Raw genomic sequence first — 45,547 nt, forward strand, 5'->3', positions numbered from 1 at the left:
TCGAGATGGCCCATGGGTCGTCTGAGGGGATGGGAGAGTGCTGAGGGACGATGATACCCCCACAAAGAGCCCTCGGACACCCCCGCACGCCCCCCCCCCCCCCGGTCGGGTGGCGGGTCGGGTCAGCCTCGGCCGGCGACCTCGACGAACCGGCCACCGTGGAACAGCAACGCGTCGTGGCCGTCACCGCGGCCGGTGCCCAGCACCGAGCCGAGGAAGATGGAGTGGTCGCCGCCGTCGTAGACGGCGGCCAGCTTGCACTCCACCCAGGCCAGGCTGCCGGAGATGATCGGTGCGCCGGTGTGCCGCCCCGCCCAGTGGTCGACCGTCTCGAACTCCCGCTCGTCGCGCGGCCGCGACGAGCTGGCGAAGTAGCGGGCCAGCCCTTCCTGGTCGGCACCCAGGATCGACACCGCGAAGGTGCCCTGGGCCAGGACCGTCGCGTGCAGCACCGCGGTGCGCTTGACGCACACCAGCACCAACGCCGGCTCCAGCGATACCGAGGAGAACGCGTTCGCGGTCATCCCGTGCGGCAGGTCGGTCCCGGACGTCACCAGGGTGACGCCGGTGGCGAACATCCCCATCACGGTGCGCAGCTCGGCGTGGTCACCCTTGCCCGTACCGTTGGATCCGGCCGCCCCGACCGTACCGTTGGATCCGGCGGATCCGGCCGTTGCGACGCCCGGCACGGTCTGCTTGTCGGTAGCCACGGTCAGCCCTCCCTGACGTCTTCGAGCACCCGGCGCTGCCCGTTGCCGTTACCGTTGCCGCCGGTGACGGCGTAGTGCGACAGCGCGATCCGCAGCGGATCCGGCACCCGGGCCGGGCGGGTGTCGGTGTTCGGCCCGCGCATGCACGCGATCCGCTGCCGGCCGCGGGCGACCAGCTCCTCGAAGCCGTCGCGCAGCCGGACGTAGTCGAACGCGAAGCCGATCTGGGTCTGGGTCAGGTCCTCCAACCGCATCCGGATCGACAGCTCGTCGAAGGCGCTGATCTCGGCAAAGAACTCACACTCGCACTTGAGGGTGAACAGCTTGAGATCGTCCCGGATGTCGGCCAGCACCTCCGGCGCGCGGTCCCGCAGGAACATCTCCCGGCACCGGCCCTGCCAGCGCAGATAGTTGACGTAGTAGACGTTGCCCACCAGGTTGGTCTCCTCGAAACCCACCAGGTGCCGGTACTCGTAGTAGGACTCCATGACTCACCTGCCTCCGTCGGCGGACATCGCGAAGACCACCGGGTCGTCGACGCCCTGCAGCGCGGTGGTGAAGGTGGCGATCCGGGTGGTTCCGGATCGCAACGCCACCCAGCCGGCCGGTGCGTTCGGCTCGGCGGCCAGGTCGACCCGCGCGTGGCCGTTCTTGCGCAGACACTCGACGGCGCCCCACACCCGGGTCGCCGACACCGACAACTCCTCGCCGTGTTCCCGGGCGACCAGCCTGGCCAGCGCCAGGTTCTCCGCGCCGAGCAGATCGGCCCACTCCTCGTCGGAGCGGCCGGCGGCCACCTCGACGTCGCAGCCGACCGCCGCCGGTCCGGTGACCGCCACGGTCACCCCGGCGCCGTGCGACGCCGAGATCTGCGGCCCGCCGGTGACCTCCGGTTTGCCGTCCGGCCGGTAGCGCACCTGCGCGTCGCCGCCCAGCGCCCAGCTGACCGCCTTGCGGGTCTGCTCCCGCCGGTCGGCCACCTCGGTAGCTTGCGGGTCGTCCGGGCGGACCACCACCCGCAGGTCGGTCGGCAGGAACGCGCCGACCCGTCGCTCCAAGTAGGGCCCGACCAGCGCCGGGAGCCACGGACCGGAACCGTCCAGCTTGCGTACGGCGTGCAGCCGCAGCCCCACCCACCGTTCGACGAGGTTGCCGTCCGGGTCACAGACGTCCACGTCGTACAGGTATGTGTCGCCCTCCCGGGACCGTTCCAGCGCGTGGATGGTGACGCTGTCCAGGGTGGCGGCGACCTTCGCGTCGGCCAGGTGCAGCCGTTCGATCGCCCCCGGCAGCAGCGTGGCGTCCGGGACGCAGCACTGCAGGGCGTGCATCACCGTGTCCCGGGTGCCGGGGTCGCCGAGCACCAGCTCGCCCGGCCGGAACCGGGCGAACCATGGCGCCACCGACCGGTTCGACACCCGCGCCACGCAGCTGGTGGCGGCCAGATCCAGATAGCCCTGCAGCCGCTGGAACCGCGACCCCTGGAACAGCACCGGCCCGTACAGCTCACTGGCCGGGTCGATGGGCAGCAGCTCGGTGGCCGCGGTCGCCGGCCGTACCTCGGGCCGGGCCGGCAGGTCGTAGCGCAGCCTGGCCCGGAAATGATCGGCCGCGAACCCGGTGTCGCTGCTGCGGACCACTGCGTCGACGGCACCGTCCGGCGCGGCGAGCACCGCGATCCGGATGGTGTTGCTGCCGTCCGGCGGGACCACGATCGGCCGGAGCAGTTCGACGTTCTCCAGCACCGGCGTCTCGATCCGCCCGGTCAGCGCCCGCGCCGCCTGGGCCATCGCCTCCATGCCGAGCACCGCCGGCAGCAGCAGGTCCCCGTCGAGCAGGTGGTCCGGCAGGTAGAGGTCGTCGTCGGCGGTCAGGTCGGCGTCGACGATGAGCTCGACGCCCGGGTAGTGAACCTGGGGCCGGTCGACGAAGCGCAGCAGCGGCAGCTCCCGCCGCTCCATGGTGACCGTCGGCAGCCCGTCGGAGCGGCTCATCACCACCATCGCCTGCGGCGCGGACGGGCTGGCCAGCACCTCCTTGAGGATCGCGATGCCGTCCTCGACCGGGATCGGGGAGATGCCGTCGCGGGTCAGCGACTCCAGCACCCCGAGCCGTTCACCCATCCCGGCACCCGACCACACCGACCATTCCAGGGCGAGGCAGCGGATGTGCGGGTGGTCCTCGCCGACCTTGCGGGTCAGGTCGGTCATCCAGTCGTTGGCGGTGGCGTAGTGCGCCTCGCCGCGCAGCCCGGCCCGGCCGATGATGCTGCCGAAGGTGATCAGCAGCCGCAGCGCCTGCGGGTCGGTCGCGGCGAGCACCGCGTCCAGGCCGTCGATCTTCGGAGCCAGGGTACGGCGGAAAGCGGCCTCGTCGAGCGCGGCCACCGGTGTCGGCTCGTTGCGTCCGGCTCCGTGCAGCACCCCGGTGACCTGGCCGAGCGCCTGCTCGACGGCGTTCACCGCCGCCTTCACCTGGTCCACTGCGGTGATGTCGGCCCGGGCGTAGTGGAACCGGACACCGGCGGCCCGCAACCGGTCAAGGTTGGCGGCCAGTTCGGCGTCGTCGGCCGGGTCGGAGCGGCCGAGCAGGCCGACGGCGGTGCCGGTGTCCCGGCCCAGCGCCAAGGCGCACTCGGCGGTGATGCCCTTGCCGCCGCCGGTGACCAGCAGCACGTCGTCCGGGCCGATCCCGGCACCGCCGTTGGGTGGCAGCTGGATCGGCCGCAGCACCGGTTCATACCGCTCACCGGCGGCGTCGTAGTGCACCTCGCTGAACCCGGTCGTCGCACCGACGTCGGCGACGAGCCGGCGCACCAACTCGTCGCGCCCCTCGGCGCGGTCCGCCGGATCGTCGTCGACCGTCGGGTACTCCGGCAACGGCAGCAGCACCACCGTGGTGTCGATATCCGGATGCTCCTGGTGCAGCGTCTTGGCCAGACCGGCGGCGGACCGCCGGTCACCGACCGCGACGAACCGGACCGGCCCGCCGGCGGACAGCGCCGCGCGGGCGGCCCGCAGCAGCACCGGGACATGCTCCGGCTGGCCGTCGCGGGGCAGACAGAGCAGCACTCCGTCGCCCACCCCGGCCGTGCCCAGCGCTGCCGCCAGTGGCTCGGCGAGCGGGTTGTGACCGGCGGTGAAGACCTGCCAGTCGCCGTCGACACCCGACCCGGCGAACGGGGCGACCCCGGTGGGCACCAGGTCCACGGCGAACGCCCGGACCCAGGGAGCCACACCGGCGACGACCGGCTCCGCGTCGTCGCCGGCCGGTGCGGCACCGGCGGCGTCGTCGAGGATCTGCGCGATCTCGGCGACCGTAGCGGTGGCGTAGCTGGAGGTCAGCGTCGGCGCCGGTACGTCGAGTTCGCGGGCCGCCTGGTTGACGATCTGCCCGACGGTGATCGAGCTCAGATGCAGCTCGTCGAGGGGCCGGCTGTCCGGGCGTACCGCATCCAGCGGCAGCTCGGCCCGTTCGGCGGCGAGCCGACGGAGCACCTCGAGACTGTCCGCACCGGAGCGCCCCGCCGCCTGGTCCCGGGAGCTGTTCGCGGATCCCGCGGCGTGATCGGCCGGCTGGGCTCCGGCCTGCCGGGCGACGGCGAAGTCGCCGGCCGGGGCCGACTCGGCCGGGCTGGCGAGGAAGCGCAGCGGCCGACCGGGTTCCAGCGGTCGGGTGAACCGGCCCTGAAACAACGCATCGTGGTCGATCACCGCGCCCAGCGCGTACGCGGCCCCGACGGCGTTGAGCAGCCCGGACAGCGACAAGCTGTCGGTCTCCAGCGAGATCGTCGGCACGTCCGGGGCGATCTCGCCGGCCAGGCCGCGCAGGATCCGACCCGGACCGATCTCCAGCAGCAGGTCACTGGTCTCGGCGAGCCGGCTCACCGCCTGGGTGAACCGCACCGGGTCGAGCACCTGCCGGCGCAGCAGGTCGACGACGTCGGTGTCGGCCGGCAGCGGCTCACCGGTGACGGTGGAGACCATCGACCTGGCCAGCGGGGTGAACGACTGACCGGCCAGGTGTTCACCGAACGCCACCGCGGCCGGGGCGACCGCCTCGGAGTGGAAGGCGTGCGACACGGCGATCCGGGTCCAGAACAGGCCCTGCCGTTCGGCTCGGGCACCGACCTGCTCGACTGCGGCGACTGGGCCGGAGACCACGGTCTGCTGCGGGCTGTTGTAGCCGGCGATCACCACCGCCGTACCGGCGAGCAGCGGCTGCACCACCTCGGGCGCGGCGGAGATGCTGGCCATGGTGCCGTCACCGGCGCTGGCGTCGGCCATGATCCGGCCTCGGGCGGCGGCCGTGGCCAGTAGCGTCGGCTCATCCATCGCCCCGGCCCAGTGCAGCGCGGTCAGTTCACCGAGGCTGTGCCCGGCGGCACCGGTGGCCTCGATGCCCACCATGGACAGCACCCGCAGACCGGCGACAGATCCGGTGACGATCCGTGGCTGGGCGACCGCCGTGGCCACCAGGTCGGCACCGGCCGGTGGCTGGTACGTCCGGTACAGCGTGTCGACGTCGGCGAACCGGCGACGCAGTGCGCCACCGTCGGCCCGCCGCCCGGCACCCTGCCCGGGGAACAGGTACCCGATGCGCGGGTTGCCGCCAGCGGCGCCGAGGAACACGCCGTCGGCGGCGTCGATGACCGTACGCTCACCGGCGGCGACCGCCTCCGCCAGCCGGCTGAGCCGGCCGGCGGCCTGTTCCGGGGAGCCGGCGACCACCGCGGCCCGGACCGGCTGGCCGGCCAACTGCCCGGCCAGCGCGGCGGCCAGGTCGCCGAGTTCGGCGTAGGACAGCCGGGCCACCCACGGGGCCAGCCCGGCGAGTCGTTCGCCGAGCTCCTGCGGGGTCCGGGCGTCGAACAGCAGCAGCTCGGTGTCCTGCCGGGACCGCACCAGCGCCGTGGTCGCGGTCCCGACCCGGGTCCGCCGGCTGGTCTCGGCGGTCTCCACCACCACGTGGGCGTTGATCCCACCGAAGCCCATCGACGAGACCGCGGCCCGGATCGGCTTGTCCGCCGGCCACAGCTCGGCGGCGGCCGGCACCCGCAGCGCGGGCTGCTCGACGTCCAGCTCCGGGTGGGTCTCGACGTGCCCGGTGGCCGGCGGGATCACCTGTTGGCGGACCGCCAGGATCGCCTTGAGCAGGCCGGCCACCCCGGCGGCGGCCTTGGTGTGGCCGAAGTTGCCCTTGACCGTACTGATCGCGGCCGGCTCGCCGTCCGGGGCCGCCTCTCGGCGGGCCTCGGTGAACGCGCGCAGCTCGGTGGCGTCACCGACGGCCGTCCCGGTGCCGTGTCCCTCCAGGTAGGCGACCGAGTCGATGCCGAAGCCGGCCCGCTGGTACGCCCGACGGATCGCCAGTCGGTGGCCGCTGGCCTCCGGCCGGGTGATGCCGCCCTTGCCGTCGGAGGAGTAGCCCCAGCCGGCGATGACCGCGTGCCGACGCAGACCCCGGGCGACGGCGTCCTCGTCGCGCATCAGCACCAGCATGCCGCAGCCCTCACCGGGCCAGAAGCCGTTGGAGTTGCGGTCGTACACCCGCATCTCGGCGGTGGCCAGCGCGCCGGTCTTAGCGAAGCCGATCACCTCGAACGGGTCGATGCTCAGGTCCACCCCGCCGGCGACCGCCGCGTCCAGCTCGCCGTTGCTCAGCGCGTTGCAGGCGGTGGCGACCGACAGCAGCGACGACGAGCAGGCACCGTCGACGGTGTACCCGCCGCCCTTGAAGTCGAAGTGGTTGCAAATCCGCCCGGCGATGGTGTTGGCCAGCCCACCGGCGAGGGTGTCCTCGTCGATCGGCGGGAACGGCGCCTTGTAGCGCGGCTCCAGATCGTCCAGGAAGGCGGTCACCGCGGTGTCGTCCCAGCCCTGCTCGCGCAGGGCCGCGCCGACCGTGCGCCGGACGTACGGCCAGCGCAGCCGCAGCAGGTTCGCCCGGCTGAACTCACCGGTCAGGGTATTGCCGATGACCACGCCGGTGCTGGCCGCCGGCAGCCCTTCACCGTCGGCGAAGCCGGCGTCGGCCAGGGCCCGGGCGACGGTGTCCAGGGCCAGCCAGTGGGTCATGTCGGTGGACCGGAAGGTGCTGCCGGCGATCCGGTACTTGACCCGGTCGAATTCGAACCCCTCCAGCACCGCCGCCTTGGCCGAGTAGAACCGGTCCGGCGCGGCCGGGTCGGGGGAGTAGTAGTCCTCGTGGTTCATCCGCTCGTCCGGCAGCCGGCGGAAGGCCCGGCGGCCGGTGAGCACGTTCTCCCACAGTTGGTTGGGGGAGTCGGCGTCGGGATACCGGCAGGCGATCCCGACCACCGCGATACGGTCACTCATCAGATACCTTTCCTCACGCCGTCGCGCCGGCCACCGGCGCGGGGGCGGGTGCCACCGCCGCCTGCTGCTGGGCGCGCTTACGCAGGTGAACCATCCACCAGTAGATGCCGCGGGCGCCGCAGACCACGACGACGGCGAAGAACAGCGTGTAGACGACGTTGAACAGCATCAGTACGCCGTAGACCATGGCCACCGACGACCCGAACATGAACTGGTGGATCGGCTTGACCGGGGTGGTCCCCGGGTCGGTGATCATGTAGTTGGTGAACAGCACGAACGCCACCCCGGCCATCACGCCGAGCGCCGAGAACAGTGCCACGTCCCAGATCCAGTGCCGCAGCAGCGCCTGGATGGCGAAGCCGCCCAGCCAGCCGACGATCAACGCCACCTTGCGGGTCAGCATGGCGTTGATCACCGTACCGGCGGTGACGATGATGATCGGGATCATGATCCGGAAGAAGGTGTTGGCACCCTCGGTGAACTGGTACGGCGGGGCGATCGAGATCCACGAGCCGAAGCAGACCAGGGCCACGGTGATGCCCAGGTTGGACGGGTTCATGTAGTGCCGCATCCGGCCGTACACCGGGGCCTGGAAGACGTACTTGCCGGTGACCCCGACGATCACCGCGAACGCGATCGGCAGGAACATGTCGTTGGCGTACAGCAGCATGTTGCAGGCCAGCGCGGTGATGTGGGCGGGCAGCAGGAACTCGTACATGCCGCGTCCGCCGCGCCCGGTGTACCGGGGTGCCCGCTGCTGCATCCGGGCGCTGAAGGTCTCGAAGACCAGCTCGGTGGCGTAGCCCACCAGCACCGCCAGGATCGGCCACAGCCACGGCTGCTCGAAGCCCAGGACGGTGTACCCGAGGATGTTGAACACGGTCATCGAGATGGCGAAGTTGCGCAGCGCCAGGTAGCGGCGGTCCGGCTCCTTCGCCGCCGGCGCGGGTGGACCGGCGGGGGCCGTCGTCGTGCCGACGGTCTGTTGGCGTTCGGCGGTCGTGGTCATCGGTTCGGAACCTCCTGGACACGGTCGGTCAGCACGAGGGTGTGCGTGCCGGCCGACAGCTGCTGAGTGGTGCTGTGCAGATCGCCGTCGAGGTCACGCCAGCGCAGGTCGACGGTGACCGGGCCGGTGGCGTCTCCGAGTCCGAGGTGGACATCGAAGCTGCGTTTGCCGCCGTGGCCACTGCCGCCGTCGAGCTGGGAGACCTGCCGGCGTCCGTCTGCGGTGGTGACCGTGACGGTGGCGCCGTAGGCCGGCGTACCGGGCAGGTCGGCGTCGGTGCCGTCCAGCGTCGGCCGGTACAGCCGCAGGTTGAGGTAGTCGCCGAGGTCCGGTGCCTCGTTGGTGTAGAACGCCGGGGCGGCCCACTGCCGGGCTACGGCCAGGTCGAGCGCGCCGGTCGCCCGGGTGTCGGCGGTGGCGATGCCGCGGGTCGGGATCGGCACGTCCAGGCCGAGCTGCTCGGTGATGTTGGTGAACTCGCCGCTGTCGGTCCGGGCGAAGAAGGCGAGCGGCTGGTCACCGGCGATGTCGTCGCCGGGCTGCATGTTCGGCCACATCGCCGGGTTGGAGAGCAGGTTGTCGTTGGACATCGCCATCTCCTGCAGCCACGGCCACCGGTCGATGTCGCCCTTGACGAAGCCGAGCGTCTGCACGACCTCCAGGTCACCGTCGTTGCGGAAGTCGGCGAACTTCACGTCCCAGCCCCAGCCGCTCCAGGCCAGGCCGAGCGGCCGGGCCTGCTGGATGAACGGCGCAGTACCGGCGGAGAGACTCTGCAGGGCCTCCTCCTCGGAGCCGGCCTGGTTCACCCAGACGAAGTTGCTCTCCTCCAACCCCCAGGCGGTGGTGATGTTGGAGACCACCATGTCGAAGCTGCCGTTCGCGTCCAGGTCGCCGAAGTCGACGCCCATCCCCTTGAACGAGTCCTTGCCCAGCTGGAACGACTTCGGCGTACCGTGGCTGCGCTCGCCGTACACCGCCTCGAACTTGATCTGACCGGGCCGGGAGACGTTGTGCAGCAGGGCGTCGAAGGTGAAGTCGTTCGCGACGTACATGTCCGGCAGGCCGCGACCGGTCAGGTCAGCGGAGCTCAGCGCCAGGGTCCAGCCGGTGCTCTTGGCGAACGGGACCGCACCGCGCTCCGGCACGAAGGTCACCGACGGCGTCTCGCCGGCGGTCGCCGCGTGCCAGCGCAGCACCTGCAGCCCGCCGCCGTTGGTCGCGGTGGAGAGCGAGTCGTTCATCTCGACGTTGTCCTGGCCGTCCGGGGCGAGCACATCGGACTCGGGGAAGTAGTTGCCAATCACCACGTCCGGCTTGCCGTCACCGTCGAAGTCGTTGACCGTGGCCGCGTTGGTGTGCCACTTCGGCCCGTGGTAGCGGCCGTCCGGCGAGTCCTGCGGCAGGATCTCCTGCCGGTGGTACGCGTCGTTGGCGGGCAGCTCGGTTCCGGCCTTGCGCAGGAACAGGATCGGCACCCGGCCCCAGTAGGTCACCATGATGTCCATCCGGCCGTCCAGGTTGTAGTCACCCGGCACGCAGCCCATCGGCGCCATCGTGTGGTCGATCGGCAGCGGCGCCGGGTCGAGCAGGAACGGCTCGAACCGGTCGGCGGCCGGTGCGGTCGGCGCGTAGGTGACCACCACCTCGTTGGTCCGCACGTCGACGAAGCACAAGCTGTTGGCCACCCCGTGGCCGGTCAGGTCGTTGACGGCGATGCTCGCGCCCACCGAGGAGATCCAGGACCGGATCTTGTGGTACGACTCGTTGACCTCACGGATGTTCCGTTTAGGTAGTTGGTCGTAACCTTCCGGATAGTCGATCTCAAGCTCGGTGAACCGGTACTTTTGGGCAACCTCGTCAGCGCCGGCCACCGACACGCGAGCATCGATGATGAAGAACATCACGACGAGAAGTAAGATCGCCGTTATCCCGGGGCTGATCGAGCGCAGGCGTTGACCCAGCACGGTCTGGTCTCCTTACTGCGGGAACCATCGGCTGTTGTCCAGGCCGACGGAGTTGACAGGGCGGACATCGTTGCCGCAACGCCGATCCGATGAATTTCCGGGAATGGCGTGCGGTGAACGGGAGCTCTCGCAGCTCCCGGCTCGCCGGGGGATCCTCCTGAAGCCGAGGGTGGGTGGAGATGGGGAGGCCGCGCGGCACGGTCGGCCACCGGGATCATCGTCCGACGGCCGTACGGTGCAGCGCTTCTTTCACATTGCCTCCGGTGATTCGCTGCATTCTGGGATCTGTCACAATCCGTCGCCGATCCGATCGGCTGGAAAGACGGCAATATTGCGAAACCCTCGGCGACAGGAGCTGGCTAGCCTGAGTGAGGTGTCGCATGACGCGTCATCCGGACACCGTGCACCGTCGTATTTCGGTCGGCTGTCCGGCTCACCGCGCAGAGAAGGAGCCGTCGTGTCTGTCGAGGGATTCTGGAAGGTTGCCGTGGCCACCCCGCTTGGTACCCGGCACACCGTGCTCGAACTGTTCACCAAGGACGGTGTGCTGCAGGGGATCTCCCGTGGGGAGAAGGAGGAACTGGTACTGCAGGACCTGCAGGTGGCCGACGACCGGCTGTCCTGGTTCCAGTCGATCACCAAGCCGATCCGGATGAATCTGGTGTTCGACGTCGTGGTCGACGGTGACGAGATGTCCGGCACCGCGAAGGGCGGCCCGATGCCGCCGGCGAAGGTCAGCGGCCGGCGCGAGCCGGCGACCCAGGCGGCCTGACCTCGGCCGCTGCGGCGATCCCGGGTGCCCGGCCTGTCCACCACGGCCGGGTTTCCGGGTGCCCCGGGACGTCCACCACGGCACGGAGATCGGATTGCCGACCGGGTCGCGCAACCGCCCCTCGGTCGGTCGTCGATGATCCGTATGACCGATTGACCTATGCGCATTTATCATAAAAAGTCATGGATATTCCGACCGGGGAGAGATCCATGACCGACGTGCCGCCCGCGACCACCCACCACCGGTATCTGATCGTCGGCGCCGGCCCGGCCGGGCTACAGCTCAGCTACTACCTGCAGCAGGCCGGCAGCGACTACCTCACACTGGAGCGATCCGATGGTCCCGGGGAGTTCTTCCGGCGGTTCCCTAGACACCGCGGCCTGATCTCGCTGAACAAGGTGCACACCGTCAGCGCCGACCCGGAGATCCGACTCCGCTGGGACTGGAACTCGCTGCTGCACGAGCCGTTCGAACTGCCCTTCTCCGACTACAGCCGGGAGTACTACCCGAGCGCCGACGACCTGGTCCGCTACCTGGCCGACTTCGCCCGGCACCACCGGCTGGCGATCCGGTACGGCGTCGGCGTCGAGCGGGTCGAGAAGACCGAGGACGGCTTCGTGGTGTCCGCCGGTGACCAGACCTACAGCTGCGAGTGCCTGGTCGTGGCCACCGGCTGGGGCCGGCCGAACATCCCCGACGTAACCGGTATCGAACACGCGGTCGGCTACGAGGCGATGAGCACCGACCCGGCGGACTACGCCGGCCACCGGGTGCTGATCCTCGGCAAGGGCAACTCGGCGTTCGAAACGGCCTCGGCGATCCTCGGCCACGCATCCATGGTGCACCTGGCCAGCCCTCGGCCGATGCGGCTGGCCTGGAACACCAAACACCCCGGGGACGTACGCGGCCATCACGGCGCGGTGCTGGACAGCTACCAGTTCAAGACGCTGCACTCGGTACTGGACTGCGTGGTCGACGAGATCCGCCCGGTCGGCGACCGCTACGAGGTGCACCTCACCTACACCCACGCCGACGGCGAGACCGCGGTGATGGAGTACGAGTCGGTGCTGCGCTGCACCGGCTTCGCCATGGACACCTCGATCTTCGGTGCCAGCGCCAGTCCGAAGCTGGTCCCCAGCGGCCGGATGCCGGCCACCGACCCGGACTGGCAGTCGGTCGACGTCGACGGCCTCTACTTCGCCGGCACCGTGGCCCAGGACCGCGACTTCAAGAAGGCGTCCTCGGCATTCATCGACGGGTTCCGGTACAACCTGCGGACCCTGACCGCGCTGCTGCGCGAGCGGTACGAGGCTGCGCCGCTGGGCTTCGACAAGGTCTCCGCCGACCCGGACTCGTTGACCCGGGCGGTGCTGGACCGGGTCAACTGGAGCTCGGCGCTGTGGACCCAGTTCGAGTTCCTGGTCGACGCCCTGGTCGTCGACCAGGCAACCGGTCACGTCCGGCACTACCACGACCTGCCGGAGGACTACGCGGTACGCCGATTCGGCAGCGAGAGCCACTACTACACGTTCGGGCTGCGCTGGGGGCGGGACGACTACCCGGACGTCTTCTCGATCGAACGTCACCCGCAGCCCGACCGGGCGTCCGAGAGCGCCTTCATCCACCCGGTGGTGCGCCGCTACCGGGGCGGCGAACTCGTCGAGGAGCTGCACCTGCTGGAGGACCTGCTGGCCGAGTGGCGTCGACCGGACCGGCACATCCAGCCGCTGACCCGGTTCTTCACCGCCGACCTGCACCGCTGACCCTCCGGGAAACCTGGTACCACTGCCGCCTACCGGCGGACCAGGACCTCAGACAGCGGCTTGCGGGTCAGCTGCGGCACGGTCACCCCGGCCGCCGGGTAGCCGACCGGCATCACCACGCAGGCCCGTTCCTCAGCGGGGCGTTCGCAGATCTCGTTGAGGAACTTCATCGGGCTGGGCGTGTGGGTGAGGGTGGCCAGCCCGGCCAGGTGCAGCGCGGTGATCAGCACCCCGGTGGCGATGCCGACCGACTCCTTGACGTAGTACGGTTTGGGCGAGTTGGGCCCCCGGTGCACCTCGAACACCACGATGACCACCGGGGCGGTCTCCAGGAACGGCTTCTGCCAGTCGGTGCCCATCGGCGCCACCGCCCGCAGCCACTCGGCGGACGCCCGCCGGGTGTAGAACTCCAACTCCTCCGCCTCGGCGGCCTGCCGCAGCCGGCGCTTGCGCTGCGGGTCGGTGAGCACGACAAACCGCCACGGCTGCAGGTTCGCGCCGCTGGGCGAGCAGGCCGCCGCCCGTACCGCGTCCTCGATGACCTCCAACGGCACCGGGTCGGGCGCGAAGTGCCGCACCGAGCGGCGGCTGGCCATCTGGTCGGCGAACCGGCGGGCGGTGACACCCATCGCGGCCGGGTCGAGCCGGTCGAGATGGAACGGGACCGTCGCGACGTTCTGCACGGGGACCTCCTGGACCGGTCGGGCTGTGCTTCCAGGATCACCCACCGCAGGCCACGGTGGTTGCCCTGGATTGCCGTTGTCCCGTACCTGTCGGCTCAGCTGGAGGTGCACTCGGCCAGGTAGTCGACGACGGCGGCCAGCCCGCCCGGCCGCCGCGCGGCGAGCCGCTGCCGGCGGGCGCCGGTGCCGTCGGCGAGCAGCCGGTCCACCCCGTCGACCACCATCCGGTGGGCGTGCTGGGCGTGCAGCTGCGGCTCCACCGCCGCGACCAGGTCACCGATCAGGTCGGCGGCCGGCCGGAGCCGACCGGTGCCCGGGTCCAGGCCGGCGCCGTCCAACCCGTCGCGCGCCGCCCGCCAGTACGCCACCCGCAGCAGCTCGTCCGGTACGTCGGGCGCGGGCACCCCCTGCTCGACCAGCGCCGACAGTCGGGTCACCAGGGCGCGGACCACGGCCGCGTACAGCGCGGTCTCCTCGACGGTGAGCGCGGCGTCGGCGACTGGGCCGCCGAGTCGAACTTCGGCGGCGGACCGGCCACCGGCCAGCGCGGCCAGGTCATCGTCCGCCAACTGGCGTAGCCGGAGTCCCGGTTGTCCCAGAACGGCGAGTTCGCCGTGAGGGTCAGCAGGACCGGCAGGTACGGCCGCAGATGGTTGCCGACCTGCACCGCCCGCTCCCGGTCAGGCATCTCCACGTGCACATGCAACGCGCAGATGGCCAGGTCGTCGTGCAGGCCGCGGAACGTCTCGACGCCCCGGTCCTGCCGTGGACCGGTGGTGATCGGCGGCGGCACCGGCCCGGCGACGGCGGCCGAACCGGTGGCCACCAGCCGCAGTCCGCGCTCCCGGGCGCACCCGCCGGCGACCTTGCGGGCCTCGGCCAGCTGAGCCGCCAGCTCGGTGGGCCCGACGCACGGTTCAGTGCGGGTCTCCACCTGCAGCGGGGTGATCTCCCCGGCCACCCGACCGGGCAGCCGGGACGTGGCGCCGGCGACGACCTCGGCGGCGCGCGGCACCGGGGCCCGGCTGCCCGCGTCAACGACGAGGAACTCCTCTTCCACCCCGAACCGGGGGGCGTTGTACCGGGAGGCGATGTCCGGCTGTCGGCTGGTCGGACTCATTGCGGCAGCGACCTCCACGGCTGGCTCGACGTCGGCCGCGGTCCGGCCGTCCGGAGCCTAACCGGTGGGCGCGTGGTCCCGTGACGTCGATAGTGCACTAAGCCGACGATCGTCCATAATGTCAATGATCATCGCAGCCAGCAATGCCGTCCTGTCCGACATCTGTGACAGGTCCGCCCATTCGCTACGGGCGTGCGACCCGCCGCCGACCACCCCCAGGCCGTCCAAGGTGGGTATGCCCATCGACCCGGTGAAGTTCGCGTCGGACGCGCCCGGTGCGCGTACCCCGACCAACGGTGGCAGCCCCATCCGCTGCCCGACCCGCTGGGCCACCTCCAGCAGCGGCACCGCCACCGACTCGGGCAGCGGGTACCGGTTCACCCCGCCGTCGACGTCGAGCGTGGCGTCGGCCAGCCGCGTCGGCAACGTCCGGATCATCCGGTCCACCCGGTGCAGTTCATCGCGGGTCCAGGCCCGTACGTCGACACTGAACTCGGCCGTCTCCGGCACCTGGTTGGTCATGACGCCGCCGTGCAGCACGGTAGGTGTGACCGTGGTGCCGTCGGCGGCCAACGACCGTACCGCCAGCACCTGATGGGCCAGCTCGACCGCCGCGTTCACCCCGCGGTGCGGCTCCACGCCGGCGTGCGCCGACCGGCCATGGACGGTGATCCGGTAGACCGAGCCGCCCTTGCGGGCCACCTTCAGCCCACCGTCCTCACTGCTCGGTTCGCCGACCAGCACCACCCCGGACCGGCCGGCCTGCTGCTCGATCAGCGGCCGGGAGGTCGGCGACCCGCTCTCCTCGTCGCAGGTCAGCAGCAGGCCGACCCGGGACGGGTCGGGCAGCAGCGCCAGCGCGCCGAGCAGCTGCACGATCCCGCCCTTCATGTCGCACACCCCCGGCCCGGTGGCGATCGGGCCGGACACGGTGAACGGCCAGTCGGTGACGGTGCCCGCCGGCCAGACCGTGTCGTAGTGGCCGAGCAGCAACACCTGCTGATCGGCCGCCGGCCAGAGCAGGTGTGGCAGCCCGTCGCGGACGATCCGCCGGGCCGGTCGGCCAAAGACCTCCCTGCCCCAGGCATCGAGCAGGTCGGCGCAGTCGTTCAGCAGCCGGACCGCGCCCGGCGGGGACTCGGCGGCCACCAGTGTGCCGAGTCGCCGTACCATCTCCGTCGCCTGGCCCCCCGCAGCGCGCCGGAGCTTGTCCAAGTCAGCAATGCGGCGATCGTGGCACCGGCTCTGAGCCAGCAGCAATCCGCTAGCGTGCCCACCTCATCGCTGTGCGTGTTGATCCTGGGTGGTGCGACCGACCGGGCACTTTAGAAGAACCGCGCCGGCCGGCGGCCCGGCATCATCCCTGTGGGACCGGGCCGCCGACCGGCGGCGGCCGACCGCCGCAGGAGGGCGCCGGATGGCATACATCGATCTTGGTCTGGACGAGACGGAGCACCCGGGGATCACCGGCCTGTTCCGGTACCGGCCGGAGACCGCCGCGCCGCTCGGCGCGCTCGCCGATGTGCTGCTGCACGCGCCGCACCCGACGCTGAGTCCGGGGGAGCGCGAGCTGATCGCCGCGTACGTGTATGAGCGCAACGAGTGCTCGTTCTGCTCCGCGTCGCATTCGGCGTTCGCCGCCGAGCAACTCGACGGTGGAATGCCGATGGTGCAGGCGGTCCAGGTGGACGTCGACGGCGCCGCGATCACGCCGAAGCTGCGCGCCCTGCTGAAGATCGCCGGCGCCGTCGCCCGGTCCGGCCGGCAGGTCGACGCCGCGCTGGTCGACGCCGCCCGAGTGGCCGGCGCCACCGACCTGGAAGTCCACGACACGGTGCTGATCGCGGCGGCGTTCTGCATGTTCAACCGCTACGTGGACGGACTCGGTACGGTGCTGCCGGCCGACCCGGGCGTCTACGCCGAGCGGGCGCAGCAGGTGGCCGCCAACGGATACGGCGGTTGACCCTGCGCACACGTCACCCGGTCACTGCGGCCGTCGGCAGGTCAGCGGCTGTTGTACGGCATGGTGGGGAACCAGCCGTAGTCGAACATCGCCGGCAGCCGCACGTCCCAGTAGACGACCATGAAGACACCGAGCGCGATCAGCAGCCCGCCGGTGACTGCGGCGGTCCGGGCCGGGTCGGCGGCCAGCCAGCGGATCAGCCCGCCCCGGGTGACCATGACGAGCAGCGCGAACACCGCCGAGACAATGACGATGTTGCCCAGCGACTGCAGGATGAACGCGCCGGCGCCGTACAGCGGGTTGCCGCTGTCCACCGCCCAGACGAACAGCTTGTTGAACAGCGGGTACGGCCGGCCGATCAGGAAGCCGCCGACAAGCGCACCGAGGGTGACCACCCGGGCCACCGGGCGGCGGGCGAACGGATCCGGCAGTACGCCGATCGCGGCGAGCCCGAGGTAGGCGAAGGCCAGCCCGATCAGCCCGAACACCACCATGGACTGAATCAGGCGTACCGGCAGCCCGCCGACCGAGCCGGTCGACAGCTGCGGCAGCCGGTCGCCGAGCAGCACCCCGATGAAGCCGTACGCCCCGGCGACGGCGACCATGCCGAGGGTGAGCCAGCCGATCGGCCGCAGCAGGCTGCGCAGCCCGGCGCGGGTCGCCGCGCCGCCGCTGGCCTGGCTCATCGGACCGATCGACGCGGCCATCGCCACGTTACAGGCGGTGAAGGTGCCGGCTAGCCCGGTCACGAACGCGAACACCAGGCCGGCGCCGGTGCCGCCGATCGCGGTCGCCTTGGCGTCGTGGCCGAGCAGTGCGTTCGCGACATTGTCACCGATCACGTGGTCGACGAAGTCGTACGACCAGAGCACCGCGAGCAGCACTCCGGCTGCGGCGCCGAGCAGCACGATCCGGGTCCGGGAGACCGGGGCCGGATAGCCGGACACCGGTGGGATGATCTGGGGCTGTGGAGACCCACTCCTGGAGATGGTCATGCGCCGATCATTTGTGCGGCGGGAGCTGCTGTCCTCTCAGATCTTGCCCCGCTCGGTGCCGTTCGACGCGGATGACGCCCAAGACGGCAATCCGCGACAACTCCGCGACACCGGCAACGGCCAGGATTGAGCTATGCCGGTCACCTCGGACCAGTGGCGGTCCGCCGCCACCTCCGCTCCAGACGTGCTACGACGGCTGCTCACCCTGGTGGACGGCGTGCCCGCCGCCCACCCGGTGACGGCCCACTGGAGCCTCGCCGACACCATGGCCCATCTGGCCACCATCACCGCGATGGACATCGCGCTGGTCACCGGCGGTGTCCCGAACCTGCCGGTGCCGGAGATCAACGAGCTGCGGGCGACGACGACGGTCGACACCGTCGCCGAGATGAACCGGCGGGTGCTGGCACAGTTCACCGAGCGCGACGTGCCGGCGTTGTCGGCCCGGTTGCGCGCCGACGTCGCGGAGCTGACCCGGCTGGCCGACGCGGCCGACCCGGATCACGAGGTGAGCTGGCTCGGCGCCGCCCAGCTGCCGGTCGCCGGTCTCTACTCCCATCTGCTCAACGAGATGAACATCCACGCCTGGGACATCGCCCGGTCGGTCGGCGGACGCTGGCACACCGACCCGCACCAGGCGGCGCTGTTCGTCGACGTCTTCCTGGCTGGCGTCACGCGCTGCGGCTACGGCCGGCTGCTCGACCACGACCGGCCGGTCCGCACCGGGCGGATCTCGGTGACCTTCCACCCGCGTACCGGTGGCCCGACCACCCTGGCGCTGGTCGACGGCCGGGTGCTGCTGGAGCCGGTCGACCCGAGGCCGGACGTACGACTGCGCTACGACCCGGCGACGTTCAACCTGATGCTGTTCGGCCGGGTGGGCCGGCTGCGGGCGGCGCTCGCCCGCAAGGTGGCGGTCGGCGGTCGGCGGCCGTGGCTGCTGCCCACATTCATGTCGACGATGCGACTGCCGTCCTGACGTGCATCCCGTCTCGACGCGTATCCGTCGTGGTCACCCTGACCGCGCTGGGTAACAGCCTTGACGCAGAAGCGTAGTGTGACGTACACAACCATCGCTGTTCGTCGATCGTGGTGGGAGTCACCGTGATCGGCGGCGGAGGGAGCGTACGCCCATGTCCGACCCGGCGCCGTACAACCGGCGCTCATTCCTCAGCGGAGTGATCGCCACCGGGACCCTGGCCGCGGTCGCCACCTACGCCGCCCCCGGCGGCCGACTGCAATCGCGCGTCGAGCTGCGACTGTCCACAGGCGGAGACCCGACCGGCGCCCGAGACCTGCTGGTGAGCATGTGGAACGAGACAAACCCGCAGACCATCGTACGGGTCGACCCGATCGACAGCGGCTCCGGCGACGAACGCCGGATCATGCTGGAGAAGGCCGCCGCCGGTGAGGCCGACCTGCTCAACCTCGACATCGTCGACGTGCCCGAGTTCGCCACCAACGGTCTGATCGAGAAGATCCCGCCGACCGGCGGGCGGCAACTCATCACCCCCCTCGACCAGGTCAGCCGGGTGCCCGACGAACCCGGCGTGTACTGGGCCGCGCCGTTCAACACCGACGTCGGCATGCTGTTCACCCGGCTCGACGGCGACTCCACCGAGGCGCCGCCCCGCCGGCTGCCCGACCTGCTCGCCACGATCCCGGACGGGTCGCAGCAGTTCGTCGGCCAGCTGCGCCCCAACGTATCGGCGTTCTACGAGGCGTTCGTGGTCAACGTCCTGGAACACGCCGTTGCCGAGCGACCCGCCGTACTGAAACCACCGGGAACGCCCGGTGTCGAACGGCCCGCCGACCGGATCTCCACCGACCTTGAACTGTGGAAGGCCGCGCTGAAGCCGTTGAAGGACGCGATCGACGCTGGAAAGGTGCTGACATCCGGTGGCGAGCCCGAGTCACTCGAGGCGTTCGGCGCGGCCGACTCCACGATCCGGTACCTGCGCAGCTGGCCGGTCGAGTACCGCAAGCTGCAACTGGCCGGCAACCGGGACGTGGCAACCGGACGGATCCGGGTCGACCCGCTCAGCCAGGGCATCCTCGGCGGCCAGAGCCTGGCCGTCGTCGCCGGTTCGCGCTACGTCGACCGCGCCCTGGCGTTCATCTCGTTCGCCACCAGCGAAGGTGCGCAGAAGATCCTCGCCTCGCACGGCATCGCGCCGACCGCGATCGGCGCGTACAACGACCCGAACCTGCGGGCCTCGATCCCGCACCTGGTCAGAGTGCGCGAGGCGGTGGAGAACTCGCTGCCCCGGCCGGTGCACCCGGGTTACCGACGGTTCTCCGACGTGGTCAAGGAGCATGTCGAACGGTTTCTCTACGAGGACCAGGACCTGTCGCCACAGTTCACCACGGAGATGGCCAGTGCGCTGGCCTGACCCCGGGGCCGGCGGCACGGTCCGGAGAGGTACGTCGTGCAGATAGAACCATGGCACGTCCCGCTGCTGGTGATGGCGGGCATCATCGTGCTCGAACTTCTCGCCGTCCTGGTGCTCCGCGACGCCGGACCGGCGGTACGGCAGTTCCTGCGCACCGCCGGCCTCGGCACGCTCGCCCTGGTGCTGCTGGTCGTCGTCGTGGTCAGCATCGGCCCGTCGCTGGCCGACCAGCTGGCCAGCGTCGCCGCCGCGATCGCCGGTATCGCCGCGCTGTGGCTGACCTACCGGTCACACCGGCCGTCGGCCGCGCCGCCGGCGGTGGCCGAGCAGGCCCGCACGGCGGAGCCCGGCGGCGGCCAACGATCCGCCGGGGAGGACGGCCGCGACCGTCAACAGGCGAGCTGACCCGCCCGTGGGCTACACCGCCGCGCTGTGGGCGGTGCGCAGCGCGGACGCGAACGTCTCGACCGGCTGTGCCCCGGAGACCCCCCACCGGTCGTTCAGCACGAAGAACGGCACTCCGGTGGCACCCAGCCGGCGGGCGGCCCGGGCGTCCGCGTCAACCTCGGCGGCGTACCCGTCGCCGAGGACCACCTGCTCGGCGTCGGCCCGGTCCAGGCCGACCTCGACGGCGAGCCCGACCAGGGTCTGCGGGTCGTCCAGCACCGCGCCTTCGGCAAGGTGCGCCCGCATCAGCCGCTCGTGCAGCGGCCCGCCGAGCCCGTTCGCCGAGGCGAACTGGTTCAACCGGTGCGCGTCGAAGGTGTTCACCGAGACCGCGCGGTCCAGTGCGTAGGTCAGGCCCTCGGCGACGGCCAACTCGCTGACCCGCTGGGTCATCGCCCGGACCTGGGCCGGTGACCCGCCGGTCCGGCGGGCCAGCATCTCGGGCACCGGCAGCGGCTCACCGTGCGTGGGGTCCAGCTGGAAGCTGCGCCAACGCACCTGCACCCGGTCGGCGTACGGGAACTGCTCCAACGCGGTGTGCAGCCGTCGCTTCCCGATGTAGCACCAGGGGCAGATCACGTCGGACCACACGTCGATCCGGACCAGGGGGGTGGCGGCGGCGTCGGCCCGGTCGCCGGTCGTTGAGGTCGTCATCGTCACCTTCCAGGCCCGGGTTGGTCCCGCCGAGGGTAACCGGGTGCCGCGTCGCCGCCGGGGCAACGTGCGAGACACCCTCGTCGGTGACACCCTTCGGGACACATTTCCGGGGTACTGCCCAGTAACAGGTGGAGCGGCCGGCGCTCGGCTGACACGATGACGGCGCATCAGGTGGGTACGCACCGACCAACTGGGCCATGCGCAGCGAGTTGTTTTTCAACTACAGTGCGCGATAACCGGGCCTGAAGTGGGAACAACCGGGCCCAAGCAAGCAACAACCGGGTCGAAGCAAGCAGAAAATGGACTGCCGAATGAGCAGTCGAGCCGGGCAACGTACCTTTTGTGGAGACTGCCAGCATCACCAGCGTTGCCCGTACGGAACCCGGCCTGGCAGCCGGCGCCGACCCCGACCTGATCGGTGGGCTCCGGCTCCGGCCCGACGCCCGGGCCCTGCAGCTCGACCGGTACGGCCGGGTGGTGCGCGTCTCGGCCGGCCTGACCCGGTGGATCGGCTGGTCGGGCGCGCAGCTCGCCGGACGCCCGTTCGAGCTGGTGCTGCACCCGGACCGGCGGGCCTGGTTCCGCCACCGGTTCAGCATCCTGCTGACCGACGCGTACCCGCACTTCGTCGGCCTGGCCGAGGTGACCACCACCGACGGCCGCCTCGCCTCCAGCCACATCACCGCCGTGGCGGTCCGCGGGACGGAGCCGCCGGCCGACTCGGTGCTGGTGCTGCTCACCCCGGAGAACCGGGTACGCCGCCCGCAGCTGACCGAGGTCGGCGCCCGGGTGCTGGAAGGGCTCGCCGGTGGCGCCTCGACCGCCGAGCTGGCCGCCAGCCTGCATTTGAGCCGCAAGGGCGTCGAGTACCACGTGACCGCGCTGCTGCGCCAGGCGCGAGTGACCAACCGGACCGCGTTGGTCGCCTGGGCGTACCACTGCGGGGTCCTGGTGCCCGGCAGCTGGCCGCCCCGGCTGGCACCCGAGGCCCGGGAGCAGGTCCGCCCGCGCGCCCGGACCTCAGCCGCCGCCCAGCACGCGTAGGCCGGCAGCGCCGACGGTCCGGCCTGGCTCAGGTGCCGGCCTGGCTCAGGTGCCGGCCTGGCTCAGGTGCCGGCCTGGCTCAGCGGCGGCCCCGGCCCGGCGGCGCCAGCGGTGAATAGCGGATCCGCGGCCCCGCAGCCTGCTTCACTGGGGTCCGCTTCGGTCTGATCCGTTCCGAGTGTGCCTGCTCCGAGTGTGCCTGGGCCGCACGGGCCTGGTCCGGGTGGCGGGCGGCCCGGTGCCGCATCAGCAACCAGACACCGAGACCGCCGAGCAAGGCCCCCATCAGGACCGCCAGCACCAGCCGCACCGTGCCGCCGAAGACGATCTGCCCGAGTGACGCGCCGACGATCCACCGGGCGATCCACGCGCCGACCGTCGACTCCGCCACCGGACTGGTGCCCGCTGCAACCGGCATGACTGCCTCCCCTGACCACGGTATCGATCCTTGGCGTTCCCGTGCAGGCCAAGCGGAAACCATGTCGGCAACTTGACGGCGGTCACACCCCTGCCGGCCGGACTATCCGGCCGTACCGTAGATGGTGTCCTTCAAGGAGCGGACCTGGGCAAACTGGTCGCGGATCAGTGCGGTGGCGGCCTGCTGCACGCGTACCGAGAATTCGTCCTCCCGGAACCGGCGCAGGCTGCCCGGCACGATCCGCACCGTCCAGTCCCGCATCCCGCGAACCTCGATCTGCACCGAACCGTCGTCGGACCGGCCTTCGGCGACGATACCGCCCCGGGCCGACTGGTAGTCGACATCGCGCGGCCCGACGGGCGGGTCCTCGCCGGACACCGGGGTGCCGAGCGCCTCGCTGACCGCCGCCCAGTACGCCTTCATCCTGCCTGCCCACAACAGCCGGCCCAGCCCGGCCAACTGCTGCTCGACGTAGCGTTCGTCAAGCCACTGGTAGCGGCCGGCGGCGAAGGCGACCCGTACGCAGTCGCGGCCGCGCAGCTCACCGGAGATCGCGCCGCCCGGCGCGACTGCCGTCACGTGCATGTTGTCGAGCCGGTCTGCCAGCAGTCCCACGAGATCCGTTCCCCCAGTCTGTGTCGTCGAAGTGGGTGTGTGGAGAGGCGTTGTGGATGGTCGAGCTAAACGGTCGAGGTGGGGCGGTCGAGGTGGGCGGTCGCCGTCAGGTCGAGTAGCCCATGAACAGCGGCCCGGTCACGTCTGACTGGGTCGCGTCGGCCAGCGCCGGCCGTTTCGCGACGAAGCTGTCCCGCTGCTGCGCCACGGCCTGGCAGCAGCTGGTTAGCGCGTGGGCGATCTTCTGCTCCTGCTCGCCGATGTAGCCGTGCAGCAGCCGGATCGCATCGCGCATCGAGTCGACGACCGCCGGCGCCGTCTCACCCTGGAACCGGACCGCCGGCGGGTCGTCGGGCACCCCGGCAGCCGCCACCTGTGACGAGGCCCCGACAGCGGTCAACCCCAGCGAGAGCCCGAAGCTGACCGGGGCGAGCGCCACACCGGCCACCGCCGCCACTGACGACACCACGGTGAAGGTCATCACCCACTCGTTCTTGCCGCAGTCGTCCATCCGGTCCAGCGCGGTGATCGTGTCGTGGGCGATCTTGTCGATGTCGTCGCGCGCCCGGACCCAGATCTCCCGCTCCGCGTCCAGCGCCGCCCTGAGGACCGCGATCCCCATGAACTGGTTGTAGACGATCGACGGGAACGGGGAGATGAAGTTGCTCTTGAACTCCATCGCGGCCCGACCCGTCCAGCTCTCGATGTGGCTCTCCGCGTCGAGCATCTCGTCGAGATCGTGGTTGGCGCGGTAGGTGCGCCCACTGACCGGATCATCCGACACCCAGCCAGACGATAGTTCCGCCAAGGACTTGTCGAGCTTGCTCCGGTGACTGTCGAACGCTGCTGGGTCGGGCATCTCGGCGAACGCCTGGAACAGCTCCGGAATGTCGCCGAACATCTGCTCGACCCGTTGGCGGGACTCCTGTTCACCGTGCCGCGGTGCCAGTTGCGGTTCACCGGCCGGGGCTGCCGGGCGCGCCCCGGACTCGGTCAGCGCCTTCAACGTCGCCTGCTGTTGGATCTCGTACGCGTGCTGCATCAGGTTGTCGAAGCTCATCCGATGTCGGCCCTCGGCTCACCGTTGACCTCCAACAACCGGGCGAACTCACTGGCCGCTTCGTAGTCGGCACGGGCGTACTCGACGGTGGCGACGCAGAGTGCGTCCGCCGTCGCCTCGATGTTGTCCGCCGTGTCGTGGCAGATCTTCGCCAGGAGGTCGTGCAGCTCGACCCATGGTTGGTACGCCGGACCGTACGGCACCCCGGGCAGATTGCCCGAGCGGACGAACGCCCCGGCGACGCCGACGGCGGCAGCCTCGAGGACGTCGCCAGCCGTCGAGTAGACCGCCGCCACGGTGGGGAGATTGTCCCGGCCGGCACGCCAGAGCCCGTACAGGTCTGCGCCTAACCTGGTGCCGCTGTTGGGCTCACTGTTCGTCACGTGATCCTCCCTCTGCCCGTCGAATGGCCGACCCTGTCAGCCGGTTAGTTGAAGGGAGCTGCCGTCGACCACCCCGGCGAACTGGGCGCGGGACCGAAGTCGCAGTAGGGGTAGCTCTCGGTCCGGGAGTCGTCGATGTTCGACGGAATGCTGTCGGTGATGAACGTCAGCTGCTCTGCCTGGTCCGGGTCGCACCGGCCGGGTCCTTTGTCGCCGTCGATGCTGCCGCCGACGATCTGGCCGGTGGTGTCCCGGAAGATGGTGCCGACGCCCCGGGTGAACAGCCCGGTGCAGTACGGCGACGCCATCCGGTAGTACACGATCCCACTATGCGACTCCGCGTCGACGATGGTGGTGCGGTCGTGTGTGGTGGTGACCCCGGCGACCTCGTCCGGCCGGTGCTCGACCCAGGTGGTGGCACCGAGCGTGGTGTCCACCTCGACCCGGTCGGCGGCGTCGGCCGCCTCGTCGACGTACACGGCGGTGCCGACGCCGGACCGGGCACCGGGCAGCAGCAACGGCACCTCCAGCAGCACCGTCCCGCCGCCGTCTCCGACCACGACGGTGTCGCCGGCGCCGTCGCGCACGTCGAAAGAGACCCGGGTGCGGTAGGCGACGTACCCGCTGGTGTTCTCGACGATCACCCCGATGCTCGCGGTCGCCGAGCCGGGTCGACGCACCGGCGGGACGATCGTCACGCCGGATTCGACGACCCGCAGCCCGCCGCCGTCTGGTGCCTCGGCGGACGGGCCGGCGGTGCCGGTGAGTGGGCCGTCGGGTGCCTCGATACAGGACGCTGCCGGGTCGGGCTCCGAGTCGGGTGAGCAGGCGGCGGTGACGGCGGCGGCCGCGATCAGGACGACGGCGAGCGCCGCCGGCACGGTTGGCCGGAGCCGGATCGATGCGGGCATGGCGCGCCTGTTCCCCACTCTTGAGCCGATGGACTGCCGCGGTTACCCCAACGTACTACATGGACACATTCCGTAGGTGGTGCAGGGAGGTTGCGGTGACTCTAGGTGAGGATGATCAGTCTGCTGAGCTCCTGTCGTCAATCCGTCACTTTCCGGTACGGCTCAGTCGGCGATCGCCTGCTGGCCCTGCCGCAGCGCGGCGGCCATCGCATCCCGGTATCCGGACAGTTCCCTACCGTGCCGGTCGACCGCAGCGTCCAGCGCCTCCTCCCACGCCAGCCGCTGTGCCTTACGCAGGCTGGTCCGGTCGGCGCACCCGGCGTCCGCGACGGCGAGCTCGATCTCCATTCTCCGGGCCACCTCGGTCGACCACGGGCCGCCCTCCGGCACCGGTCCGCCGGGCCGCTCACCGACCGGGTAGTGGAAGTACTGGGCGAAGCGCCGGGCGTCCGCCGGGTCGAGCAGCAGTGGCTGGCCTTCCTGCTGGAGACAGTCCGACCAGGCGGCCGTCGCCGAGGTCACCGTCGGATCGGCGGCGTAACCGGCGCGTGCCGCCTCGTCGATCACGGTCACCGGGCTCGGCGGCGCGGCAACCTCGCCGTACACGGCGGACCGGGCCTCGCCGACGCAGCCGCCGAGCGTCGGGTTGCCGGCGTCGTCGGTGAGCGTCTCGCCGTCTGCGGCACCGGTCAACGCCTCCTGGTAGCGACGCTCCTCAGCCGGTGACGGCCAGGTGAACCGTTCAGTGGTGGCACCGGCGTTGGTGCCGGCGTCGGCCTGGTCGGCGGTCTCGGCCGCGCGGATGCCGTACCCGTTCGTCTTTGCCTCGTCCAGCGTCGGTGGCTGCAGCGGAGGCACGACCGCCGGCCCGGGAAGCCCGGCCGGGAGCTGGGCGGGAAACCGGTCGATGCCGGCGTCGCGCAGGCACGCTTCGGTGAGCCGGCCAACGACGGCACGTACCTGCGGGTCCATCTCCAGCGCGGCGGCGAGCAGCGGATGCTGATTCGTGGCCGGATCGGCTCCGGCGGGCTGCCCGCCCGACCCGGCCGGCGGCTCGGCGACATCATCGGATGTCGACGGCCCCGGTGTGCAGGCCGCCGACATCGCCAGTACACCGACCATCGCGGCGGTGGGAAGCAGCTTGCCGAGGTGTTCGTGTTTCATGTTTCGGACCATTTCCCGTTGTTCATCGTTGCGGGTCGTCAGGGGGTGCGCAGAGCTGGTGAACCTCTGTCCGGGCCTCGGCTGCGGCCGGCGGCAGGCTGCGCAGCAGCAGCGCCGAGCGAGGATGCCGGCCGGGCAGGCAGCCGTACGGCGAGATGGCGGGGTCGAAGCCACCGCCGACTACCGTGCCTGCGGCGTCGCGGAAGACCGCGCTCGTGCCGGTCGAGGTCCACTCCCCACAGTACGGTGAGTGGACCTCGTAGGTGACCGTGGCGTCGATCTGGTCCGTGTCGTGCCGTCGGGTCTCCAGATGCCGGGTAGTGATTCCGCCAGCGGTGGTCGGGTTGCCGGCTGCGGTCGGATCACCAGGTGCGGTCGCCTCTGCGGTCCCCGCGTCTGCGGTGTCGGCGGTTGCCGTGTCGGCGGTTGCGGTCCAGGTTGCGCCGGAGATGGTGGCGTTCACTCGGGCGACCTCGACCCGTTGGCCGTCCTCGGATCGGATCCAGAACTGGCCGCCCACGCCGACGCGTTCGCCGGGAAGGATGACCGGGATCTCCCGGGGCTGGTCGAGGATCGTGGTGAGGACGGCGGACTCACCCTCTCCGTCGAGGACGTCGAAGGTCACCAGGGCACGGTGTGCGGTGTGCGTACTTGTGTTGGCAACGACGGCGCCGATGCTGACGACGGCGTTGCGGGTGATCGGTGCCGAGCTGCTGCCGAGCTGGGTGAAGCCGGACTCGACCACGTCGAGCCCGTTGCCGTCCGGCGCGGCAGTCGCTGTCGCTGCTGCCGACGGTGTTGCTCGATCCGGTGGGCCGATGCACGGTGTGGTGGGGGTAGCGGTCGTGTCGGGCTGGCCCCGCGTCTGCAGGGCGATCGCGGCGCAGGCAGTCACCACCCCGACAAGCACCACTACGGACAGAGGCATGAGGATCTTTCGCCTTCGTCGGCTGGGATCAAGGGCATTCACGGTCGGTGTGGCCATGATGCGTACTCCCACTTTCCAATGCGGACCGAAGGCGGCTCTGCCACGGTACAGCCTGGCAACCGTCGATGCCGACCGCAGCGCGTCCGGCTGCTCGCCGTCCGGCGCGGGTTCGGTGGGCGGCGTGCCGCTCGTCACGGCTCCCGGGGCAGAGTGTTGCCACAGTCTCGATGCCACAGGTGCATCAAGATGCGCCTGTGGCATCAACCCCGAAGGCATACCAGCCCGCCGGTCGGTATCGCTGCGTACAAGTTTCGGGCGGGCCGGGGTGGTCCGTCGGTCAGCTGACTCCGTACGCCACCGGCACACGAGCCGTGTCTCAGCTGCGAGCGCCAGCATGGCGTGGAGCTCTCCGTGTACGACCTCGCCCTTCACCGACGCGAGAAGTCGGTCTCCATTGGGGGCGGGCGGCTGCTGTTAGTGCCGGACGACGCGCACCTATGGACAGCGATATCCGGCCCCAGAGCCAATCAAGTCATAGTGGCTCAACCGTGAGCGCCGGTCGCCTCGCCAGGGTGGCTGGCGAAGGCGACCGGCTGTGCACGTACGGGTGGGGTCAGCGGGCGGGGGTGTGGGTGAGGAAGGTGGTCCAGGCGGTGGGGGAGAAGGTGAGGGTGCCGCCGTCTCGGTCCTTCGAGTCGCGGACCAGGACCTGACCGGGCAGGTTGTCGGCCACCTCGACACAGTCGCCACCGGTGTTAGTGGAACGGCTGGACTTGCGCCACACGGCGGCGACCTCGACACAGTTGCCGCCCGTGTCGCCGGACCGGCTGGATTTGCGCCAGTGCAGACCGTCAGGAGTCGTCATGGTGTCAGCCTATATTTCGCGATGATGCGGAGCGATGCGCTGGTGGAGGCGGCGTCGCCGAGCAGGCTGTCCCACTGGCGGTTGAGTAGCTCGATCGTCTCCTCGTCGTCGGCGACCTGGCCCTTGGTGGCGGTTTCCAAGTAGGCGATCGGGTCGAGGTCGGGCAGTTGGGCGACCGCGAAGCCGCCACCGAGCGCGGCATGCGCGCCGACCTCGGTCGGCAGGATGTGGATCCGCACGTTCGGCAGCTTGGCGACCTCCTGAAGGTGCTGGAGTTGCCGGTCGAGGATGGCGTGATCGCCCACCGGTCGGCACAAGGTCGACTCGTCGAAGATGAAGATGCACTCTGGCGGGTCGTCGCGGGTCAGCAACTCCTGCCGTTCCATCCGAACGCGGACCATTTCCTCCACCTTGGCCAGCGTATGCAGGCCACCAGCGGTGAGGATCGCTCGGGCGTACTCCTCGGTTTGTAACAGGCCCGGGATGACCGTCGGTTGGAAGGTGCGGAGGCGCTTGGCCTGGGCTTCCTGCTTGCGCCAGGCGATGAACCAGGCGGGGGTGCGTTGGCGTTCGGCGCGGTCCAGCAGCTCGGTCAGCAGGCCGCCGGTGTCCAGCGCCTCATCGGCTTCCTCGGCAAATTTGAAGGTCGGCTTGCGTCGGCCCGTCTCGATCGCGGCAATCGTCGACGCGCTCCAATTGATCTTCTCGGCGAGCCCGTCCTGGCTTACTCCGGCGGCGACGCGCGCTGCTTTGAGCGCGCGTATCCACATGATCATGTCCACCGCTTACCCCTCCGTACGTGAGTGATTTCACGGGTATGCCGATCCATCCTTACGGGAGAGTGCCGGCGGAGTCCAGAGTGTTCGCAGGACAAGTTTCCGAGGATCAGCGGAGGGCAGAAATGAGTGTCCTGGTACCAGGTTCCCAACCGCCGGCCATCCCCGAGTTGAGCGAGGAGCAGACCCGTGACGTCGCCATCCGGTACGCGACGAGCGTCGTCACCGACCACTGGCCTTCAGCGGAGTGGGCCGGCTGCCCGGTCTGCCTGACCGACGGATGCCGCCCGATGGACACCGCGCTGCAATTTCTACGCGTGGAAGACTTCGGGGCGTACGAGTGGTTCGCCGAGCTGCTGCGCGGCGGCAAGCCGGTGGAAATGATCAACAATGAGAAATGACCCGCTGGTCAAAGTCGGCGACACGGTTTCGCTGAATACCGGCGACTACTGCTACGGCCTCGGTCGGCTCGTGCTGCGGGTCACCCGGGTCGACGACGGGGCGCAGCATCCGGGGATCGAATGGGTCCATCTGGTCGGGGTCGAGGTCGTCGGCGGCGAGGACCAACGCTTCCGCTCGATCGTCGTACGGGCGGACGCGCTGCGCCGCCCCGGCGCGGTGACCCGGCCGGCCCGTCGCCGCCCGTGAAACTCGTCGAGTGGAGGGCTGAGGTACGTAACCTCCGCCGAATTGCGTACCCCAGCCCTCCACTCGACGCGCGGGTGGCGCAGCGGCGGTGCGACTACTGCGGCAGTCGCTGCGAGAAGCGGATGTTGTTGCCGGACGGGTCGCGGACACCGCAGTCGCGTACCCCGTACGGCTGGTCGATGGGCTCCTGCATGACCTCCGCCCCGGCGGCCCGGACCCGCTCGAACGTCGCGTCCACGTCGTCGACCAGGAAGATCAGCCCGCTGAGCGAGCCCTTGGCGAGCAGCAGCTCCAGGGTCTCCTGGTCGGCGGCGCGACCCATCGCGGCGACTTCGAGCACGATCTCGACGTCCGGCTGTCCGGGCGGGCCGACGGTCAGCCAGCGGACGCCCTCGAACGGCACGTCGGTGCGGACCTCCAGGCCGAGCACGTCGCGGTAGAACTTCAGTGCCTCGTCCTGATCGCGGACGAGCAGGAACGTGTGGGAAAGCTTGATTGTCATGCCAGCGACGCTACGCCGGCCGGCTGACCTGGGCTTCTCCAAACCGACTTGATACTCCGGCCGGTCCTGGACAGGCCGTCGCCCGGTAGCCTGAAGCTGATGGTGCCGAAGTGATGCCGAGGTTCGGAAAGTGAGGTTCGCGTTGTGGGTACCGGCTACGAACCGATGAGTCTGGCAGTGCTGGCCAGCCATCTGGCATCCACAGACGTCGACCAGACCCGGTGGAAGTTGGTGTGGGAGTTCCTGGAGGAGTTCCGCTGGGAGCCGGCGGACACCAGGGTGACGCTGCTGCTGGACGAACCGGAGCAGACCGGGGACGAGCGGTGGGACGCGCTACTCGCGGCACTCGCAGAGCATCTGCTCGCTCAGGCGGACGTCGCCCCGCCGCAATGGGCTGAGGCGCGGGTGCTGCGCCGACCATGGTTTCCTGCCGAATTGGCAGTCCACCGGGCAGATGCGTTGGCGTGGGCGCCAGCCGCCCTTCGCAAGCATGGGGTGTACCTGTCCGTCCACGACCTGGCAGCGGCGTGACCGGCTCAGACGGCGTCCTGATGGGGCGCGCGGAACTTGAGCGAGCGTTCAGTAGCCTGGGTGATCGGCTCGTCCGTCGAGGGGTCGTTGCTGACATCTTCGTCGTCGGTGGTGCCGCGATGGCGCTGGCCTATGACGCAAAACGGGTGACCAGGGACGTCGATGCGATGTTCGTGCCGCACGGCGTCGTTCTCGACGAGGCGCGTGCGGTGGCCGACGAACTAGGACTGCCCCCGTGGTGGCTCAACGAGCAGGCCAGTGTGTACGTGTCTGGCAAAGAGGACCCGGGGCGACGGCGGGTCTTCGACCATCCCGGCATTCGCGTCATGGCGGCTTCGCCCGAGCACATCTTCGCGATGAAGGCTCTCGCGGCACGGGCACGCGACGTGGACGACCTTCGTACCCTCGCTGCACTGGCCGAGGTCGCGACGGTGGACGATGCCGTGCGGTTGTGCCGTGACTTCTATCCGGACGAGGCGATCTCGCCACGAGCCATGGGCGTGATCCGTGAGCTGTTCGGTTAGCTCCAAGCCTCGTTTCAGCCGTCAATGAACAGTAAGGCGCAGCGCGGCCGGGCGGGTCGGGCGGGTGACGGCCTTGACGTAGCAGGCCGGGATGGCCGCGCTAGCGGCGTGTGACCTGGCCCGGTACGCGCTGGGCGACTCGCCGACCAGCTCGGTGAAGCGGGAGCTGAACGAGCCGAGCGAGGTGAACCCGACCGCCATGCAGACGTCGGTGACGCTCAGGTCGCCACGGCGCAGCAGCGCCTTGGCCCGCTCGACCCGCCGGGTCGACAGATAGCCGTACGGGCTCTCGCCGTAGGCGGCCCGGAACAACCGGGTGAAATGCGACGGCGACATGTACGCGGCCCGCGCCATCGCCGGCACGTCCAACGGGCGGGCGTACTCCCGGTCCAGCAGGTCCCGGGCCCGGCGCAGTCGGACGGCTTCCTCGACGTTCACCCGGTCAGGGTGCCACGCCCCACCGACATCCGGCTTCGTCGTTCAGCCCGACGGAGTCAGGTCAGTCTGCCGGGGTCAGGTCAGTCTGACGGGGTCAGGCCGCGCCGGATGTCGGCGGATGAGGCTCCGTGCAGGTCGGGCCGGTTGACGCCCAGCTGCCCGACCACGTTGCGGGCGGCGGCCACGTCCTGGTGCAGTCGGGTGAGGGCGTCCGCGACCTTGGTTTCGTCGTCGACGTACTTCTCGTTCTGCTTGGTCAGCGCCCGCTGCACCGCGACTGCGATGTCCTGCGCGGTGGTGCCGCCGATCTCGACGGGCTCGGCGTCGCTGCCCACCTCCAGCCCTTGCGCCAGGGTGCTGGTCGAGATGATCACCGCGCCGACCCAGGCTGCCATGCCGCCGGTGGTGGCGATCAGGGTGCCGGCGGCGATGCCGACCAGGGTGCTCCAGGTGTAGCTCTTGGCTGACTTGCCGCCCGCGCCGAGGTCACCAAGGGCCGCGATCGCCTTGTCTAGCAGGTCGAGGACGGCCTTCCGCTGGGCGATCTTGCTGATCTTGTTGGCTTCCAACAGCTCCTTGGCGATGCGGGCGGCGGCGGCCCGACAGGCCAGCCCGTTCTCCAGCGGGGCGACGAAGTTGCCGATGAAGGTTTGCTGGAACGAACCCTCCCAGTGGTTCTCCATCTGGTCGCGGACGGTCTGCAGGCCGGTGAGCCCCATGTCGCGGTTGCCGAGCTCGCCGGCTTCGGCAACCGATCCGCCGAACATCGCGGCGATCTTGCCGAGATTGTCGATGGCCAGGTTGGCCTCGTCCGGGTCCGGCATCAGGTAGCTATTGAAGGTGGGGACAACCCAGGCGTAGTGTTCGTTTTCGATCGCATACTCCCACTGCCTGATCTCCGCCTCGGCGAGGACCACCTCCTCGTTCGGCAGCCCGGGGCCTTTGTTGATGACGACGGAGAACGCCCCGGAGGTGATGGTGTACGCCCGCCGGTCCGGGTTGGCCTTGTTGTACTCCTCCAGCAGCGCATCCAGGTAGGAGCGCATGTCCTGCAGGGTCTGCCGGACAAACTCCTGCCGCAGCTTTTCGGCCTTATCGGTCAGATCCGAAACGAATTTCGGATTCGCGTACTCGGCCGGAGTGTCGGCGTTGCCCATTGTCGCCCCCTTCAGGACCCGTCGGACCGCCGTGGGGCGGGGATCGGCGTACCTGGATCGTCCTCGGACCCGGGTGCGAGCGGTGCGATCGCCGGGTCGGTGGAGTTGCGCCACGGGTCGGCGAGAAGCGACTGAAGCTCGCTCGCGGCCTGCGCGTCGGTCGCCTCGTACGCGAGGCGGGCGTCCCGTACGGCGGTCGCGCCGTCCAGCACCACACCGCCGATCTCGGCGTACATGTCCTGCAGTTCGTAGCGCAGCGTGTTCCACATGGTCAGGGCGAAGGTCAGCCCGGATGCGCCGTCCGCCGCCGCGACCAGCCGGTTCGCGTCGTAGTAGACGTCCGCCACGCGCGGCAGCAGCGCCTCAGACACCCGCCACAGCGCGTACAGGTCACCACCGGTGACATCCTCCGGCATCACCATCACCCCCGGTCGATGGTCGATGGAGCCGCTCCGGCGATGTGCCGAGCGGTCGTGCGTTCATGCTTTGCGGCGGCGTACCGCGACGACCGCCACCAGCAGCGTCACCGCGACCGCGACCCCGGCGGCCAGCACCCACCACGGCCGTACCGCGCCGTCGGGATCCGCGTCGCCGCCGTTGCCCGGACCGGCGGCGGAGATCGCCGGCAGCTCCAACCGGTACACCTTGTGCTGGAGCGGGTCCACCAGGTAGCCGAGCTGGTCGTCCACCATGGCCAGCGGGCCGGCGATCGACGGATTCGCCAGCAGGGTCTCCACCCGGCTGTCCGGGTGGAAGCGGTAGAGGCCGTCGTCGGTCGACAGGTACCGGGCGTTCGCGGTGACGGCCAGGTAGAGGTTGCCCTGCCAAGCACCGGCGGGGATCTCCGCTGACTGCGATTCGGAGTACGTCCACCGGCTGTCGCCGTCGCGGACCACCGCGCGCATCACGTTGTCGGACAGGCCGTACAGCAGGGTGCTCGCCACCCAGCGGCCGCCGTCGGGGTCGTCCGCCGTCGAGATCGGCGCGTACGGGAAGGTGAACCTCACCGCGTCGCCGCCCGCCACCAGCCCGACGTCGCCGCTGCCGATCAGGGTGTCGATGACGCCGTCGGCGTTGATCCGCCGGACCCGGTAGTTGCGCAGGTCGCCGAAGACCAACCCGCCGTCGGCGTCGACGGTCAGCCCGCTGACGTCGCGCAGCTGCGCCTCGACGGCCGGCCCGCCATCACCGGCGAACCCGGCCCCGTTGCCGCCTGCCACCAGGGTCACGTCGCCGTCGGGCGACAGAGCGAGGATCCGGGCGTTGCCACTGTCACCGATGTAGATGGTCCCGGCCGCGTCGACCGCCAGACTGCTCGGATAGCTGAGGGTGAACTCGCCCACGGGGACGGTGCGGATCACGCCGTCGGTGGATATCGCCCGGACGGCCCCGTTGCCGGTGTCGGCGACGTACACGACCCCGTCCGGCGTGACGGCGACCCCACCGGGCTGGTTCAGCGCCGCCGCCGTGGCAGGACCATCGTCGCCGGAGTACCCGGCCTCACCGGTTCCGGCGTACAGCGTCGCCGTCGATCCGTCGGCCGGAGCCGCCTCGGCCGCCAGCGGCTCGACCGGAGAGACCGCGTCGGCCGCCAGTGCCGGCAGCGGGATTCCGACTGTCGCCGTTGCGACGAGTGCCGCAGCGAGCCCACGCGCAGTTCGTTTCACCGCCTAGTCCTAACACAGTGTGGCAATCGACTGTCGTCTCGTTGCCGTCGCTGTCCGGGGCGGATTTCGACGGTGGCCAGGTGACCTGCGGAACGGGGGAGAGATGAGCGAGCCCGACCTTGACCGCCGCCCGCCGATCTCCGCGTCGTCCCCGGACGGTGCGATCTGGGCGGACACCACCGACGGTACGGACTTGCGGATCAGCTTCAGCTACGCGGCGTACGGTCGCTACACCGACGACACCCTCGCCCACCAGCTGAGCCGGCTCGGGCAGGCGATGTGGGTCGCGTTCCAGCGGTCCAGGACGATCTCCACGAGCGACGGTCGGCGGCGTTCCGGGTCGTCGTCGACCCGCCGGCCCGACCCGAGCAGACACCAGGGCAGGCCGCGTACGCGCGGGCGCTCAACGAGGTGGTCGCGTCCGGCGGCTCACCGGACGGTTCGATCACGGTACGCACCACCGGCGCCCTCTCCTGGACCGTGCAGCTCGCCGAGGGCACGGTCACCCGGCTGGGCGAGAGCGCGTTCGTCTCGCAGCTGACCGCGGCCGTGCAGGCGATGCTGGCCGACCGGGAGCGGAAGATCGCCGCGTTGAAGGCCGAGTTCCTCGACCTGGGGGTGCCGAAGCGCTGGACCGCCCTGCTGCACCAGCTCCGCGAGCAGAACCGCGCCGAGCGTTGACGACGGCTTGCACGTCTGTCAGACGAGCCCGGCGGGGTCAACGGGATGAGGTGGGGGTCTGCCAGACGGTGGTGGCGTGCCAGTCGCGCAGGAACGCGCTGACCAGGTCGTCGGTCGGGAACCCGCCGCGCGGGTGCTGGACAGCGGCGGCGCGGTGCTCGGCCCGCAGCTGCTGCTGTTCCGGGTCGACCCGGCGCGGGTCGACCCGTACTTCCTGGCCGGGTTTCTGCGCGCGGCGCAGAGCCGGACCAGTGGTGCGGTGCGCAGCTCGTCGGCGTTGGCCCGCACCGACGCCCGACGGGTGGTGATCCCCCGACTACCGTTTGCCGAGCAACGCGGCTACGGTGAGGCGTTCCGGCGGCTGGTCACCTTCGAGGACAGTCTCCGGCGCACGGTGTCGCTGGGGGAGGCGTTGATCCGGCAAGGGTTCGCCGGGCTTGCCGACGGCACCCTGCGACCACCGTCGACTGCTGCGGAGAGGTAGCGAGAGGTGAGCCTGCCGGCGTTGAGCGAAGGCCGTTACGAGCTGGAGCAGATGATCGCGCGGGGCGGGATGGGCGAGGTGTGGCTCGGCCGGGACGTGAAGCTGGAGCGGGAAGTCGCCGTCAAGTTCATCCGGTTCCCCGACCTCGAACCCGACCCGGAGCTGGTGAAACGGTTCTTCCGGGAGGCTCGGATCACCGCCCGGCTGCAGCATCCCGGGGTGCCGGCCGTGTTCGACGTCGGCAGCCACGACGGCCGGCCGTTCCTGGTGATGCAGCGGGTCGGCGGGATCAGCGTCGCCGACCTGGTCGCCGAGCAGGGCCAACTGCCGGTCGGCTGGGCGGCGGCGATCGCCGCGCAGACCTGCGCGGTGCTGTCGGTGGCGCACCGGGCGTCGCTGGTGCACCGCGACCTGAAACCGAACAACCTCATGGTCGAGCCGGACGGCGGGGTGAAGGTGCTCGACTTCGGGCTGGCGGTGGCGTTGGACCGTACCGACCTGTCCCGGATCACCCGTACCGGGTAGAGCCTGGGCACCCCGGCGTACATGGCGCCGGAGCAGATCCGCGCCGAGTTGAGCAGCCCGCAGACCGACCTGTACGCGCTCGGCTGCACCCTGCACGAGATGCTCACCGGCGCACAGGTGTTCACCGGCTCCAGCCCGTACGTACTGATGAACCAGCAGGTCAGTGGGGTGCCGACATCGTTGCGGCGGCTTCCTCCGGACGCGCCGGACGAGCTGGCGCAGCTGCTGGCGGCGCTGCTGGCCAAGCGCCCCGACGAGCGGCCGGGCAGCGCCGACGAGGTGTACCGCCGGCTGTTGCCGTACGCGACGGATCTCGGCCCGCTGCCCGGGGCGCTGGCGCCGCCGACACGGCCCAGCCCGGTGCGGATGTACGCGGAGGTTCTCGGCCGGGTGCTGGCTGCCCGCCCGGACCCGGCGGCCCCAGCTGCGCCGGCTGCGTCGGAGCTGTCTGCTCCGTCGGCTGAGGCTGAGCCGACGCTCAGTCGTACGGCGCTGGACCGGGCCCGCAGCGAAGCCGGCCGCCTGGTCCGGCAGTCCCGGTTCCACCAGGCGGCCGAGGTGCTCGCCGATGTCGCCGGTCCGGCGTCGCAGGTGTTCGGCCCCACCGACGGTGATGTGGCGAGCCTGCGGTTCGAGCTGGCGAGCGTGCTGTTCGAAGGCGGCGACTACCGGGGCGCGATCCCCGTGTACCGGGAGCTGGCCACTGATCTGGCCGCCGCAGCCGGCTCCGCCGCGTCTGCGGGCGCTGCGGGCTCCGTCGCCGGCCCGGCGTCCGGCGGCTCGGCTGCTGAGTTGGCGGTGGCCTGCCGGCTCAAGGAGGCCACCTGTCATGCGTTGATCGGGCAGTCGACCGAGGCGTTGCAGCTGCTCGACGCCCTGCTCACCGACGAGGTACGGCAGCACGGCGCAGACCATCCGGGTACGTTCGACCTGCGCCGGCAGATCGGGCTGCTGCAGCTGGGCTCCGGGCAGGTGGCGGCGGCCGCCGCGACGTTGCGCGAGTCGCTGGCCGTCCTGGTACGCGCGTACGGCCCCGACCACCCGGATGTCGCCGAGGCCAGAAAGCTCCTGGCCGACCTGCCGGACGAGCTGGTCGGCTGACTCCGGCTCCGGGGTCAGCCCGGCTCGGTGACGTCGGGTCGACGAAGGCCCCGGGAGCGGGCGGCACGCCAGGCTGGGCCGACGACAGCCACCAGGCCGATGGCGCCGACGCCACCGAGCCACGCTGTGGTGATCGTTCGTCCCGCGTCCCGCCCGGGGATACAGGAGACGATCAGCGGCTCTCGCTGACCGAGTGGGTCGATGTCGACCTCGACCATCGAGCCGACCGGCTCGGCCGGCCCACAGAACGGAACCCAGCCGAGATCGTCGCCGCCGACGGAGAGCTGGTAGCTGGGGTGGCACAGTTCGGTGCCCGGCACGCACCCGTCACGGACATCGGTGACCTCGGCGGTGACCTGTTCGCCGTACGGCGAAAGGTTGCCTTCGCCGTACGCGCCGGCGAAGGCGAGACTGAGCGCTCCGACCGCGATCCCCAGCAGTGTGCGTCCGGTGATGACGACCGTCGTCAACCGGCTGGCCCGGTTACCGGAAGCTGCGCGAGCGGGCCAGATGGCGGCGACCACGTAGGCGGCTGCAGCTGCCCACAGCACCAGGACGGCCGTGACGAAGGTGAGTCCCGGTTCCTGGCCCAACAGGAAGCCGCTGAGGAGGGTCAGCAGCACCGCTCCGCCGAGCCACAGCATCGCCATGCTGCCGATTGTCCGGCCGGCCGGGCCCGCCGCGCCAGGGCCGGCCGGTTGCCGGGTGCACGAGCCGAACACCAGATACCTGTCACCGTTGTTTTGACGTGTCTGGTGTTCGGCCGGCCAGCGGCAACCGACCCAGTGCCATGATCAACGTGGGCTATTCGGCGTTGTTCAAGAAGCCGCCAGGTGGTGTTCCGTTGTTCTTGACCGCCATGCCGCGCTTCCCCGGCACCACCACCTGTCCGTCGGTGACGAGCATGAACCGCTCCAGGCCGGGGACGAAGATGTTGACCACGGCCAGGTTGCCGGTGACGTAGTGGTCTCGCTGCAGCGGCGTGAAGCCGCGTCTGACGAGGGCATCGATGAGCGCGTCGAAATGGCCAACCGCGGTGTCCGGCGCTTCCGTGTCCCGGTACGGCACCAGGATGGCGTCGCCGAGCCGGGTGCTGAAGTCGCTTCGGTAACAGGCATGGAGCGCGGGGTAGGGCGTCGTCCAGTCGTGCCGGACGGGCGCCATGGCCGCGAACGCGGAGTGGATGTTCCCGAGCGAGGACGCCAGGTGGACCTGGACCAGCTCGCTCACCGCACGGGCGATCGCATAGTGGCGGGAGAGTGAGGCGCCCCAGCCGCGGATCCGGGCCGGTTCGCCATCCTGCGTGGGAAGGTAGGCGAAGATCGCCGGCACGCCCAGATCGGTGGTCATGTCGATCAGGTACAGCCGCTGACCGGTGATGGTCTCCGCCGCCCAGCCGTTGTTGCAGGAGTAACGGCTCACCCCGGTGTAGTCGTAGTGGTCACCCAGACTGTCCCGCAGCGGGTCGGCTTCCTCGTCGAGGTAGTCCGGCACGGAAGGAACAGCGGCACGTCAATCTCGGCGCCGCTGGTCACCACCCGGAAGGGTAGGCACCCCATCGGCCCGTCGGGCAATTCCCCGAGCAGGCCGAGCGCCACGTCCTGGCTGAGCGTCACGTCGCGGGAGATCTCACCCGCGCGGCGTAGCGTCGTCCCGCCGCCAGCGAGGCCGCGCAGTCCACTAAGGTGGTGCTCCAGCGCCTCGAAGATCGCGCTGAGCCCTACCGTGGACGGTCTGCCGAGGCCGAGGGCGCTTGCCGGGAGGCCCTGGACTCGTTCGACGACCTGCTGGACGACGGCGCGACCGCGTACGCGTGGTATGTCTTCGGGTTTGCGGCGGTCGACCAGCAGCGGTACGAGGACGCCGTGTCATGGTTCGGCCGGTGCCTCGATCTGTGTGTGTCAGCCGGTCTGCACGTGCGGGAGGCGAGGGCGCGCTACCGGCTGGCGGATGCCTTACGGGAGACCGGCGAGCTGGAGCTCGCTCTCCGGCATGCCCGGCAGGCGGCCGGGCACTGCGAGCGGCTCAGTGACCAGCGAGATCAGGCCTACGCTTATGCGGTGCTCTCGCGGGTGCTGCACGCGCTCGGCGCCGACCAGGAGTCCCGCGAACAGCTGATCCTGGCCCACGACCTGTTCACCGTGCTCGGCCTGCCGGAGGCTGCCGAGACCGGACGGCAACTCGCCCGGAGTCCCTGACCAGTCCGAAGGGGACGGGGCTAGCGGCGGAGGATGACAGTGTCCAGGATGTCGAAGGTGGCCGGGGCGTCGCGGCGGCTGCCGACCAGGAACGCCACCTCGCGGCCGGGCTGGCACAACGGCCACCAGAACTCACGTGCCAGCGCGCGCCGCAGCGGCAGCCCGCAGTATTTCTGCCGCGCGCGTTGGTATGCCACCACGTCCCAGTCGCGTAAGTCCTGTACGTGACTGCGGCAGACCGGATGGTGGCAGTGGTAGCGGTAGGCGACGGTGAACGGCGGTCGGCGCAGCAGGTCGTGCACCACCGGACGGAACAGGTCGGGCTCGGTGCGGCGCCAGGTGGCGGCGGACCAGCGTTCGGCCGGCGGTGCCACCGGGGTCCGGTTGACCCGTACGTAGCGCAGTTCGGCGACCCGGATCAGCGCCAGTGACTGGGCGTCGGGGTGCCGTGCCGCCGAGTCTTCCAGGTCGCACATGGACCATTCGGCGTGCCGGTGCAGGATCGCGGCGCGTCCGGGCCACCGCCGGGCTTCGTGACGGACCCGCAGGGTTGCGTCGTGGACTCGCCAACTCTCCGGGCGGGGATCGGCCGGGTCCGGCTTGGCGATGGCTGAGACGATGTCGTACCGCCGTACCGGCGCGGTCTGGCTGAGCGGGTGGGCGGGGATCTCGTCGAACCGGATCCAGCGCTGGGGGCCGTCGAGGCGTAGGCCGACGAGGGTGGTCATCGCGCCGTGTGTCGCGGACGGCACCGGCGGGGTGATGCCGGTGACCAGCACCTGCATCGGGGTCGTGTCGCTGTTTTTGCCTGGTGGTGGTTGGTGGTGCGGCGTCCGGTACAGCTCGCTCACGCACGCCTCCGGCCGAGGGGTAGCCATTGGTGATCGGGCGACTACTTATTGCAAACAGGGTCGCACGGGTGGCACCCCGGAATCCAGAGCCGATTTCGCGGACCGGGTTGGCGTGGTAGATTGTTGGGCGGTCGCCCAATACGAGCGTCCAGGGCAATCGCCCAACAGTCGCCGTTCCGGAGGTGAGACGTGACGCAGACCGCCGCCGAACGCGGCCGGCAGGTACGGGCCCGGCTGCGCGCCGCCGCCGTCGCGTTGATCGCCGAGCGCGGCTGGGCCGCCGTCAGCACCCGGCTCGTTGCCGACCGGGCCGGGGTCGCCCCCGGGCTGGTCCACTACCACTACGCCTCGGTGCGGGCGCTGCTGATCGAGGCGGCCACCGGCACGATGACCGACCTCGCCGGCGAGCTGGACACCCTGCTCACCGGGGCCGTGAGCCCCGAGGCCGGAGTACGGGCTCTGCTCGCCGCCCTCGACGGATACTCCGGCACCGACCCGACCTCCCTGCTGTTCGCCGAGGTGTACCTGGCCGCCGCCCGTGACGCCGAGCTGCGCCAGGTGCTGACCGGCATCCTCGACGGGCTGCGCGGCCGGATCGCCGAGTGGCTGGCCGGCCACGGCGTCGCCGACCCGCCGGGCAGCGCCGCAGTGCTGGCCGCCGCCCTCGACGGCCTCATGCTGCACCGTCCACTGTCATCCGGCCTCACCTCGGACGCGGTCGCCGGACCGCTGATCCGCCTGGTCACCAACGACATCACCGACAGCTCAGCATGAGCACCACCGACAACGCCACGACGGAAGGGGACCGACAGTGAAGGCGGTCATCTGCGGCGCCGGGATCGCCGGGCTGGCCCTGGCCCACCGGCTGGACGCCGCCGGCTGGGCGGTGACCGTCCTCGAACAGGCGCCGGCGCCGCGTACCGAGGGCTACATGATCGACTTCTTCGGGTCGGGCTACGACGCTATCGAACGGATGCGGCTGCTGCCGCAACTGCACGAGTACGGCTACCAGGTCACCGCGCTGACCTACCGGGACGATCAGGGCCGCCGCCGGGCCAGCCTCAGCTACTCCCGGTTCGCCGACATCGTCGACGGTCGGCTGGTCAGCATCATGCGTCCCGACCTGGAACGGATCCTGCGCGAGGCGCTGCCAGGCCGGGTCGCGCTGCGCTACGGCAGCCGGCTGGCCCGCATCGACCACCGCGCCGACCGGGTCGACGCCACCGCCGTCGACGGCACCGTCCACCGGGCCGACCTGCTGGTCGGTGCCGACGGCATCCACTCCACCGTCCGTCGGCTGACCTTCGGCGACGAACGGCACTACCTGCGCCACCTCGGCTTCCACACCGCCGCCTGGGTGTTCGACGACCCGGCGGCCCGCGACGCCATCGGCGACGAGTTCGCCCTCACCGACAGCACCCGGCGCCAGCTCGGCTGCTACGTGCTGCGCGACGGGCGGATCGCCGTCTTCGCCGTGCACCGGACCACCGACCCGCAGCTGCCGGCCGATCCCCGGTCGGCCCTGCGGCAGGAGTACGCCGGCCTCGGCTGGATCGCCCCGCGGGCGCTCGCCGCCTGTCCACCCGCCGACGACATCTACTACGACCAGGTCGCCCAGATCGAGATGCCGGCCTGGAGCCAGGGCCGGGTGGTCCTGGTCGGCGACGCCTGCCAGGCGGTGTCCCTGCTCGCCGGGCAGGGCGCCTCGCTGGCCGTCGCCGGGGCGCAGACCCTCGCCGCCGAGCTGACCCGGGCACTCGACCCCGCCGCCGGCGCCGACCCCGGCGTGCTGGCGATAGCGCTGCGCCGCTACGAGACCGCGATGCGGCCGGTCGTCACCGACAAACAGCAGGTGGCCCGGCGCGGGGTCCGCTGGTTCGTGCCGGAGCACCGGTGGTGGCTGCACCTACGGCGGGCCGCGTTGGCCGCCGCCGGGCTGCCCGGCATGGACCGGGTGATCGCCGGAGCCATGGTCGGCAAGTCCAACGCCTGACCCGGGCCAACGGTCGGCCGGGTCCAGTGCCTGACCTGGGTACGCTCGTAGCATGCCGACCCCGACCCCGCCGAGCTGGATGATCCGCGGCCGCGAGCTGCTGTTCGACCTGGCCATCGTCGCCGTCGTCGGTTCCGCGTGGGTGCTCGCCAACGGCCCGTACGGCCTGACCGGCAGCTGCCACCGCGATGGCGCTGGTGATCGGCATCGGGCTGGTGACAGCGTTCTCGGTCGGCGGGCACAGCGTCAAACGAGCGGTGGAGCGGGAGGTTGACGTCCGGATCGGAGCCGCCTTCCTGGTGCAGTCCGACCTGGACCCGGTGCCGCCCGAGCTGATCGACCGGCTTCGTGACCTACCGGAACTCGGCGTGGTGCTCGACGGCGCCGAGGTGTACGGCGCTCCGGGCGGTTTCGACGTGGCCGCCGGCCACCCCGACCTGCTGACCAAGGCGGAGCTGGCGGTGGCCGACGGGGACGTGCGGGACTTCGGGCCGGGCCGGGTGATCGACGTCACCGCCGCCTACCCCGACATCGACACCTGGCTGGTGCAGCTCGACCCGGCAGCCGGCGTCGGTGCCGAGGCCGCCCGCGAGGCGGTGGAGTCGATCGTCGTCAGCTATCCGTTCGTGGCGTTCGTCGATCGGGCGGCGTACGCCGAGGCGCGGACCAGTACCGTCGACACGGTGCTGCGGTTCGTGCTGGCGCTGCTGGCCCTGGCGATCCTCATCTCGCTGCTCGGTCTGGCCAACACCCTGACCCTGTCGGTGGTCGAACGGACCCGGGAGAACGCCTTACTGCGGGCCGTCGGTCTGACCCGGGGCCAGCTGCGCCGGATGCTCGCCACCGAGGCGGTGCTGACGGCGGTCAGCGGTACGGCGTGCGGCATCGCTATCGGGGTGGCCGGGGCGGCGAGCGCGCTCGCCGTGCTCAACAGCGCCGAGGACGACATCTTCCGGCTGGACCTGCCCTGGACGCAGCTCGGGGTCGTCGTCGCGGTGGCGGCGGTCGCCGCGCTGCTGCCGGCCCGCCGGGCGCTGCGTCAACCGGTCGTCGAGTCGCTGGCGGCCGACTAGGTCGGCAACTGTTGATCGCTGATTGCCAGATCAACGCTTTCCTGGATCGGGAACTGCCCGGAGTCGTTGCGGGGGCGCCTCCGGGCAGTCCGACAATAACAGATATCTATAGACAATCATCGATATCTAGACCAATGGGTGCGATAGTCGGGTGGAAGCGCCCGCACCCGTATGAGCGCCCAGGAACGGAGGATGTACCGTGCGTTCACGCAACCTCGATCAACGCGGTCGGCGATCCCGACCGGCCGCCCGCCAGCCTGTTCGAGCGCTTTTTCTGCTGCTCGCCCTGATGGCCGGCATGCTGCCGTTCACCGGCGCGGCGCAGGCTCACGGCACCATCGTCAACCCGGCGAGCCGCGCCTACCAGTGCTGGCAGGACTGGGGACACCAGCACATGAACCCGGCCATGCAGCAGCAGGACCCGATGTGCTGGCAGGCCTTCCAGGCCAACCCGGACACCATGTGGAACTGGATGAGCGCGCTGCGCGACGGGCTCGGCGGCAGCTTCCAGGGCCGCACCCCCGATGGTCAGCTGTGCAGCAACGCCCTCTCCCGGAACAACAGCCTGAACCAGCCCGGACAGTGGAAGAAGACCAACGTCGGTCGCAACTTCACGATCCAGTTGTACGACCAGGCCAGCCATGGCGCCGACTTCTTCCGGGTCTACGTGAGCAAGAACGGGTTCAACCCCGCTACCCAGCGGCTCGGGTGGGGAAACCTCGACTTCATCACCCAGACCGGCCGGTACGCGCCGGCACAGAACATCAGCTTCAACGTTTCGACCTCCGGTTACACCGGACACCACATTGTCTTCGTGATCTGGCAGGCGTCCCACCTCGACCAGGCCTACATGTGGTGCAGTGACGTGAACTTCGTCTGATCGGCAGAGCCGACGAACGACGGCACGGCTCGCCCACCGACCCGGGACCACCGCGTCCCGGGTCGGCGGTCCTGCACACTCGGGGGCTGTCCGGCTCCCGCCCGCACCGGTACGGTGTGCCGGGTCTGCCGACCCGGGGAGCGTGCACATGGCCGACATGTCAGCGGAGATCGCCGCCGAACAGGCGTACTTCGACGCCGCCGCCCGGGAACGCGACCGGCGGGTGGCCGCACTCGGCTCGCTGGCCCGCAGCGGGGCCGACCGGGCCACCGCCGCCCGACTGCGCCACCACGCCGAAGCCGTCACCCGGGCTCTCGGCGGCGCCGCCGACGCGGTCGCGTTCGGCCGCATCGACGACGAGTCCGGCGAGGCGTACTACCTCGGGCGGCACCTGATCGGCTCGCCCGACGGCGGCGACCCGCTGGTGATCAACTGGCAGTCGCCGGCCGCGGCCCGCTACTTCACCGCCAGCCCCGACGAGCCCCAGGGCCTGGCGCGCAAACGCGGATTCCAGTGCACCGGCAACGTCATCGACCACCTCGACGACGTCCTGTTCGCCGGGATCGCCGCCGGGATCGCGGGCGGGTCGACCGATGGGTCGGGTCGGGCCGGCGTCGACGCGCAGCTGCTCACCGAGCTGGCCCGGGGCCGCACCGGCACCCTGCGCGACATCGTCGCCACCATCCAGGCCGCCCAGTACGAACTGATCCGTGCCCCGCTGCAGCAGGTCCTGGTGATCGAGGGCGGCCCGGGCACCGGCAAGACCGCCATCGCCCTGCACCGGGTCTCCTGGCTGTTGTTCCAGCACTCCGAGCTGACCGCCGACGACGTACTCGTGGTCGGCCCGCACCCGACGTTCATGCGCTACATCGGCCAGGTGCTGCCCGGGCTCGGCGACGCCGAGGTCGAGCTGCGCGACATCAGCCGGCTCGCCCCGACGGTACGGCGTGGCCGGGCCGAGCCGGCGGCGGTGGCCCGGATCAAGGGCGACGCCCGGATGGCCGGCCTGCTCGACCGGGCGCTCCGCAACCGGATCGGCACCCCGGACCCGGCGGAGCGACTGCTGCTCGGCAGCCGGTTCGTCACCCTGCCCGGCGAGCAGGTGCAGCAGGCACTCGACGCCGCCGCCGCGGCCGACCTGCCGTACAACGGTCGCCGTCAGCTGTTCCGTGACCGGCTCGCCGACCTGGTCCAGGACCGGTCAGGCGTCGACCCGCGCGGCGAACCGGCGCTGGCCAACCTGGTCGAGCGGCTCTGGCCGCAGCAGAGCCCGGCGGCGTTCCTGCGCGGCCTGCTGGCGTCCCGGCCCCGTC

Annotated in this window: 46 protein-coding genes and 2 pseudogenes; 21 read left to right on the plus strand and 27 right to left on the minus strand. The window is 70.7% G+C overall.

Annotated features, from left to right (window positions below; translation table 11 throughout):
- Positions 1–122 precede the first annotated feature (122 nt).
- From ACXAHD_RS10600 to ACXAHD_RS10620, 5 genes are all read right to left on the minus strand, one after another.
- Entirely contained in the window at positions 123–584 is a 462-nt protein-coding gene (locus ACXAHD_RS10600; RefSeq protein ID WP_475050152.1) for a flavin reductase family protein, read from the minus strand.
- A 128-nt stretch (positions 585–712) separates the two neighbouring features.
- Positions 713–1,198 carry an acyl-CoA thioesterase gene (locus ACXAHD_RS10605; protein WP_281551612.1) on the minus strand — a complete coding sequence of 162 codons (486 nt, stop codon included), beginning with the start codon at positions 1,196–1,198 and terminating at the stop codon, positions 713–715.
- Between the two features lie 3 nt (positions 1,199–1,201).
- On the minus strand, positions 1,202–7,048 hold the full coding sequence (locus ACXAHD_RS10610; protein WP_289211308.1) for a type I polyketide synthase: 5,847 nt from the start codon (positions 7,046–7,048) through the stop codon (positions 1,202–1,204).
- A gap of 13 nt (positions 7,049–7,061) precedes the next feature.
- On the minus strand, positions 7,062–8,057 hold the full coding sequence (locus ACXAHD_RS10615; RefSeq protein WP_281551610.1) for an enediyne biosynthesis protein: 996 nt from the start codon (positions 8,055–8,057) through the stop codon (positions 7,062–7,064).
- Complete coding sequence (locus ACXAHD_RS10620) at positions 8,054–9,961, minus strand: CRTAC1 family protein (protein WP_475050155.1); 1,908 nt, start codon at positions 9,959–9,961, stop codon at positions 8,054–8,056. The genes ACXAHD_RS10615 and ACXAHD_RS10620 overlap by 4 nt, the downstream gene beginning before the upstream one ends.
- Positions 9,962–10,481: 520 nt before the next feature.
- Between ACXAHD_RS10620 and ACXAHD_RS10625 the strand changes: the two genes are divergently transcribed.
- Both ACXAHD_RS10625 and ACXAHD_RS10630 read left to right on the plus strand, forming a co-directional pair.
- Entirely contained in the window at positions 10,482–10,796 is a 315-nt protein-coding gene (locus ACXAHD_RS10625) for a hypothetical protein (RefSeq protein ID WP_281551608.1), read from the plus strand.
- Between the two features lie 209 nt (positions 10,797–11,005).
- The gene (locus ACXAHD_RS10630; protein WP_281551607.1) at positions 11,006–12,559 is read left to right on the plus strand and encodes an NAD(P)-binding domain-containing protein; all 1,554 of its coding nucleotides are present in this window, start codon (positions 11,006–11,008) and stop codon (positions 12,557–12,559) included.
- A gap of 29 nt (positions 12,560–12,588) precedes the next feature.
- Here the strand turns inward: ACXAHD_RS10630 and ACXAHD_RS10635 are convergent, their stop codons facing one another.
- From ACXAHD_RS10635 to ACXAHD_RS10645, 3 genes and pseudogenes are all read right to left on the minus strand, one after another.
- A complete protein-coding gene (locus tag ACXAHD_RS10635; RefSeq protein WP_281555703.1) occupies positions 12,589–13,188 on the minus strand; it encodes a nitroreductase family protein in 600 nt (199 codons plus the stop codon).
- 149 nt (positions 13,189–13,337) lie between these two features.
- A pseudogene (locus ACXAHD_RS10640) lies at positions 13,338–14,362 on the minus strand (carboxylate-amine ligase).
- 57 nt (positions 14,363–14,419) lie between these two features.
- Positions 14,420–15,535 carry a M20/M25/M40 family metallo-hydrolase gene (locus ACXAHD_RS10645; RefSeq protein ID WP_475050100.1) on the minus strand — a complete coding sequence of 372 codons (1,116 nt, stop codon included), beginning with the start codon at positions 15,533–15,535 and terminating at the stop codon, positions 14,420–14,422.
- Positions 15,536–15,779: 244 nt separating this feature from the next.
- On the opposite strand from ACXAHD_RS10645, the gene ACXAHD_RS10650 reads away from it, so the two are divergent.
- Positions 15,780–16,325, plus strand: coding sequence for a carboxymuconolactone decarboxylase family protein (locus ACXAHD_RS10650; RefSeq protein WP_475050102.1), 546 nt, complete (start codon positions 15,780–15,782; stop codon positions 16,323–16,325).
- Positions 16,326–16,366: 41 nt separating this feature from the next.
- On the opposite strand, the gene ACXAHD_RS10655 is transcribed toward ACXAHD_RS10650, so the two are convergent.
- Complete coding sequence (locus tag ACXAHD_RS10655) at positions 16,367–17,272, minus strand: hypothetical protein (RefSeq protein WP_281551602.1); 906 nt, start codon at positions 17,270–17,272, stop codon at positions 16,367–16,369.
- Positions 17,273–17,318: 46 nt separating this feature from the next.
- On the opposite strand from ACXAHD_RS10655, the gene ACXAHD_RS10660 reads away from it, so the two are divergent.
- The 4 genes from ACXAHD_RS10660 to ACXAHD_RS10675 all read left to right on the plus strand — a co-directional run bounded on the left by ACXAHD_RS10660 (position 17,319) and on the right by ACXAHD_RS10675 (position 20,118).
- Positions 17,319–17,450 carry a hypothetical protein gene (locus tag ACXAHD_RS10660; protein ID WP_475050105.1) on the plus strand — a complete coding sequence of 44 codons (132 nt, stop codon included), beginning with the start codon at positions 17,319–17,321 and terminating at the stop codon, positions 17,448–17,450.
- 3 nt (positions 17,451–17,453) lie between these two features.
- The gene (locus ACXAHD_RS10665) at positions 17,454–18,299 is read left to right on the plus strand and encodes a maleylpyruvate isomerase mycothiol-dependent enzyme family protein (protein WP_281551601.1); all 846 of its coding nucleotides are present in this window, start codon (positions 17,454–17,456) and stop codon (positions 18,297–18,299) included.
- Between the two features lie 154 nt (positions 18,300–18,453).
- Complete coding sequence (locus ACXAHD_RS10670) at positions 18,454–19,713, plus strand: extracellular solute-binding protein (protein ID WP_281551600.1); 1,260 nt, start codon at positions 18,454–18,456, stop codon at positions 19,711–19,713.
- A gap of 36 nt (positions 19,714–19,749) precedes the next feature.
- Positions 19,750–20,118, plus strand: coding sequence for a hypothetical protein (locus ACXAHD_RS10675; protein ID WP_281551599.1), 369 nt, complete (start codon positions 19,750–19,752; stop codon positions 20,116–20,118).
- Between the two features lie 12 nt (positions 20,119–20,130).
- On the opposite strand, the gene ACXAHD_RS10680 is transcribed toward ACXAHD_RS10675, so the two are convergent.
- A complete protein-coding gene (locus ACXAHD_RS10680) occupies positions 20,131–20,814 on the minus strand; it encodes a DsbA family oxidoreductase (RefSeq protein ID WP_281551598.1) in 684 nt (227 codons plus the stop codon).
- Between the two features lie 345 nt (positions 20,815–21,159).
- On the opposite strand from ACXAHD_RS10680, the gene ACXAHD_RS10685 reads away from it, so the two are divergent.
- On the plus strand, positions 21,160–21,861 hold the full coding sequence (locus tag ACXAHD_RS10685) for a helix-turn-helix transcriptional regulator (RefSeq protein WP_123603638.1): 702 nt from the start codon (positions 21,160–21,162) through the stop codon (positions 21,859–21,861).
- A 79-nt stretch (positions 21,862–21,940) separates the two neighbouring features.
- On the opposite strand, the gene ACXAHD_RS10690 is transcribed toward ACXAHD_RS10685, so the two are convergent.
- From ACXAHD_RS10690 to ACXAHD_RS10730, 9 genes are all read right to left on the minus strand, one after another.
- Entirely contained in the window at positions 21,941–22,279 is a 339-nt protein-coding gene (locus ACXAHD_RS10690) for a hypothetical protein (protein ID WP_281551597.1), read from the minus strand.
- Between the two features lie 102 nt (positions 22,280–22,381).
- Positions 22,382–22,894, minus strand: coding sequence for a hypothetical protein (locus ACXAHD_RS10695; RefSeq protein ID WP_289211305.1), 513 nt, complete (start codon positions 22,892–22,894; stop codon positions 22,382–22,384).
- Positions 22,895–23,000: 106 nt separating this feature from the next.
- On the minus strand, positions 23,001–23,954 hold the full coding sequence (locus ACXAHD_RS10700) for a hypothetical protein (RefSeq protein ID WP_289211304.1): 954 nt from the start codon (positions 23,952–23,954) through the stop codon (positions 23,001–23,003).
- Complete coding sequence (locus ACXAHD_RS10705) at positions 23,951–24,337, minus strand: hypothetical protein (protein WP_289211303.1); 387 nt, start codon at positions 24,335–24,337, stop codon at positions 23,951–23,953. The genes ACXAHD_RS10700 and ACXAHD_RS10705 overlap by 4 nt, the downstream gene beginning before the upstream one ends.
- Before the next feature lie 44 nt (positions 24,338–24,381).
- Positions 24,382–25,248 carry a hypothetical protein gene (locus tag ACXAHD_RS10710; RefSeq protein WP_475050112.1) on the minus strand — a complete coding sequence of 289 codons (867 nt, stop codon included), beginning with the start codon at positions 25,246–25,248 and terminating at the stop codon, positions 24,382–24,384.
- Between the two features lie 162 nt (positions 25,249–25,410).
- Positions 25,411–26,412, minus strand: coding sequence for a hypothetical protein (locus ACXAHD_RS10715; RefSeq protein ID WP_475050114.1), 1,002 nt, complete (start codon positions 26,410–26,412; stop codon positions 25,411–25,413).
- A 22-nt stretch (positions 26,413–26,434) separates the two neighbouring features.
- Positions 26,435–27,340 (minus strand): hypothetical protein, encoded by a 906-nt coding sequence (locus ACXAHD_RS10720; RefSeq protein WP_475050117.1) that lies wholly within the window; start codon positions 27,338–27,340, stop codon positions 26,435–26,437.
- A gap of 613 nt (positions 27,341–27,953) precedes the next feature.
- On the minus strand, positions 27,954–28,205 hold the full coding sequence (locus ACXAHD_RS10725) for a DUF397 domain-containing protein (RefSeq protein ID WP_475050120.1): 252 nt from the start codon (positions 28,203–28,205) through the stop codon (positions 27,954–27,956).
- Positions 28,202–28,981 carry a helix-turn-helix domain-containing protein gene (locus ACXAHD_RS10730; RefSeq protein ID WP_475050158.1) on the minus strand — a complete coding sequence of 260 codons (780 nt, stop codon included), beginning with the start codon at positions 28,979–28,981 and terminating at the stop codon, positions 28,202–28,204. The genes ACXAHD_RS10725 and ACXAHD_RS10730 overlap by 4 nt, the downstream gene beginning before the upstream one ends.
- Before the next feature lie 125 nt (positions 28,982–29,106).
- On the opposite strand from ACXAHD_RS10730, the gene ACXAHD_RS10735 reads away from it, so the two are divergent.
- Positions 29,107–29,382: a hypothetical protein gene (locus ACXAHD_RS10735; protein ID WP_475050123.1), complete on the plus strand. Its 276-nt coding sequence runs from the start codon at positions 29,107–29,109 to the stop codon at positions 29,380–29,382.
- The gene (locus tag ACXAHD_RS10740) at positions 29,372–29,629 is read left to right on the plus strand and encodes a hypothetical protein (RefSeq protein WP_148083556.1); all 258 of its coding nucleotides are present in this window, start codon (positions 29,372–29,374) and stop codon (positions 29,627–29,629) included. The genes ACXAHD_RS10735 and ACXAHD_RS10740 overlap by 11 nt, the downstream gene beginning before the upstream one ends.
- 94 nt (positions 29,630–29,723) lie before the next feature.
- On the opposite strand, the gene ACXAHD_RS10745 is transcribed toward ACXAHD_RS10740, so the two are convergent.
- Positions 29,724–30,131: a VOC family protein gene (locus tag ACXAHD_RS10745; protein WP_123603619.1), complete on the minus strand. Its 408-nt coding sequence runs from the start codon at positions 30,129–30,131 to the stop codon at positions 29,724–29,726.
- 165 nt (positions 30,132–30,296) lie between these two features.
- Here ACXAHD_RS10745 and ACXAHD_RS10750 point away from each other — a divergent pair, with 165 nt between their 5' ends.
- Together ACXAHD_RS10750 and ACXAHD_RS10755 are read left to right on the plus strand one after the other, a co-directional pair.
- Complete coding sequence (locus tag ACXAHD_RS10750; protein ID WP_148083555.1) at positions 30,297–30,662, plus strand: hypothetical protein; 366 nt, start codon at positions 30,297–30,299, stop codon at positions 30,660–30,662.
- The gene (locus ACXAHD_RS10755; protein ID WP_289211297.1) at positions 30,659–31,186 is read left to right on the plus strand and encodes a DUF6036 family nucleotidyltransferase; all 528 of its coding nucleotides are present in this window, start codon (positions 30,659–30,661) and stop codon (positions 31,184–31,186) included. The genes ACXAHD_RS10750 and ACXAHD_RS10755 overlap by 4 nt, the downstream gene beginning before the upstream one ends.
- A gap of 21 nt (positions 31,187–31,207) precedes the next feature.
- Here ACXAHD_RS10755 and ACXAHD_RS10760 read toward each other — a convergent pair whose 3' ends face one another.
- The 4 genes from ACXAHD_RS10760 to ACXAHD_RS10775 form a co-directional block, all read right to left on the minus strand.
- Entirely contained in the window at positions 31,208–31,624 is a 417-nt protein-coding gene (locus ACXAHD_RS10760) for a helix-turn-helix transcriptional regulator (protein ID WP_281551577.1), read from the minus strand.
- 80 nt (positions 31,625–31,704) lie between these two features.
- Positions 31,705–32,781, minus strand: a complete 1,077-nt coding sequence (locus tag ACXAHD_RS10765; RefSeq protein WP_475050129.1) for a hypothetical protein — start codon at positions 32,779–32,781, stop codon at positions 31,705–31,707.
- An 11-nt stretch (positions 32,782–32,792) separates the two neighbouring features.
- Positions 32,793–33,197 (minus strand): hypothetical protein, encoded by a 405-nt coding sequence (locus tag ACXAHD_RS10770; RefSeq protein ID WP_475050132.1) that lies wholly within the window; start codon positions 33,195–33,197, stop codon positions 32,793–32,795.
- A gap of 63 nt (positions 33,198–33,260) precedes the next feature.
- Positions 33,261–34,448 carry an NHL domain-containing protein gene (locus ACXAHD_RS10775; RefSeq protein ID WP_475050134.1) on the minus strand — a complete coding sequence of 396 codons (1,188 nt, stop codon included), beginning with the start codon at positions 34,446–34,448 and terminating at the stop codon, positions 33,261–33,263.
- A 279-nt stretch (positions 34,449–34,727) separates the two neighbouring features.
- On the opposite strand from ACXAHD_RS10775, the gene ACXAHD_RS10780 reads away from it, so the two are divergent.
- The 3 genes and pseudogenes from ACXAHD_RS10780 to ACXAHD_RS10790 all read left to right on the plus strand — a co-directional run bounded on the left by ACXAHD_RS10780 (position 34,728) and on the right by ACXAHD_RS10790 (position 37,239).
- The gene (locus ACXAHD_RS10780) at positions 34,728–35,129 is read left to right on the plus strand and encodes a hypothetical protein (RefSeq protein ID WP_475050136.1); all 402 of its coding nucleotides are present in this window, start codon (positions 34,728–34,730) and stop codon (positions 35,127–35,129) included.
- Between the two features lie 76 nt (positions 35,130–35,205).
- Positions 35,206–35,613, plus strand: a complete 408-nt coding sequence (locus tag ACXAHD_RS10785) for a restriction endonuclease subunit S domain-containing protein (RefSeq protein ID WP_281551572.1) — start codon at positions 35,206–35,208, stop codon at positions 35,611–35,613.
- Between the two features lie 21 nt (positions 35,614–35,634).
- Positions 35,635–37,239 (plus strand): annotated as a pseudogene (locus ACXAHD_RS10790) (serine/threonine-protein kinase).
- A gap of 14 nt (positions 37,240–37,253) precedes the next feature.
- Here ACXAHD_RS10790 and ACXAHD_RS10795 read toward each other — a convergent pair.
- Entirely contained in the window at positions 37,254–37,889 is a 636-nt protein-coding gene (locus ACXAHD_RS10795; protein ID WP_289211293.1) for a hypothetical protein, read from the minus strand.
- A gap of 154 nt (positions 37,890–38,043) precedes the next feature.
- Entirely contained in the window at positions 38,044–38,733 is a 690-nt protein-coding gene (locus ACXAHD_RS10800) for a YcaO-like family protein (RefSeq protein ID WP_475050140.1), read from the minus strand.
- Between the two features lie 194 nt (positions 38,734–38,927).
- On the opposite strand from ACXAHD_RS10800, the gene ACXAHD_RS10805 reads away from it, so the two are divergent.
- Complete coding sequence (locus ACXAHD_RS10805; RefSeq protein ID WP_281567273.1) at positions 38,928–39,437, plus strand: tetratricopeptide repeat protein; 510 nt, start codon at positions 38,928–38,930, stop codon at positions 39,435–39,437.
- 20 nt (positions 39,438–39,457) lie between these two features.
- Here ACXAHD_RS10805 and ACXAHD_RS10810 read toward each other — a convergent pair whose 3' ends face one another.
- On the minus strand, positions 39,458–40,288 hold the full coding sequence (locus ACXAHD_RS10810) for a hypothetical protein (RefSeq protein ID WP_475050143.1): 831 nt from the start codon (positions 40,286–40,288) through the stop codon (positions 39,458–39,460).
- A 189-nt stretch (positions 40,289–40,477) separates the two neighbouring features.
- Between ACXAHD_RS10810 and ACXAHD_RS10815 the strand changes: the two genes are divergently transcribed.
- The 5 genes from ACXAHD_RS10815 to ACXAHD_RS10835 form a co-directional block, all read left to right on the plus strand.
- On the plus strand, positions 40,478–41,062 hold the full coding sequence (locus tag ACXAHD_RS10815) for a TetR/AcrR family transcriptional regulator (RefSeq protein ID WP_289211291.1): 585 nt from the start codon (positions 40,478–40,480) through the stop codon (positions 41,060–41,062).
- A 37-nt stretch (positions 41,063–41,099) separates the two neighbouring features.
- Positions 41,100–42,281, plus strand: coding sequence for an FAD-dependent oxidoreductase (locus tag ACXAHD_RS10820; protein WP_475050146.1), 1,182 nt, complete (start codon positions 41,100–41,102; stop codon positions 42,279–42,281).
- Between the two features lie 188 nt (positions 42,282–42,469).
- A complete protein-coding gene (locus tag ACXAHD_RS10825; protein ID WP_281551565.1) occupies positions 42,470–43,354 on the plus strand; it encodes an ABC transporter permease in 885 nt (294 codons plus the stop codon).
- Between the two features lie 199 nt (positions 43,355–43,553).
- Complete coding sequence (locus tag ACXAHD_RS10830; protein ID WP_281551564.1) at positions 43,554–44,234, plus strand: lytic polysaccharide monooxygenase auxiliary activity family 9 protein; 681 nt, start codon at positions 43,554–43,556, stop codon at positions 44,232–44,234.
- Between the two features lie 148 nt (positions 44,235–44,382).
- A partial coding sequence (locus ACXAHD_RS10835) for a helicase domain-containing protein (protein WP_475050149.1) occupies positions 44,383–45,547 on the plus strand: 1,165 nt, incomplete at its 3' end.

It is taken from the genome of Micromonospora sp. ABR4_055, assembly GCF_056160425.1.

Coding starts and splice junctions, on each gene's coding strand:
- ACXAHD_RS10670 (WP_281551600.1), top strand. CDS start 18,454: ATGTCCGACCCGGCGCCGTACAACCGGCGCTCATTCCTCAGCGGAGTG.
- ACXAHD_RS10725 (WP_475050120.1), bottom strand. CDS start 28,205: ATGACGACTCCTGACGGTCTGCACTGGCGCAAATCCAGCCGGTCCGGC.
- ACXAHD_RS10720 (WP_475050117.1), bottom strand. CDS start 27,340: ATGCCTCTGTCCGTAGTGGTGCTTGTCGGGGTGGTGACTGCCTGCGCC.
- ACXAHD_RS10600 (WP_475050152.1), bottom strand. CDS start 584: ATGGGGATGTTCGCCACCGGCGTCACCCTGGTGACGTCCGGGACCGAC.
- ACXAHD_RS10680 (WP_281551598.1), bottom strand. CDS start 20,814: ATGACGACCTCAACGACCGGCGACCGGGCCGACGCCGCCGCCACCCCC.
- ACXAHD_RS10650 (WP_475050102.1), top strand. CDS start 15,780: ATGGCATACATCGATCTTGGTCTGGACGAGACGGAGCACCCGGGGATC.
- ACXAHD_RS10615 (WP_281551610.1), bottom strand. CDS start 8,057: ATGACCACGACCGCCGAACGCCAACAGACCGTCGGCACGACGACGGCC.
- ACXAHD_RS10745 (WP_123603619.1), bottom strand. CDS start 30,131: ATGACAATCAAGCTTTCCCACACGTTCCTGCTCGTCCGCGATCAGGAC.
- ACXAHD_RS10735 (WP_475050123.1), top strand. CDS start 29,107: ATGAGTGTCCTGGTACCAGGTTCCCAACCGCCGGCCATCCCCGAGTTG.
- ACXAHD_RS10690 (WP_281551597.1), bottom strand. CDS start 22,279: ATGCCGGTTGCAGCGGGCACCAGTCCGGTGGCGGAGTCGACGGTCGGC.
- ACXAHD_RS10825 (WP_281551565.1), top strand. CDS start 42,470: ATGGCGCTGGTGATCGGCATCGGGCTGGTGACAGCGTTCTCGGTCGGC.
- ACXAHD_RS10730 (WP_475050158.1), bottom strand. CDS start 28,981: ATGATCATGTGGATACGCGCGCTCAAAGCAGCGCGCGTCGCCGCCGGA.
- ACXAHD_RS10660 (WP_475050105.1), top strand. CDS start 17,319: ATGCGCCGATCATTTGTGCGGCGGGAGCTGCTGTCCTCTCAGATCTTG.
- ACXAHD_RS10620 (WP_475050155.1), bottom strand. CDS start 9,961: ATGTTCTTCATCATCGATGCTCGCGTGTCGGTGGCCGGCGCTGACGAG.
- ACXAHD_RS10750 (WP_148083555.1), top strand. CDS start 30,297: ATGAGTCTGGCAGTGCTGGCCAGCCATCTGGCATCCACAGACGTCGAC.
- ACXAHD_RS10645 (WP_475050100.1), bottom strand. CDS start 15,535: ATGGTACGGCGACTCGGCACACTGGTGGCCGCCGAGTCCCCGCCGGGC.
- ACXAHD_RS10605 (WP_281551612.1), bottom strand. CDS start 1,198: ATGGAGTCCTACTACGAGTACCGGCACCTGGTGGGTTTCGAGGAGACC.
- ACXAHD_RS10795 (WP_289211293.1), bottom strand. CDS start 37,889: ATGGCGATGCTGTGGCTCGGCGGAGCGGTGCTGCTGACCCTCCTCAGC.
- ACXAHD_RS10770 (WP_475050132.1), bottom strand. CDS start 33,197: ATGCCGGAGGATGTCACCGGTGGTGACCTGTACGCGCTGTGGCGGGTG.
- ACXAHD_RS10765 (WP_475050129.1), bottom strand. CDS start 32,781: ATGGGCAACGCCGACACTCCGGCCGAGTACGCGAATCCGAAATTCGTT.
- ACXAHD_RS10715 (WP_475050114.1), bottom strand. CDS start 26,412: ATGAAACACGAACACCTCGGCAAGCTGCTTCCCACCGCCGCGATGGTC.
- ACXAHD_RS10665 (WP_281551601.1), top strand. CDS start 17,454: ATGCCGGTCACCTCGGACCAGTGGCGGTCCGCCGCCACCTCCGCTCCA.
- ACXAHD_RS10740 (WP_148083556.1), top strand. CDS start 29,372: ATGAGAAATGACCCGCTGGTCAAAGTCGGCGACACGGTTTCGCTGAAT.
- ACXAHD_RS10635 (WP_281555703.1), bottom strand. CDS start 13,188: ATGGGTGTCACCGCCCGCCGGTTCGCCGACCAGATGGCCAGCCGCCGC.
- ACXAHD_RS10710 (WP_475050112.1), bottom strand. CDS start 25,248: ATGCCCGCATCGATCCGGCTCCGGCCAACCGTGCCGGCGGCGCTCGCC.
- ACXAHD_RS10700 (WP_289211304.1), bottom strand. CDS start 23,954: ATGAGCTTCGACAACCTGATGCAGCACGCGTACGAGATCCAACAGCAG.
- ACXAHD_RS10610 (WP_289211308.1), bottom strand. CDS start 7,048: ATGAGTGACCGTATCGCGGTGGTCGGGATCGCCTGCCGGTATCCCGAC.
- ACXAHD_RS10630 (WP_281551607.1), top strand. CDS start 11,006: ATGACCGACGTGCCGCCCGCGACCACCCACCACCGGTATCTGATCGTC.